Origin of the sequence: Mesorhizobium sp. M0816 (genome assembly GCF_040320005.1) — a bacterium.
GTDB lineage: Bacteria > Pseudomonadota > Alphaproteobacteria > Rhizobiales > Rhizobiaceae > Mesorhizobium.
The window spans coordinates 114,079-169,866 of sequence record NZ_JAMYOT010000014.1 but is presented as its reverse complement, the minus strand read 5'-3'; the positions used below and the strand labels follow the sequence as shown (position 1 = coordinate 169,866).

Annotated in this window: 53 protein-coding genes, 2 pseudogenes and 1 riboswitch (2 of these 56 cut by a window edge); of the genes and pseudogenes, 31 read left to right on the top strand and 24 right to left on the bottom strand. The window is 63.1% G+C overall.

The features are described 5' to 3' along the window. The 4 genes and pseudogenes from groL to NKI17_RS22275 all read left to right on the top strand — a co-directional run. Nucleotides 1-1,440 carry the 3' portion of a chaperonin GroEL gene (groL, locus tag NKI17_RS22290; RefSeq protein WP_352906804.1) on the top strand. 204 nt of this gene lie to the left of the window's left edge, so the window shows 1,440 of its 1,644 coding nt (coding positions 205-1,644); its start codon lies beyond the left edge, outside the window; it ends in the stop codon at nucleotides 1,438-1,440. 42 nt (nucleotides 1,441-1,482) lie between these two features. Then, nucleotides 1,483-1,557, top strand: a pseudogene (locus NKI17_RS22285) (NADH-quinone oxidoreductase subunit D-related protein); the annotation flags it as partial. 49 nt (nucleotides 1,558-1,606) lie between these two features. After that, the gene (locus NKI17_RS22280) at nucleotides 1,607-1,972 is read left to right on the top strand and encodes a 4a-hydroxytetrahydrobiopterin dehydratase (RefSeq protein WP_023676573.1); all 366 of its coding nucleotides are present in this window, start codon (nucleotides 1,607-1,609) and stop codon (nucleotides 1,970-1,972) included. Nucleotides 1,973-2,181: 209 nt separating this feature from the next. Then, nucleotides 2,182-3,249, top strand: a complete 1,068-nt coding sequence (locus NKI17_RS22275) for a cyclic nucleotide-gated potassium channel (RefSeq protein WP_352906803.1) — start codon at nucleotides 2,182-2,184, stop codon at nucleotides 3,247-3,249. A 264-nt stretch (nucleotides 3,250-3,513) separates the two neighbouring features. Here the strand turns inward: NKI17_RS22275 and NKI17_RS22270 are convergent, their stop codons facing one another. After that, nucleotides 3,514-4,425, bottom strand: a complete 912-nt coding sequence (locus NKI17_RS22270; protein ID WP_352906809.1) for a phosphatase PAP2 family protein — start codon at nucleotides 4,423-4,425, stop codon at nucleotides 3,514-3,516. Between the two features lie 344 nt (nucleotides 4,426-4,769). Here NKI17_RS22270 and NKI17_RS22265 point away from each other — a divergent pair, with 344 nt between their 5' ends. From NKI17_RS22265 to NKI17_RS22250, 4 genes are all read left to right on the top strand, one after another. Beyond that, complete coding sequence (locus NKI17_RS22265; RefSeq protein ID WP_023676569.1) at nucleotides 4,770-5,087, top strand: ArsR/SmtB family transcription factor; 318 nt, start codon at nucleotides 4,770-4,772, stop codon at nucleotides 5,085-5,087. Further along, complete coding sequence (locus tag NKI17_RS22260; RefSeq protein WP_254818127.1) at nucleotides 5,084-5,566, top strand: SRPBCC family protein; 483 nt, start codon at nucleotides 5,084-5,086, stop codon at nucleotides 5,564-5,566. The genes NKI17_RS22265 and NKI17_RS22260 overlap by 4 nt, the downstream gene beginning before the upstream one ends. A gap of 350 nt (nucleotides 5,567-5,916) precedes the next feature. Next, nucleotides 5,917-7,314: a magnesium transporter gene (mgtE, locus tag NKI17_RS22255; RefSeq protein ID WP_502894205.1), complete on the top strand. Its 1,398-nt coding sequence runs from the start codon at nucleotides 5,917-5,919 to the stop codon at nucleotides 7,312-7,314. Between the two features lie 139 nt (nucleotides 7,315-7,453). Beyond that, complete coding sequence (locus NKI17_RS22250) at nucleotides 7,454-7,840, top strand: MerR family transcriptional regulator (RefSeq protein ID WP_023676566.1); 387 nt, start codon at nucleotides 7,454-7,456, stop codon at nucleotides 7,838-7,840. 14 nt (nucleotides 7,841-7,854) lie between these two features. Here the strand turns inward: NKI17_RS22250 and NKI17_RS22245 are convergent, their stop codons facing one another. From NKI17_RS22245 to NKI17_RS22235, 3 genes are all read right to left on the bottom strand, one after another. Further along, complete coding sequence (locus tag NKI17_RS22245) at nucleotides 7,855-8,361, bottom strand: methyltransferase family protein (protein WP_023676565.1); 507 nt, start codon at nucleotides 8,359-8,361, stop codon at nucleotides 7,855-7,857. 16 nt (nucleotides 8,362-8,377) lie between these two features. Next, a complete protein-coding gene (locus NKI17_RS22240; protein WP_023676564.1) occupies nucleotides 8,378-9,376 on the bottom strand; it encodes a heparan-alpha-glucosaminide N-acetyltransferase in 999 nt (332 codons plus the stop codon). A gap of 218 nt (nucleotides 9,377-9,594) precedes the next feature. Then, entirely contained in the window at nucleotides 9,595-10,788 is a 1,194-nt protein-coding gene (locus NKI17_RS22235) for an aromatic ring-hydroxylating oxygenase subunit alpha (RefSeq protein ID WP_023676562.1), read from the bottom strand. Between the two features lie 141 nt (nucleotides 10,789-10,929). Then, nucleotides 10,930-11,126, top strand: a riboswitch (cobalamin riboswitch). Between the two features lie 36 nt (nucleotides 11,127-11,162). Here NKI17_RS22235 and NKI17_RS22230 point away from each other — a divergent pair. From NKI17_RS22230 to cobO, 4 genes are read left to right on the top strand one after another with little or no spacing between them, the layout of a single operon-like run. Then, on the top strand, nucleotides 11,163-11,342 hold the full coding sequence (locus NKI17_RS22230) for a CbtB domain-containing protein (RefSeq protein ID WP_023676561.1): 180 nt from the start codon (nucleotides 11,163-11,165) through the stop codon (nucleotides 11,340-11,342). 15 nt (nucleotides 11,343-11,357) lie between these two features. Continuing rightward, complete coding sequence (locus NKI17_RS22225; protein WP_352624778.1) at nucleotides 11,358-12,140, top strand: CbtA family protein; 783 nt, start codon at nucleotides 11,358-11,360, stop codon at nucleotides 12,138-12,140. Then, a complete protein-coding gene (cobU, locus tag NKI17_RS22220) occupies nucleotides 12,133-12,654 on the top strand; it encodes a bifunctional adenosylcobinamide kinase/adenosylcobinamide-phosphate guanylyltransferase (RefSeq protein ID WP_352906802.1) in 522 nt (173 codons plus the stop codon). Before NKI17_RS22225 ends, cobU begins: the two co-directional genes overlap by 8 nt. A gap of 1 nt (nucleotide 12,655) precedes the next feature. Further along, nucleotides 12,656-13,273, top strand: a complete 618-nt coding sequence (gene cobO, locus NKI17_RS22215; RefSeq protein ID WP_352724945.1) for a cob(I)yrinic acid a,c-diamide adenosyltransferase — start codon at nucleotides 12,656-12,658, stop codon at nucleotides 13,271-13,273. Nucleotides 13,274-13,638: 365 nt separating this feature from the next. Here the strand turns inward: cobO and cbiB are convergent, their stop codons facing one another. Next, entirely contained in the window at nucleotides 13,639-14,610 is a 972-nt protein-coding gene (gene cbiB, locus NKI17_RS22210) for an adenosylcobinamide-phosphate synthase CbiB (RefSeq protein ID WP_352906801.1), read from the bottom strand. Between cbiB and cobD the strand changes: the two genes are divergently transcribed. Next, nucleotides 14,609-15,667, top strand: a complete 1,059-nt coding sequence (gene cobD, locus NKI17_RS22205; protein ID WP_352756713.1) for a threonine-phosphate decarboxylase CobD — start codon at nucleotides 14,609-14,611, stop codon at nucleotides 15,665-15,667. The genes cbiB and cobD overlap by 2 nt on opposite strands. After that, on the top strand, nucleotides 15,664-16,173 hold the full coding sequence (locus NKI17_RS22200; protein ID WP_352454643.1) for a tyrosine phosphatase family protein: 510 nt from the start codon (nucleotides 15,664-15,666) through the stop codon (nucleotides 16,171-16,173). The genes cobD and NKI17_RS22200 overlap by 4 nt, the downstream gene beginning before the upstream one ends. Before the next feature lie 156 nt (nucleotides 16,174-16,329). On the opposite strand, the gene NKI17_RS22195 is transcribed toward NKI17_RS22200, so the two are convergent. After that, a complete protein-coding gene (locus tag NKI17_RS22195) occupies nucleotides 16,330-17,133 on the bottom strand; it encodes a creatininase family protein (RefSeq protein ID WP_352454642.1) in 804 nt (267 codons plus the stop codon). A gap of 57 nt (nucleotides 17,134-17,190) precedes the next feature. Further along, nucleotides 17,191-17,574, bottom strand: a complete 384-nt coding sequence (locus NKI17_RS22190) for a RidA family protein (protein ID WP_352454641.1) — start codon at nucleotides 17,572-17,574, stop codon at nucleotides 17,191-17,193. Nucleotides 17,575-17,850: 276 nt separating this feature from the next. Here NKI17_RS22190 and NKI17_RS22185 point away from each other — a divergent pair, with 276 nt between their 5' ends. From NKI17_RS22185 to NKI17_RS22160, 6 genes are all read left to right on the top strand, one after another. Next, on the top strand, nucleotides 17,851-18,855 hold the full coding sequence (locus tag NKI17_RS22185; RefSeq protein ID WP_352568967.1) for an ABC transporter substrate-binding protein: 1,005 nt from the start codon (nucleotides 17,851-17,853) through the stop codon (nucleotides 18,853-18,855). Between the two features lie 3 nt (nucleotides 18,856-18,858). After that, nucleotides 18,859-19,701: an ABC transporter ATP-binding protein gene (locus NKI17_RS22180; RefSeq protein WP_352568966.1), complete on the top strand. Its 843-nt coding sequence runs from the start codon at nucleotides 18,859-18,861 to the stop codon at nucleotides 19,699-19,701. Further along, on the top strand, nucleotides 19,688-20,539 hold the full coding sequence (locus NKI17_RS22175; RefSeq protein ID WP_352454637.1) for an ABC transporter permease: 852 nt from the start codon (nucleotides 19,688-19,690) through the stop codon (nucleotides 20,537-20,539). Before NKI17_RS22180 ends, NKI17_RS22175 begins: the two co-directional genes overlap by 14 nt. Before the next feature lie 193 nt (nucleotides 20,540-20,732). Further along, a complete protein-coding gene (locus NKI17_RS22170) occupies nucleotides 20,733-22,031 on the top strand; it encodes a cytosine deaminase (protein ID WP_352906800.1) in 1,299 nt (432 codons plus the stop codon). Next, the gene (locus NKI17_RS22165) at nucleotides 22,028-23,428 is read left to right on the top strand and encodes an FAD-binding oxidoreductase (protein ID WP_502894571.1); all 1,401 of its coding nucleotides are present in this window, start codon (nucleotides 22,028-22,030) and stop codon (nucleotides 23,426-23,428) included. Before NKI17_RS22170 ends, NKI17_RS22165 begins: the two co-directional genes overlap by 4 nt. A gap of 225 nt (nucleotides 23,429-23,653) precedes the next feature. Then, the gene (locus NKI17_RS22160; RefSeq protein WP_352568964.1) at nucleotides 23,654-24,235 is read left to right on the top strand and encodes an NAD(P)H-dependent oxidoreductase; all 582 of its coding nucleotides are present in this window, start codon (nucleotides 23,654-23,656) and stop codon (nucleotides 24,233-24,235) included. Nucleotides 24,236-24,449: 214 nt separating this feature from the next. Here NKI17_RS22160 and NKI17_RS22155 read toward each other — a convergent pair whose 3' ends face one another. From NKI17_RS22155 to NKI17_RS22135, 5 genes and pseudogenes are all read right to left on the bottom strand, one after another. After that, nucleotides 24,450-26,924, bottom strand: coding sequence for a GcvT family protein (locus tag NKI17_RS22155; RefSeq protein WP_352906799.1), 2,475 nt, complete (start codon nucleotides 26,922-26,924; stop codon nucleotides 24,450-24,452). Beyond that, nucleotides 26,921-28,102 carry a pyridoxal phosphate-dependent aminotransferase gene (locus NKI17_RS22150; protein WP_352568962.1) on the bottom strand — a complete coding sequence of 394 codons (1,182 nt, stop codon included), beginning with the start codon at nucleotides 28,100-28,102 and terminating at the stop codon, nucleotides 26,921-26,923. Before NKI17_RS22150 ends, NKI17_RS22155 begins: the two co-directional genes overlap by 4 nt. Continuing rightward, on the bottom strand, nucleotides 28,102-29,001 hold the full coding sequence (locus NKI17_RS22145; RefSeq protein ID WP_023676541.1) for a homocysteine S-methyltransferase family protein: 900 nt from the start codon (nucleotides 28,999-29,001) through the stop codon (nucleotides 28,102-28,104). Before NKI17_RS22145 ends, NKI17_RS22150 begins: the two co-directional genes overlap by 1 nt. Then, nucleotides 28,998-31,446: pseudogene (locus NKI17_RS22140) on the bottom strand (GcvT family protein). Before NKI17_RS22140 ends, NKI17_RS22145 begins: the two are co-directional and overlap by 4 nt. A gap of 77 nt (nucleotides 31,447-31,523) precedes the next feature. Continuing rightward, entirely contained in the window at nucleotides 31,524-32,117 is a 594-nt protein-coding gene (locus tag NKI17_RS22135) for a helix-turn-helix domain-containing protein (RefSeq protein ID WP_031211731.1), read from the bottom strand. A 269-nt stretch (nucleotides 32,118-32,386) separates the two neighbouring features. Here NKI17_RS22135 and NKI17_RS22130 point away from each other — a divergent pair, with 269 nt between their 5' ends. Continuing rightward, nucleotides 32,387-33,085: a nitroreductase gene (locus tag NKI17_RS22130; protein WP_352623286.1), complete on the top strand. Its 699-nt coding sequence runs from the start codon at nucleotides 32,387-32,389 to the stop codon at nucleotides 33,083-33,085. Nucleotides 33,086-33,104: 19 nt separating this feature from the next. On the opposite strand, the gene NKI17_RS22125 is transcribed toward NKI17_RS22130, so the two are convergent. Genes NKI17_RS22125 through NKI17_RS22110 form a run of 4 tightly spaced genes read right to left on the bottom strand, consistent with a single transcriptional unit; the run spans nucleotide 33,105 to nucleotide 38,245 of the window. Then, nucleotides 33,105-33,692 (bottom strand): sarcosine oxidase subunit gamma, encoded by a 588-nt coding sequence (locus NKI17_RS22125; RefSeq protein ID WP_023676538.1) that lies wholly within the window; start codon nucleotides 33,690-33,692, stop codon nucleotides 33,105-33,107. Then, a complete protein-coding gene (locus NKI17_RS22120) occupies nucleotides 33,685-36,681 on the bottom strand; it encodes a sarcosine oxidase subunit alpha (protein ID WP_352568958.1) in 2,997 nt (998 codons plus the stop codon). Before NKI17_RS22120 ends, NKI17_RS22125 begins: the two co-directional genes overlap by 8 nt. Beyond that, complete coding sequence (locus NKI17_RS22115) at nucleotides 36,678-36,974, bottom strand: sarcosine oxidase subunit delta (protein ID WP_023676536.1); 297 nt, start codon at nucleotides 36,972-36,974, stop codon at nucleotides 36,678-36,680. The genes NKI17_RS22120 and NKI17_RS22115 overlap by 4 nt, the downstream gene beginning before the upstream one ends. A gap of 11 nt (nucleotides 36,975-36,985) precedes the next feature. Beyond that, on the bottom strand, nucleotides 36,986-38,245 hold the full coding sequence (locus NKI17_RS22110) for a sarcosine oxidase subunit beta (RefSeq protein ID WP_352568999.1): 1,260 nt from the start codon (nucleotides 38,243-38,245) through the stop codon (nucleotides 36,986-36,988). A gap of 250 nt (nucleotides 38,246-38,495) precedes the next feature. Between NKI17_RS22110 and NKI17_RS22105 the strand changes: the two genes are divergently transcribed. The 9 genes from NKI17_RS22105 to NKI17_RS22065 all read left to right on the top strand — a co-directional run bounded on the left by NKI17_RS22105 (nucleotide 38,496) and on the right by NKI17_RS22065 (nucleotide 48,839). Next, nucleotides 38,496-40,985, top strand: coding sequence for a mechanosensitive ion channel family protein (locus NKI17_RS22105; protein WP_352568957.1), 2,490 nt, complete (start codon nucleotides 38,496-38,498; stop codon nucleotides 40,983-40,985). A gap of 156 nt (nucleotides 40,986-41,141) precedes the next feature. Further along, nucleotides 41,142-41,405, top strand: coding sequence for a hypothetical protein (locus NKI17_RS22100; protein WP_023676533.1), 264 nt, complete (start codon nucleotides 41,142-41,144; stop codon nucleotides 41,403-41,405). A 268-nt stretch (nucleotides 41,406-41,673) separates the two neighbouring features. Further along, nucleotides 41,674-44,235: a GcvT family protein gene (locus tag NKI17_RS22095; RefSeq protein WP_352568956.1), complete on the top strand. Its 2,562-nt coding sequence runs from the start codon at nucleotides 41,674-41,676 to the stop codon at nucleotides 44,233-44,235. A gap of 7 nt (nucleotides 44,236-44,242) precedes the next feature. Next, entirely contained in the window at nucleotides 44,243-44,695 is a 453-nt protein-coding gene (locus NKI17_RS22090) for a zinc metalloprotease (RefSeq protein ID WP_352644788.1), read from the top strand. 173 nt (nucleotides 44,696-44,868) lie between these two features. Then, nucleotides 44,869-45,204 carry a zinc metalloprotease gene (locus NKI17_RS22085; RefSeq protein ID WP_352644786.1) on the top strand — a complete coding sequence of 112 codons (336 nt, stop codon included), beginning with the start codon at nucleotides 44,869-44,871 and terminating at the stop codon, nucleotides 45,202-45,204. Nucleotides 45,205-45,304: 100 nt separating this feature from the next. Continuing rightward, nucleotides 45,305-46,147, top strand: a complete 843-nt coding sequence (locus NKI17_RS22080; protein WP_352644784.1) for a DUF1194 domain-containing protein — start codon at nucleotides 45,305-45,307, stop codon at nucleotides 46,145-46,147. 114 nt (nucleotides 46,148-46,261) lie between these two features. Beyond that, nucleotides 46,262-47,212 (top strand): ABC transporter substrate-binding protein, encoded by a 951-nt coding sequence (locus NKI17_RS22075; protein WP_352452114.1) that lies wholly within the window; start codon nucleotides 46,262-46,264, stop codon nucleotides 47,210-47,212. A gap of 71 nt (nucleotides 47,213-47,283) precedes the next feature. After that, nucleotides 47,284-48,060: an ABC transporter permease gene (locus tag NKI17_RS22070; protein WP_023676527.1), complete on the top strand. Its 777-nt coding sequence runs from the start codon at nucleotides 47,284-47,286 to the stop codon at nucleotides 48,058-48,060. After that, entirely contained in the window at nucleotides 48,057-48,839 is a 783-nt protein-coding gene (locus tag NKI17_RS22065) for an ABC transporter ATP-binding protein (RefSeq protein ID WP_352454622.1), read from the top strand. Before NKI17_RS22070 ends, NKI17_RS22065 begins: the two co-directional genes overlap by 4 nt. Before the next feature lie 26 nt (nucleotides 48,840-48,865). Here NKI17_RS22065 and NKI17_RS22060 read toward each other — a convergent pair whose 3' ends face one another. From NKI17_RS22060 to NKI17_RS22040, 5 genes are all read right to left on the bottom strand, one after another. Next, complete coding sequence (locus NKI17_RS22060; protein ID WP_352454621.1) at nucleotides 48,866-49,357, bottom strand: GNAT family N-acetyltransferase; 492 nt, start codon at nucleotides 49,355-49,357, stop codon at nucleotides 48,866-48,868. Continuing rightward, on the bottom strand, nucleotides 49,354-49,644 hold the full coding sequence (locus tag NKI17_RS22055) for a type II toxin-antitoxin system TacA family antitoxin (RefSeq protein ID WP_352454620.1): 291 nt from the start codon (nucleotides 49,642-49,644) through the stop codon (nucleotides 49,354-49,356). The genes NKI17_RS22060 and NKI17_RS22055 overlap by 4 nt, the downstream gene beginning before the upstream one ends. An 81-nt stretch (nucleotides 49,645-49,725) precedes the next feature. Beyond that, on the bottom strand, nucleotides 49,726-50,664 hold the full coding sequence (locus tag NKI17_RS22050; protein ID WP_348625928.1) for a GlxA family transcriptional regulator: 939 nt from the start codon (nucleotides 50,662-50,664) through the stop codon (nucleotides 49,726-49,728). Nucleotides 50,665-51,014: 350 nt separating this feature from the next. After that, nucleotides 51,015-51,149: a hypothetical protein gene (locus tag NKI17_RS22045; RefSeq protein ID WP_013894968.1), complete on the bottom strand. Its 135-nt coding sequence runs from the start codon at nucleotides 51,147-51,149 to the stop codon at nucleotides 51,015-51,017. Between the two features lie 335 nt (nucleotides 51,150-51,484). Continuing rightward, the gene (locus NKI17_RS22040; RefSeq protein WP_352452109.1) at nucleotides 51,485-51,670 is read right to left on the bottom strand and encodes a hypothetical protein; all 186 of its coding nucleotides are present in this window, start codon (nucleotides 51,668-51,670) and stop codon (nucleotides 51,485-51,487) included. 229 nt (nucleotides 51,671-51,899) lie between these two features. Here NKI17_RS22040 and NKI17_RS22035 point away from each other — a divergent pair, with 229 nt between their 5' ends. Beyond that, entirely contained in the window at nucleotides 51,900-52,799 is a 900-nt protein-coding gene (locus NKI17_RS22035; protein ID WP_023676521.1) for a LysR substrate-binding domain-containing protein, read from the top strand. 6 nt (nucleotides 52,800-52,805) lie between these two features. Here the strand turns inward: NKI17_RS22035 and NKI17_RS22030 are convergent, their stop codons facing one another. From NKI17_RS22030 to NKI17_RS22020, 3 genes are all read right to left on the bottom strand, one after another. Continuing rightward, nucleotides 52,806-53,789: an alpha/beta hydrolase gene (locus NKI17_RS22030; protein ID WP_352707862.1), complete on the bottom strand. Its 984-nt coding sequence runs from the start codon at nucleotides 53,787-53,789 to the stop codon at nucleotides 52,806-52,808. A gap of 268 nt (nucleotides 53,790-54,057) precedes the next feature. Then, nucleotides 54,058-54,240: a hypothetical protein gene (locus NKI17_RS22025; protein ID WP_352617602.1), complete on the bottom strand. Its 183-nt coding sequence runs from the start codon at nucleotides 54,238-54,240 to the stop codon at nucleotides 54,058-54,060. 186 nt (nucleotides 54,241-54,426) lie between these two features. After that, a protein-coding gene (locus NKI17_RS22020) for an ASKHA domain-containing protein (protein ID WP_023676517.1) crosses the window boundary here: on the bottom strand, nucleotides 54,427-55,788 show its 3' portion. The gene runs 708 nt beyond the window's last position; only the last 1,362 of its 2,070 coding nucleotides appear in the window; its start codon lies off the right edge, out of view — the gene reads right to left on this strand; its stop codon occupies nucleotides 54,427-54,429.

Genomic DNA, 55,788 nt, shown 5'->3' with positions numbered 1-55,788 from the left:
ATGGGCGCCCAGATGGTGCGCGAAGTGGCCTCGAAGACCAACGACCTTGCCGGCGACGGCACGACGACAGCCACGGTGCTGGCCGCTTCCATCCTGCGCGAAGGTGCCAAATTCGTTGCCGCGGGCATGAACCCGATGGATCTCAAGCGCGGCATCGACCTTGCTGTGGCTGCTGTGGTGAAGGACATTCAAACCAGGGCCAGGAAAGTCAAATCTTCGGACGAGATCGCCCAGGTTGGTACGATCGCCGCCAATGGCGACGCGTCGGTCGGCGCCATGATCGCCAAGGCGATGAACAAGGTCGGCAATGAGGGCGTGATCACCGTCGAAGAAGCCAAGACAGCCGAAACCGAACTCGATGTCGTCGAAGGCATGCAGTTCGACCGTGGCTATCTCTCGCCCTATTTCGTCACCGATGCCGAGAAGATGCGCGCGGAGCTGGAGGACCCTTACGTTCTCATCCATGAGAAGAAGCTCGGCAATTTGCAGGCGTTGCTGCCGATCCTCGAAGCTGTGGTGCAAAGCGGTAAGCCGCTGCTGATCATCTCGGAAGACGTCGAAGGCGAGGCGCTAGCAACGCTGGTCGTCAACAAGCTGCGCGGCGGCCTCAAGGTCGCAGCCGTCAAGGCGCCAGGCTTCGGTGACCGGCGCAAGGCGATGCTGGAAGACATTGCCGTGCTCACCGCCGGCCAGATGATTTCCGAGGATCTCGGCATCAAACTCGAGAACGTCACGATCGACATGCTCGGGCGGGCTAAGCGCGTGCTCATCGAGAAGGATACGACGACGATCATCGACGGCGCCGGCGAGAAAGCCACCATCCAGGCGCGCGTCCAGCAGATCAAGTTGCAGATCGAGGAAACGTCCTCGGATTACGACAAGGAGAAACTCCAGGAACGTCTCGCCAAGCTGGCTGGCGGCGTTGCTGTCATTCGCGTCGGCGGCGCGACCGAGACGGAAGTCAAGGAAAAGAAGGACCGCATCGATGATGCGCTGAACGCCACTCGTGCAGCCGTGGAAGAAGGCATCGTTGCCGGCGGCGGTGTTGCGCTTTTGCGCGCCAAGGCAGCTTTGACTGAGCTTACTGGCGCGAATGCTGACATGACGGCAGGTATTTCGATTGTGCTGAGAGCACTTGAAGCGCCGATCCGCCAGATTGCCGAGAATTCCGGCGTTGAAGGTTCGATCGTCGTCGGCAAGCTCTCCGACAGCAAGGATCACAATCAGGGCTTCGACGCCCAGAACGAAGTCTATGTCGACATGATCAAGGCCGGTATCGTCGACCCCGCCAAGGTCGTTCGGACGGCCCTGCAGGATGCCGGCTCGATTGCCGCGCTCCTGATCACCGCTGAAGCAATGATCGCGGACATTCGGCAGAAGGTTTCGCCCGCTATGGGTGGCGCGGGAGGTATGGGCGGAATGGGCGGAATGGACTACTGAGCGGCGCCTGAAACTATAGCCAGGACGACGGAAGGCCAGCGACGCGGGCACATGCGAGCCGATATCTCGGCGATCATCGGTTCGCTCGACATCGTGTTCGGGGAGATCGATCGATAGGCTCGTCGCTGTCGTATTTGCTGCTAAAAATGGTCTTGGAGACAAGAACATGACCGACACTCTTGCCGAGAAAACATGTACGCCTTGTCGCGGCGGCGTCCCGCCGCTCACGCGTGATGAAGCCCAACGCTTCCAGGCACAGGCTCCTGATTGGGAGCTGGGTGACGATGCCCACCGCATCCAGCGGAGCTTTCGATGCCGCAATTTCCGGGACGCGCTCACCCTTGTTCAGGAGATCGGTGAGCTCGCCGAAACCGAGGGCCATCACCCCGACATCAGCTTCGGCTGGGGTTATGTGACGGTTTCCCTGAGCACCAAGAAGATCAAAGGACTGCACGAGAACGATTTCATCATGGCGAGCAAGATCGATCGGATGCTCGATCGCGCGGGGCGGCCCCTCGACCGCCAACGGTGACACGGCAAATCCATTGCCAATCAAGTGAGGTCGTTTATGCCACACATCCGTCGAGGGGCAGCTCGATCTCGACCCTGATCGGATGGCTCATGGCCTATGGTCCAGCGACGACCAAGGGTGGCCCGGTAATCTCCATATCGAATTAGCACCTTTGCGCTTGCCTTGAAGGCATTCTATCCTGGAGGGTAGTATCCGCTCGTGGGCATAGAATGTCGGTACTGCCTTCCTTAAGAATTTACGCGCCGCTCAACGCGGTGCTGGCTGCGACTGGGCTTGTGGCGGTGGCTACGCTCACGACACCGGACCTGTCCGGACGAAGCAGACTGGCTTTGGCTGCCGTGCTCGCGGTCATTTGGGGCGTCTATCTCCTGGAATTGGCCGAGAAACTGCTCAAGCGCCGGGCGGGAGACGTTCGGGACAGGACGCCGGCAATCGCCATTGATGTGCTCGCGGTTTTGGTTCCACTCGCCGCATTTCTGCTCGTCGGCACGCCCGACCGGAGCCTCTACTGTGCTGTCTGGCTGCTGAAACCGCTGCGCGATTCAACTTTCTTCCCGCTGCTGGGCAGAATCCTGACCAACGAAGCGCGCAACCTGATCGGCGTCGCCACGGTCTTCGGCATCGTTCTTTTCGGTTTTGCGCTCGCAGCCTATGTCATCGAGCGCGACGTCCAACCGCAACAGTTCGGCAGCATCCCCCAGGCAATGTGGTGGGCGGTGGTCACGCTGTCCACCACCGGCTATGGCGACGCTATTCCGGAAAGCTTCGCCGGCCGCGTCCTTGCCGGGGCGGTCATGATGAGTGGCATCGGCATCTTCGCGCTCTGGGCTGGCATTCTTGCCACCGGCTTTTATCAAGAAGTCCGTCGCGAGGATTTCGTCCGCAATTGGCAATTGATCGCCGCCGTGCCGTTGTTTCAGAAGCTCGGCCCGGCCACGCTAGTCGAGATCGTGCGCGCATTACGACCTCGCATCGTGCCGGCGGGCGCTGTGATCTGCCGCAATGGTGAGACCGGTGATCAGATGTTCTTCGTCGTGGAGGGGCGCGTCAGCGTCGCGACGCCGAACCCGGTGGATCTGGGCCCTGGCGCCTTCTTCGGCGAGATGGCGCTGATCACCGGCGAACCGCGCTCGGCGACAGTCAGCGCCACAACGGTGGTCTCACTCCTGTCGCTACACTCGGCGGATTTCCAGATGCTGTGCAGCAGCAGCCCGGAGATCGCAGAAACCATCCGCAAGACCGCGCTCGAGCGGCGCGGCGCGGCACCTAAGGCTTGACCGTACTAGGTGTTCGTCAGAGGAGGATGCGATGGCAAGGCTGCCAGCTGCCTGCCGATGGTGGCTGGCTGGAACTACATGCTTTGCCGCTGCCGAACCACCCTCAATACAAATCGAATTCGAAAGCGGAATCTCTTGCCCGTTGAATTCGAGCACGGCAGGGAGCTGTCGGGGCACGTGCTTTTTGCCTGATTGCGGTCGCGAGTTTGGCTTATGCGAAGTGGCCATCGGCGGGCATGGCCATCTATCGACAAGCGCACATGATTATTCGCGCACCAGGCGTCCGGTCGCCCACCAGATCACCGACACAACAACGATCGATGCGTAGCCGTCCACGGCATAGTGCCAGCCAGTGAACACCGATCCGTACAGGATCAGGGCTGCAAAGGTCCAACACAGAACGCCAAGCCAGCGATTGATCGATGACAGCAAATAGGCGTTCAATGCGGCAAAGGCGACATGCATGCTTGGCATGGCCGAGATGCCGCCGCCAAGACTTGCCCGGCCGCTTTGGTAAGCCATCAGGAGATATGCCGCGGGTTCCCGCACCATGTAACTATGGTCCAGCCTGTCCAGGGCCGCATTCAATCCGTGGAAGCGATCCACGCCGACAAAGTGGTGGTAGTAAACCGGTCCGACCGATGCCAGCGCCAGGGCCAAGACCGTTCCGAGGACGGACAACGTCAGCGCTGCTGCGCAGAGATAGCGGATGCGGGCAATCTCGTCCGACCAGAGCGACACGAAAAGGATGGTGCCGAACCACTGGTAAAACCAAATGACTTCATAGCTGTTGAAGACGACGAACGACCAATTGTTGCCGTCGAGCTTATGGACGATCTCCCATGGCGGCATCCCATGCAGCCATTCATCAGCATCGGCCAACCAGTTGTCGGCATAGTATGGGACGACGGACGGGATGGCGATCTTGTAGGTAGAGAACGCGGTCAAGCTGGCAAAGCAGAACAGCAGCACCAGCAGACAACCGCGCCAGCGCCCTTGAACCAAATCCAGTGCGTAGCGAACCGGTTGCCGCCGGCCATGGATTAGCGCGGCACAGCAGACGCCACCGATAAACAACACCGGAATGCCAACAAGAAACTTGTGAGAATAGATTAAGGCTGACGTATAGAATACTTCTGGATATAGTGCAGATGCGCCTAAAACGTATGTCGCCATGAACAAGGAGAGGCGCAATTGCCATATGGCGGAGGGCCTGTAGCGAGAGGCTTCCGTGGTTAGGGCCAAACCAATTTACCCGTTCTTAACGTTTCGCCGGAGAGACACAAACACCGATAAGGTAAAAACCTTGCCGCCAGGTTTACTTTTCCCCGGTGGTCGACATTTGCCGGCCGGCCCGCATCCGGTGGATCGATTCCCTGAGCAGTCTTGCATCCGCATCGCTGTCCATGCCCCCGCGTCAAGGAATTGCCCCGGAGCCTCGGGGCCGAGCCGGCCGGTTGCTTGAACACGGTCCACCGCTCCCTGTTTGACATATCATAAGTTTTAGCTTATCATAAGTCATGATTTATGATTATGCAGGAATGGTGGCCTTGGCCGATCCGACGCGCCGCAAGGTGTTCGAGCTCATCGCCGATCGGCCACGCTCGGTCATCGATCTGACGCGAGTGCTTCCGGTCTCGCAGCCGGCGGTATCGCAGCACCTCAAGGTTTTGAAGGAAGCCCGGCTGGTCCGCGCAGAGCCGAAAGGTGCCAGCAACATCTATCATCTCGACCCGCATGGGCTCGGCGAGATGCGCGCCTGGCTCGACCGCATGTGGGGCGATGCGCTCGACGCCTTCAAACGGGAAGTCGACAACAGCAAGGAGAAGAGGAAATGACGACCATGATCAAGCCCGCGCCGGTCAGGAAGTCGGTGACGGTGGAGGTGCCGCTCGACAAGGCATTCGATGTGTTCACCACAGGATTCGGGCGCTGGTGGCCGGCTTCGCACTCGATCGGCAAATCCGCCCTGACGACCGCGGTGATCGAACCGAAAGCCGGCGGCCGCTGGTACGAGATCGGCGAGGATGGGTCACAATGCGATTGGGGCGAGGTTCTCGCCTGGGATCCGCCGTCCAGGCTGACGCTCGCCTGGCGCATTGGAGCCGGCTGGCGCTACGATCCGGCATTGCTGACCGAAGTCGAGATCCGCTTTGTCGCGCTCGGCGAGAACGCGACGCGTGTGGAACTCGAGCACAGGCTTCTGGAGAACATGGGCGAAACCGCAGAGGCGATGCGCGAGGCCTTCGAATCCGAGGGTGGCTGGAGCGGTCTCCTGGACCGCTATGCGGCTGAGGCCAAGCGCCACGCCGCCTGATCGGGAAGCCTTCCAGTCCAATACCAGCGAGGCCGTCGCACTGTCGGCCTCGCCGTTTTTGAATCGGTGTCGATCTGCCCATCTGGTTGACCGGGGCGGGGAGATACGCTGCCCTTTACCTGCCGCCGCGAAGGTTTGCAGCGCCGCAGGTTTGTAGAACGTCCTCTCCTCCTACCATCCGGTATGCGCCGCGTCGTTTGGACGCGCGAACGGCGCTGTAGCAATTTGTCGTTGTGCATGGTCCTTTCGCAAAATCGATTCCGATTGTCAGGGTCATGCGTTAGACCTGACAGGCACCTTATCCGGAAATCCGATGGCGGGAGGCGCTGGTGGAAGGCCAGGACGAACAGATGACCGGCGCCAGGGCCGCCGAGGAGCGCCGCGCCGACATCTATGACGAGGACGGCGTCATCCTGTCGTCGTTCCTCGCCCAGATCGGTGCCGCGATCGCCGATCGCGATACGCTGACGCTGAAGCGTGAAGTCGACGATCTGCACCAGTCGGAACTCGGCCACCTGCTCGAGGCGCTGCACCCGGAACAGCGACGCGCGCTGGTCGAATTGCTGGGCAAGGATTTCGATTTTTCCGCGCTGACCGAGGTTGACGAGGCGATCCGCCGCGACATCGTCGACAGTCTGCCCAATGCGCAGATCGCCCAGGCGGTGCAGGATCTCGATTCCGACGACGCGGTCTACATTCTCGAAGACCTCGACCAGGAGGACCAGGACGAGATCCTGTCGCAGCTGCCGTTCACCGAGCGGATCAGGCTGCGGCGTTCGCTTGACTATCCCGAAGAGACCGCCGGCCGCCGCATGCAGACGGAGTTCGTCGCGGTGCCGCCCTTCTGGACGATCGGCCAGACCATCGACTACATGCGCGAGGACAACAATCTTCCTGACCGTTTCAGCCAGATCTTCGTCATCGATCCGAGCTTCAAGCTGCTCGGCGCCATCGACCTCGACCAGATCCTGCGTACCAAGCGCTCGGTCAAGGTCGAAGAGGTCATGCATGAGACCAGGCATGCCATCCCGGCCACGATGGACCAGGAGGAGGCGGCTCGCGAATTCGAACAATACGATCTTCTGTCTGCCGCCGTCGTCGACGAGAACGAGCGGCTGGTCGGCGTGCTGACCATCGACGACGTCGTCGACGTCATCCAGCAGGAGGCCGAGGAAGATCTGCTGCGCATGGGCGGCGTCGGCGACGAAGAACTCTCGGACAGCATCTTTTCGACCTCGCGCTCGCGCGTGCCCTGGCTGCTGGTCAATCTTTTGACGGCTTTCCTGGCGGCCTCGGTGATCGGCCTGTTCGACCGCACCATCGAGCATATCGTGGCGCTGGCGGTGCTGATGCCGATCGTCGCCGGCATGGGCGGCAATGCCGGCTCGCAGACCATGACGGTCACGGTGCGGGCGCTGGCGACCAGGGACCTCGACATCTACAATGCCGGCCGCATCATCCGCCGCGAAATCGGGGTGGGCTTCATCAACGGCATCATCTTTGCCATCCTGATCGGCCTCGTGGCTGCTGCCTGGTTCCACGATCGCAATCTCGGCGGCATCATTGCGGCTGCGATGATCATCAATATGTTCGTGGCGGCTCTGGCGGGCATCCTTATCCCGCTGCTGCTCGACCGCTTCAAGATCGATCCGGCTGTGGCTTCGGCGGTTTTCGTCACCACGGTCACCGATGTCGTAGGTTTCTTTGCCTTTCTCGGGCTCGCCACATGGTGGTTCGGCGTGCGCTGAACGTCACCTCAATTGACTTTTACGTAAATGCCATGCGAGGCTTTGAAAGGTGCCTTGTCCGCCGATTCTGGTACGCGCCTGGGCGCCGGCGGCGCCGGCCAGTTGGAACTCGCGGCGTGGCCGGGGCATTGGAGTGACGATGCGGGAATATTATTCGATCACGGAGCTGACCCGCGAATTCGACGTGTCGACGCGGACGTTGCGCTTCTATGAGGACGAAGGGCTGGTGCAGCCAGTAAGACGCGGCCGCACTCGGCTGTTCCGTCCGTCGGACCGGCATCTCATCCGCCAGATCATGCGGGGAAAAAGGCTCGGCTTCTCGATCAACGAGATCCGCGAAATCATCCAGATGTACAGGGAGCCGCCCGGCGAGGTCGGCCAACTCAAATTGATGATCAAGCGCATCGAGGAAAAGCGCGAGGATTTGCGCCAGAAACGCCGCGACCTCGAAGAGACGCTGGCCGAGCTCGATCAGGCAGAGGAATCCTGCGTCGAGCGGCTGGTGGAACTCGGCGTCACCACCTAAGCCGGTGCCTCGGCTCAAATCCAGCGCCGCACCCTTTTGGCGTAGTCCCGGTATTTCTTGCCGAATTTGGCCGTCAGCACCTTCTCCTCGCTCTCGATCGTCAGCTTCTGCGTCAGGAACGCCGCGATGACCGCCAACGGCAGGAACCAGGCGATCCCAGTGACAAAGGCGAGGCTGATCAGCAGCAGCGTGTTGGCGAGGTAGATCGGGTTGCGGCTGACGGCGAAGGGTCCGGTAGTCACCAGATGGTCAGGCACGCCGTTCGGGTTGAGCGTCGTCTTGGCGCGGATCATGGTGCGGATTGCCGTGAACCAGAGCGCGGCAACCGCCACCAACCCCACAAGGCCGGCGGCGAACAGGATGTCGCCGAGAAGATCGCCGATCCACGGCAGCGGATAGAACAGCCCTAGCGCGACGCTGACGATGATGGCGGCGATATAGATCAGCGGCGGCCATGGGATGTACCCCAGCTTCGGCTGCCCAGGATTTTGCTGCACGGGTTTCGGGTGACTGTCGCTCATTATTGTCCTCCCTCGATTAGCGCGTTCCCGGTTCCGCCGCCTCGGTTTGGGCGGTGCAGGTGCCGGCGAGCTCGCCAATATGCGCCTTCCACTCCGGGGACTGGTCGTTGCTGTAGAGCCGGTCAAGCGAGGCTTCGCCCTGGAGAGTGTCCAGCATGCAGGCACAATAGCTGGAGCAGAACTCGGTGTCGCGTGCCTGCTCGCAGGATATCTGGCAGGATTTCACAAAACTCACCTCCCTGGTTTCGGCCTGCGCCGGCATGAATTGCGAAAACAGCCAGACCGAGCCGATCAGCACCGGCTGATGGATCAGATAGAAGGCAAGGCTGTGCCGGCCGATGAAGACCAGCGGATTTGCCCAGCGGCCGGGCGCCAAGGCCGACAGCCGCGTCAGCGCGCCGGAGGTGGCGGCGAGCTTGGTAACCGCGATGCCGGCAAGTACGGCGCCGAACCAGGGCAGCAGTGGAACGTAGTCGTTGGAGCGCGGGTTGGTCGCCGACAGGCCGACCCACCACAAAGCCGGATGATCGAAAAGCTCAGATCGCAGGTAGAAAGGCGCGGCAATAGCGAGGGCCGCCACGGCAAGCGTCAGTAGCGCCGGGAGGCGCAGGAACGCCAGGCCGAGCAGGCTGGCGAGCGCGATCTCGTGCAATATGCCGAAGAAGATGAAGCCGTCGGGCGTGGCGATGCGGGTGACCAGCGATATTGCGAGCGCTGCCCCGGCAACCATGGCGAAGCGCTTCCAGAAGCCGGTCCAGCGGATTTTTTTGCCATGGGCGAGATAGAGGCTGATGCCGACCAGGAACAGGAAGCTCGAGGCGATGCAGCGCGCGTAGATTTTCCACCAGCCGAAGGCGGTGAGGCCGGGATCGGTGTAGCCGAAGAATTCGAGGTCCCAGGTGAAATGATAGCTCGCCATGGCAAGCAAAGCGATGCCGCGTGCAATGTCGATAACGGCGATGCGCTTCGACTTCGGTTGATCCTGAACGGCTGCGCTCGGCGTGTCGATGCTCATGGTCTCGCTGTCTTGGTTCAGCCCCGGCAAGACGACTATCACGGTTGCCACCGTCAAAAGAAGCAGGGCCTTGCGTCGCGTTGGTACCGGTCGGCATCAGAGCTGCTTTAGGCCAAAGCCGGAAAGCCTTTGGCCGGCGTGCTGGCGTTTTTCGGACTGGGCGCGGTTTTCGCGACACTCGGCCTGCTGGCGGCGGCCTGCGGCTTCGTCACCTGGCGCTATCTGCCCAAATCGCTTTGATGTGCGAGCGCCGCATGGCGCTCGCGCACCCAGTTGTGGAAGCGGTGCAAGTCGTACTCCTCGGGCATCAGTACGCCGGCCTTGTGGCGCATCGAGCGCAGGCCCATCTGGTTGACCTCGCAGATATCAGCATCCTCCTCCAGCACCTGGGTACCGAAGGCGACGATGTTGTCGATATCCGCGGCCGGATCGGCGAGCGCTTCGGGCGAAAAAAGCCATTCGGCGGTAAGTTCGGTCTGCTCCGGCCCAAGCGGCACCAGCCGCACGGTCCTGACATAGTCGACATGGCCGACGACGAACATCGACGGCAGGCTGGTGGCATAGGTCTGCCCGGCGGCACGCTCGCCCGGCGTCAGGCCGGAAAAGACCGAGCCGTGGACGCGCCCGTCGCGCGACCAGGTTTCGGCCCCGGCCCGCAAGCCGCCTGCAAATTCCGGCGCGTCATTGTCGGCGTGGCGCGCCCATTCGGGGTCGTCGTGCCGGCCCATCAGGCCGCGGCCATAGATCGGCACCAGCCGCGACAGGTCCTTGTGGACGCCGGGGCAGTGCAGGCACTCGTTGAAATTTTCCCAAAATACCTTCCAGTTGCAGTTTATCACCTTGCGCAGCACATGGCCGCTCAGCAGCGTTTCCAGCGGCCAGTTGGCGAGGTTACCGGATGCCGGATCGAAGGATGTTTCAGCCGAGCCGGCAGCGTCTTCCGCCAGATTGACGAAGACGAAACCGCGCCACACCGAAAGCGCGACCCGGTAGAGCGGATGATCGGCCTTGTCGAAGCCGTCCGGCAGCGATTTCGACGGCACGCGCACCAGATCGCCGTGCAGCGAATAGGACCAGGCATGGTATGGGCAGGTGATGAGCCGCGCCTTCAGCCGTCCTTCGCTCTGCTGGCAAAGCTGCGAGCCGCGATGCCGGCAGGTGTTGTGGAAGGCGCGCAACTCGCCGGTCTCGTCGCGCAGCACGACGACCTCCTGCGTGCCTATGCGGAACGTCCTGAAAGCCAGCGGCTGGGCAAGGTCGGCCTCGCGGCAGACGAGCAGCCAGTTGCGATACCAGATGGCCTCGAGATCGCGCTGATAGGCCGCGATGTCCCAATAGGCTGATGACGGCAGCGTCGGCTCGGCCCGCGTCAGGCCGTTGTAGGGACCGCGCTCATTCGGGCTGGGTTGCATGCCGGCTTCCTCCCCATCCGCCAGCCGACACCCGGCTGCGAAAATTGTCAATCGCGGCGCCGGCCGACCGGGCTTGGCGAGGCGGCGCATTCGCCACACGATCCGGCGGAATTTGGTTTGCCGGGCGCGGCGATTCTGCCTATAGTCGCTGATGTCGTCGGTTCCGTTTGGAACCAAGAGGGAATGCGGTGAGGGCAAGTTGTTTGCCCAATGCCGTGGCTGCCCCCGCAACTGTGTGCGGTAGTCCTCTCCATATGCCACTGAAGGTTCGCCTTCGGGAAGGTGGGGAAGGGCGCTGATCCGCGAGCCAGGAGACCTGCCGGCGACAGGAAACTGACTTCTATGCCCTCGGGTGGAGGGCGAAAGGACAAGACATGAATACCGCTTCCGTCTCGCTCGGCGCTTCCGCCTCCTCGCAGTCGCGTCTCATGCAGCTGGCGCTTGCTGCATTCCTCGGCATTTTCGTCATGGGCTTTGTCGGCTTCTCGCATATCGATGCGGTCCACAATGCCGCGCACGACTATCGCCACTCGATGGGCTTTCCCTGCCACTGACAAGGGGCTGACATCATGACACTGTTTCGCAACGTCGTGTTCATCGCGGCGATCGCAGGGCTTGTGGCCGGCGTGGCTCTCGCCTGCATGCAAGCCTATGCCACGGTGCCGCTCATCCTGAAGGCGGAAGTCTATGAACAGGCCGGCGGCGGCCATGACCATGCCGCGGCACCTGCGACACCGGCCGAAAACGCCGCGGGCACGACGGCTATGAGCAGCGCCGCGCCGGCAGCGGCTGAAGCGATGGCTCCGGCGGAAGACGAAGGCTGGGCGCCGGCCGACGGTTTCGAACGCTTCGGCTTCAGCGTCGTTGCCAATATCGTCACCGGCATCGGCTTTGCGCTGGTCCTGGTTGCGGTTTCGGAATTCGCCGGCGGCATCGGCAATTGGCGCCAGGGCCTGTTCTGGGGGCTTGCCGGCTTTGCCGTGTTCACGCTGGCGCCGGGCCTCGGCCTGCCGCCGGAACTGCCAGCGATGCCGGCGGCCGACCTTGTCCAACGCCAGATATGGTGGTGGGCAACAGTGGTGGCGACAGCGGCCGGTCTCGGCCTTATCGTCTTCCGCAGATCGCTGCCGCTGGTGGCTCTTGCCGTGGCGTTGATCGTTGCGCCGCATATCGTCGGCGCGCCGCAGCCCGATAGCTTCGAGACGGCGATCCCGGAAGGCCTGCACCACCAGTTCGTGGTGGCGGTGACGCTGACCAATCTGGTGTTCTGGCTGGTGCTCGGCGCGGTCGTCGGCGTGGTGCGCGGACGCTTCACGGGCACGGCGACCAGCCTGCGCGACAGCTTTGCCTGACCGCGCTGCCGGGGCACTGACCCTGGTCATCGGCGGTGCGCGCTCCGGCAAGAGCGCGCATGCCGAGAGCCTGGTGACGGTCGGCCCGCCGCCTTGGAGCTATATCGCCACGGCGCAAGCCTATGACGACGAGATGCGCCAGCGCATCGCGCTGCACCGCTCGCGCCGCGGCGCCGGCTGGACGACCATCGATGCGCCGCTCGACCTTGCCGGCGCGATCGGAGCGCTGCCTGACGGCCAGCCGGTGCTGATCGACTGCCTGACGCTGTGGCTGACCAACCATATGCTGGCCGACCATGATGTCGGGGCCGAATGCCGGAGGCTGGCCGATGTGCTGTCGCGGCCGCGTGGGCCGTGGTTCGTGGTGTCCAACGAGATCGGCCAGGGCATCGTGCCGGACAATGCGCTGGCAAGACGGTTTCGCGACGCCGCCGGCCGGCTGAACCAGGACGTCGCGGCTGTTGCCGGCACCGTGCTTTTGATGGTGGCGGGGCTGCCGCTCAAGGTGAAATGACATGGCTGATACTATCGATCCCAAGGACGAGGAACGCCACCGCGCCAAGATGGCCAAGCGCAAGGCGGTGCAGGATGCCGAGGTCGCGGCCAAGACGCTCGAGAAGGGGCTGCTGATCGTCAACACCGGATCGGGCAAGGGCAAGACCACGGCCGCCTTCGGGCTGGCGCTCAGGATGCTCGGCTATGGCAAGCGCGTCGGCGTCGTCCAGTTCATCAAGGGCAAGTGGCACACCGGCGAGAAAGACGCCTTTGCCGCCTTCGGTGACCGTGTCGTCTGGCACGCCATGGGCGAGGGCTTTACCTGGGAGACACAGGACCTGAAGCGCGACATCGCGGCGGCCGAGGCTGCCTGGGCGAAAGCGCTGGAGCTGATGGCCGAGCCGTCGATCAGCCTCGTGGTGCTCGACGAGCTGAACATCGCGCTGCGCTACGACTACCTCGATCTCGAAAAGGTGGTCGCGGCGCTGAAGGCGCGTCGCGAAGGCCTGCATGTCGTCGTCACCGGCCGCAACGCCAAACCGGTATTGGTCGAGGCGGCCGATCTGGTCACCGAGATGGGCGTGACCAAGCACCACTTCTCCGCCGGCGTGAAGGCGCAGCAAGGGATCGAGTTCTGAGGGGTGTTGCTGGCGCCTCTTCTTCCTTCTCCCCTTGTGGGAGAAGGTGGATTGGCGCGCAGCGCCAAGACGGTTGAGGGGCGCTGGCCGGGGCGCTGTTGGTGCCAAGCTGGAACACCCCTCATCCGGCCGCTTCGCGGCCACCTTCTCCCACAAAGGGAGAAGGGAAAGCCGCACGAAGCGGCTCGCCCCTGGAATGGTAAGGGTGAAGGGCGGCGCCGACCTGACGCGATTATTTGAGGCGTAGCCCTATTTTGTTCTTGCTTTGTGCCGGCAGCTATGCTACTAATTTGGCTATGGTGCTAATTGGCTCCAACGACCCGCCGCATGGTGGGTTTTTTGTTTCGCCTGAGATCGGGCGAAGATCACGCCAAGATAACAACCACCGCGACCACGCCGAACAGCGCGATCAGCAGTAAGTCGGCGACGCGGTAGAGTTTCAGCGCCCGTCGGATGTCGGTGCTCTCGACATCATCGCGCCGGCCGCCTTCGCCCATCAATGCGTCTTCGACCATGACGCCGTCATAGGAACGGGGGCCGGCGAGCGCCAGGCCGAGCGCGCCGGCCATCGCTGCTTCCGGCCAGCCGGCATTGGGCGAGCGGTGCTTTTTCGCATCGCGCCGCACGGCATGCCAGGCGCCCTTGGCGTCGGCGCCCTTGACCAGAAAAGCGGCGAGTACGATCAGCAGCGCCGTCAGCCGCGACGCCGGCAGATTGATCCAATCGTCGAAGCGCGCAGCCGCCCAGCCGAAGGCTTCGTGGCGCGGGGTGCGATGGCCGATCATCGAATCGGCGGTGTTGGCGGCCTTGTAGGCGACGCCGCCGGCGAGCCCGCCGATACCGAGCCAGAAGGCCGGCGCGACGACGCCGTCGGAGAAATTCTCGGCCAGGCTTTCGATCGCGGCGCGGCAGACAGCGGCCCTGTCGAGCTTTTCCGGGTCGCGACCGACGATCCGCGAGACGGCAATGCGGCCCATATCCAGTCCGCCGCTGTCGAGTGCGTCGGCGACCGCTTCGACATGCTCGGCCAGGCTCTTCTGCGACAGCAGCGACGTCGCCAGGATTGCGGTGACCAACAAGCCGAGGGGAATGCTCCAAAGCAAGGTTTCGAGCCAGAGGGCGAGGGCGGCCGGCACCAGCACGATCACCAGCAGCGCGACGACGCCCCAGCCGCGACGGTGGGCGTCGGAATCAGTGGCGCGGTTGAGCCTGCGGTCGAGAAAGGATATCAGCCTGCCGAACCAGGTGACGGGATGGCCAATGGCATCGAAGAGCCGGGCCGGGTAGCCGAGTACAAGTTCGATGGCCAGCGACAGGAAAGTGATCAGGATCGGCATGAAGTCTCTTGATGGAGTGACGGCGGCAGTGGACCACGGCGGAAGCCTTGGCCGGGCGAGGGCGCTTTTCCCTCACGCGCCGCTGCCTTTCGTCGACCTCTCGACCGGGATCAATCCGCACTCCTACCCGCTTTTCGATTTGCCCGCCACCGCCCTGTCGCGATTGCCGGAAACAGCGCGCAGCCGCGACTTGGCTGAACTCGCGGCAAGCGCCTATGGCGCCCCGTCGGCGGCGAATGTCGCAGCGGCGCCCGGCACGCAGATCCTGTTGCCGCGCGTCGCTTCCCTGGTCAGCCCGGGCACGGCGCTGGTGCTCGGGCCGACTTATGCCGAGCATAGGCGGGCAGCGGCGATCGCCGGCCATGCGGCGGCTGAAGTCGATGATTTCGAAGCCCTGGCGGCGGCCGACCTTGCCGTCGTCGTCAATCCCAACAACCCGGACGGGCGCGTCGTCGAGCGCGAAAGATTGCTTCGACTTGCCGGGACATTACGCGCCAGAGGTGGGCTGCTGGTGGTCGACGAGGCCTTCATGGATGTCGGCCCGCGCAGCGAAAGCCTGGCCGGCGACGTCGACCAGGGCGGCATCGTCGTGCTGTGTTCGTTCGGTAAGTTCTTCGGCCTGGCCGGCCTGCGGCTTGGCTTTGCACTGGCCGATGCGCTGACGGTCGAGCGGCTGGAGGCGCAATTCGGGCCATGGGCGGTTGCCGGGCCGGCGCTCGAATATGGCATAAGGGCGCTTGCCGATACCGGCTGGCAGGCCGGGATGCGGCGCCGTCTGGCCGAGGATGCCGCACGGCTCGATACGCTGTTCGGCCGCTTCGGCGTGCCTGTCGCCGGTGGCACCGCGTTGTTCCGCTATATCAGGCTGGCGGGCGCCGCCGGCCTGTTTTCGGTGCTCGGCCAGCGCGGCATCCTGCTTCGGCATTTCGCCGGCCGGCCGGATGTGCTGCGCGCCGGCCTGCCGGGAGCCGACGAAGAATGGCGGCGGCTCGAATCGGCGCTTGCCGGCTGGGCCTCGCGGCGCGACGATGATGCCAAGGGAGAAACTACCCAATGATCCACGTCTGCTCGCTGTCCAAAGTCGAGGAAACGGTAACGAAGACCGGGGCCGAGCGGCTGCTTTCGCTGCTCGCTGCCGGAACGGAGGTGATGCGACCGGCCTCGATCACCAGGGAAAACCATCTGCATCTGGTCATGCACGACATTGCGGTAGCGCAGGAGGGCATGACCATGCCGGGCGAGGAGCATGTCCTGAACCTGCTCGATTTCGCCCGCCAATGGGATCGGTCGCGGCCGCTGGTGGTGCATTGCTATGCCGGCATCAGCCGCTCGACCGCCTCGGCCTATATCATCGCGGCAGCGCTGGCGCCGAAGCGCGATGAGGCCGAGTTGGCCGAGACGCTGCGCAGGCTGTCGCCCACCGCGACGCCCAATCCGCGGCTGATCGCAATTGCCGACACGCTGCTCGATCGCAGGGGCCGGATGATCGAAGCGATCCAGGCGATCGGGCGCGGCGCAGATGCTTTCGAAGGCACGCCGTTTGCCTTGGGGATCGATGGCTAGAATCGGCCCATCGAGACGGCGCGGCAATCGTGGATCGCCGCACTCTTCGGCCACGGAAACGGCATAGATCCTAGGGTCTCCGCGACGTAGCGGAGACCCTAGGATCCATGCCGTTACATCTGAGCGTCCAAGCCTTCGCTGAATATCAACACAACCCTACGCCAACCAATCCGCCAGCTTTGCCTTGCCCACGTCCCTCAGCAGGCCGATGAAGCCGTCGGCCTGATGCTCGGCGGTCAGCCGGCCTTTTTCGGCGGTGGCAATGCTGGCGTCGCCGACCACGCCATTCGGGTTGAGGTCGCTGGCGATCCAGGCGAAGGCGTGCGTTCCGGTGTGGCGCAGCAGCGAAAATTCCTTTTCGGCGCGGGCGACCTTGGACACGAAATTGTCGGCCTTCCCCATATCGACGAGGTCGGGCCGGAAATGCAGCATCAGCGAGGTCTCGACGTCGCCGCCATGAATGCCGTGGCGGTCCTCGAGCTCGGTGTACATGCCGGCCGGCCGGCCAAAACGCTGCCAACTGGTCTTTACCGCCAGCATCTTTGCCCGCACGCGCAACTCGCGGGTGACGATGCCCATGATCTCTTCATTGCCGCCATGCGAGTTCACGACAATCAGTTTTCGGACGCCGGCGCGCGCGACCGACAGGCCAAGTTCGGTCCACGCCTCGACCAAGGTCGTCGCCGGCAGGGTGAGGGTGCCCGGTGCGTGCAAATGTTCGTTCGACTTGCCCACCGCCTGGACCGGCAGGATGCGGATGTCGAGATCGCCGGGCAGGCGCGCGATCACCGTTTCCAGCATGCCGTTCATGATCGAGGTGTCGGTCGAGACCGGCAGATGCGGGCCGTGCTGCTCAATCGCCGCCAGCGGCAGAACGGCAATGGTCGCCTCAGGATCGACGGTCGCGTATTCGGTGGTCCGGTAGTCACCCCACCATACGCGTTTTTTTGCAGCGGTCATGTCATGCCCTCTTGAACCGACAAGCCCAGACCTAACGCGGGAACGATCGGCTGTCGATCATCCCGCCGCGATGACCTCGATCTCGATCTTGAATTCCGGCCGGGCAAAACCAGAAACGATCATCAGCGTCGAGGCCGGCGCAGGGCTGGCGAACAGCCGGTCGCGAACCTCCATATAGGGGCGCAGGAAGGCGCGGTCGGTGACGTAGGCGTTGATGCGGACGATGTCGGACAGGCTGAGCCCGGCCTCGCCGAGAATCGCCGATATGTTCTGGAAACAGAGCTCGGCCTGTGCGCCGGCCTCTTCGGGGATCTGGTCGTCCGGGGTGATTGCGACCTGGCCCGAACACAGCACCAGCCGCTTGCCGGGCGGCAGTTCGACGCCATGGCTGTAGCGGGCGAAGGGCGGCTTGATCGACTTCGGCGTGAGAAATTTGAACATGGCAATCTCCGTTCACGGCAGCCTAAAGCGGGATCGATGCGGGCATCAAGATGGCGGTGCATGTCACGAGGGCGATTGTGGACAGGCGATCAAAAAATAGGCACGATGCCTTTCGTACAGCATGACCCGTCCGGCCTTCGCGCCGCCATTGCTCAGGCGGGCATTGCACAAGCGGGCGGTCCCGGCGCAACGCGCCGGTGGCATGTGTCTTGCTTCTTGAAACAATGGTGTCGAGCCCGGCGCGTGACGCGCCGGAGCGAACAAAGGGTGGTGTGGATGTACGGAAAACTCAAGATTTCGGCGGGCGCGATCGTGCTGCTTGGCGCAGGCACGCTTGCCGCGGCAGCGAACGAAAAAGTCACCTTCGGCACCAACTGGCTGGCTGAGCCGGAGCATGGGGGTTACTACCAGGCCGTGGTGGACGGCACCTATGCCGCCTGCGGCATCGACGTGACGATCATGCAGGGCGGCCCACAGGTCAGCGGCCGGCCGCTGCTGCTGGCCGGCAAGATCGATTTTTACATGGGCGGCAATCTGCTGTCGGCCTTCGATGCCGTGCAGCAAGGCATACCGATGCGCGTCGTGGCGGCCGACTTCCAGAAGGACCCGCAGGTCATCATGTCCCATCCCGGGCAGGGGCTGGACAAATGGGAAGACCTGAAGAACGCCGAGCAGTACATCCTTGGCGACGAAGGTGCGCAGACCTTCTTCCAGTGGATGGTCACCGACCTCGGCTTCGATGCCGCCAAGCGCGCGCCCTACACCTTCAATCCGGCGCCGTTCATCGCCAACAAGAAGTCGATCCAGCAGGGTTACGTCACCTCGGAGCCATTCGCCGTCCAGAAGCAGGGCGGTTTCACGCCGAACCAGTTCCTGCTGGCCGACTATGGCTGGGACACATATGCAACGACGGTCGAGACCATGCAGGAGACGGTCGACAAGCGGCCCGAGGTGGTCCAGTGCTTCGTCGATGGCTCGGCCAAGGGCTGGTACAATTATCTCTACGGCGACAACAAGGCCGCCAACGAGATGATCAAGAAGGAAAATCCGGATATGACGGATGAGCAGATCGCTTTCTCGATCGAGCAGCTGAAGAAGTTCGGCGTGGTCGATTCCGGCGACAGCGAAAAGCTCGGCATCGGCGCCATGACCGATGCGCGCATCCAGAGTTTTTACGACAAGATGGTCAAGGCCAAGGTCACGCCGGCGGGCATCGACATCAAGAAGGCCTACACGCTGGCCTTCGTCAACAAGAGCGTCGGGCTCGACCTGAAGAAGTAGGCCGTGAAGCTGGAGAAAGTGGCGCAACAGCCAGGAAGCGTATCGGGGCCGACGCTGTTGGCGCTGCGTGGCGTCGGCAAGGTTTTTTCCAACGGCGTCACCGCGCTCAGCAATGTCGAGCTGACGATCCGGGAAGGCGATTTCCTCAGCCTGCTCGGACCGTCGGGCTGCGGCAAGTCGACGGCGCTGCGGCTGATTGCCGGCCTGTCGACGCCGACCTCGGGTGTGCTCGACTGGCGCGGCAGCGGCGCCCTCGAGCGTTCGAATATCGGCGACCGTTCAAATATCGGCTTCGTCTTCCAGGAGCCGACGCTGCTGCCCTGGGCCGACGTCTTCGACAATGTCTGGCTGCCGCTGCGGCTGAAGGGCGTGTCGCGTGCCAAGGCGGCGCCGGCGGTGATGGAGATGCTGGCGCGGGTTCACCTGACCGGCTTCGAGAAGGCGGTGCCGCGCGAACTGTCGGGCGGCATGAAGATGCGCGTCTCGATCGCCCGCGCCATGGTGACCAAGCCGCGCATTCTGTTGATGGACGAGCCGTTCGCGGCACTCGACGAGATCACCCGCTTCAAGCTCAACAACGATCTTCTGGAGCTATGGCAGGATGAGCGTTTTACCGTCGTTTTCGTCACCCACAGCGTCTTCGAAAGCGTATTCCTCTCCAACCGCATCGTCGTCATGGCGGCGCGGCCGGGCCGGGTGTTTGCCGACCTTGCCGTCGATGCATCCTATCCGCGCGACGAGGCGTTTCGCACCTCGCCCGACTATGCCGCGCTCTGCCGCCAGGCATCCGACGTGCTGATCGGCGCCATCAACTCAACTGCCGGACCGCATCATGACGGCCATTGAAGAACAGATCCCGGCGCTCGACCCGGAGGAGGCGCGCCGCGTCCGCCAGGAGCGCTTCGAGCGCATCGGCAGATGGCTGCTGCCGCTGGCGATCATGATCCTGGCGATCTGGCTGTGGGACCGCGTCTGCGTCTGGAACGACATCCCGAAATACATACTGCCGCGCCCCGGCGTGGTGCTGCAAACGCTGCACGACGATGCCGGGCTGCTGTTCTCCTCGCTGCTGGTGACACTCAGGATCACCTTCTTGAGCCTGCTTCTCGCCGTGGTCGGCGGTGTCGGGCTGGCAGTGCTGTTCGCTCAGTCGAAATGGGTGGAGATGTCGTTCTTTCCCTTCGCCATCGTGCTGCAGGTGACGCCGATCGTCGCGATCTTTCCGCTGATCAACATCTATGTCGACAACCAGACGACGAAGCTTTTGCTTTGTGCCTGGATCGTCGCCTTCTTCCCGATCCTCTCCAACACCACGCTCGGCCTCAACTCCGTCGACCGCAATTTGCGCGACATGTTCAAGCTCAACGGCGCCACCCGCTGGCAGCAATTGCGCTATCTGCGGCTGCCGGCGGCGATGCCTTATTTCCTCGGCGGGCTGAAGATCGCCGGCGGCCTGTCGCTGATCGGCGCGGTGGTGGCCGAGTTCGTCGCCGGCGCCACCGGCCAGTCGTCCGGCCTCGCCTCGCGCATCATCGAGGCCGGCTACCGGCTCAACGCACCAAGGCTGTTCGCGGCGCTGATCCTGATCTCGCTCACGGGCATCCTGATCTTCCTGGTGCTGTCGCTGGTATCGCATCTCCTTTTGCGGCGCTGGCACGAGAGCGCGCTGAGGCAGGAGCGGTGATGGTGGGCAGCGCCAGCACCCCCCTCTGTCCTGCCGGACATCTCCCCCTCAAGGGGGGAGATTGGATGCTATCCAGGATTTCGCTAATCGCCAACGTTGCAAGACGAGCGCCATGGGCGAGGCTGCCAATCTCCCCCCTTGAGGGGGAGATGCCAAGTAGTGGTAAAGAGGGCAGGACAGAGGGGGGTACGCCTTGATACCAGCTTCTGGTTCCTACTATCTCTCCAAGGTCCGGCTTCACGCCTCCCTGACGCCCGGCCTTGCCGCTCCTTCCGACGCCGACGGTTTTGCACTCGCAGATATCGCGGTCGCCGACGGCAGGATTTCCAGCATTGCGGCGCATCGATCCAACGCACCGGCGGACGCCGTCGACCTCGGCGGCCGCATCGTGCTGCCGTGCTTTGTCGACTGCCACACCCATATCGACAAGGGCCATATCTGGCCCCGAAAGCCCAACCCGGACGGCACCTTCATGGGCGCTTTGAGCGCCACCGGCGCCGACCGCGCGGCGCGCTGGAGCGCCGACGACGTTGCCCGCCGCATGGATTTTTCGCTGCGCTGCGCCTACGCGCACGGCACCAGGGCGCTGCGCACGCATCTCGACAGCGTTGCGCCGCAGGAAGAGATCTCCTGGCCGGTGTTCGAGACGATGCGGGAGAAATGGCGCGGCCGCATCGAGCTGCAGGCGGCCTGCCTGCTCGGCATCGAAGGCGTGCGCGACAGGAAATGGTTCGAGAGGCTGGCCAAGCGCGTGGCTGCCGCCAAGGGCGTGCTCGGCGTCGTCACCTATATGGTGCCGGACCTCGAAGAACTGCTCGACCAGGTGTTTGCGCAGGCGATCAAGCATGGCCTCGACCTCGATTTCCATGCCGACGAGACCGACGATGTCTCTGCGATCTCGCTGAAGAAAATCGCCGAAGCCACCCTTTGGAACGGTTTTGACGGGAACATCCTGGTCGGCCATTGCTGCTCGCTGGCACGCCAGCCCGATCTCGACGTGCTCGACACGCTGGATAAGGTCGCCAAGGCCGGCTTGGCGGTGGTGTCGCTGCCGATGTGCAATCTCTATCTGCAGGACCGGCGAGGCGACAGGACAACGCCGCGCTGGCGCGGGGTGACGCTGCTGCACGAGATGAAGGCGCGCGGCATTGCCGTCGCCGTCGCCTCCGACAATACGCGCGACCCGTTCTACGCCTATGGCGATCTCGACATGCTGGAGGTCTATCGCATGGCGACGCGCATCCTGCATCTAGACCATCCCGTCGCGGACTGGCCGCAAGCTGTCACCGCAACGCCGGCCAAGGTGATGCGGCTCGATGGTTTCGGCCCGCTTGCCGCCGGAGCGCCGGCCGATTTCGTCGTCTTCAAGGGGCGGAGCTGGACGGAATTGCTGTCACGGCCCGAATCGGATCGCATCGTTGTACGCGACGGCCGGGCGATCGAGCGCCAGCTGCCCGATTATGCCGAACTCGATGATCTGATGGTGGAATGATGGATATTGCGGCGCTCAAGCGCGACCTGGACGGTTTGAAGATCGACGACCATCCGGCGATCGTCCAGCAGAAGAGCCGCGATTTCTACTGGTACAGCCCGGTGCTGAAGCAGCAGCTCGAGCACGTCACCGGCGACCTGATCGTGACGCCGAAAACCGAAGACGAGGTCGTCCGCATTCTCGCCGCCTGTCACCGGCATGGCGTGCCGGTGACGCCGCGCGGCAGTGGCACCGGCAATTACGGGCAGGCGATGCCGCTGTCCGGCGGCGTGGTGCTCAATCTCGCCGAAATGAACGCGGTCAAGACGATCGCCCCCGGCCGTGTCGTCACCGGCCCCGGCGCCGTGCTCGCCGACATCGACAGAGCGACGCGGGCGCATTCCGGCCAGGAGCTCCGCATGTCGCCGTCGACCTACAACACCGCATCGATCGGCGGCTTCGTCGCCGGCGGCTCCGGCGGTATCGGCTCGATCCGCTGGGGCGGACTGCGCGACCTCGGCAACGTCATCCGGCTGAGGACCGTGACGATGGAGGCTGAGCCGCGTGTCATGGAGCTCACCGGCGAGGACGTGCTGAAGGTGATGCACGCCTACGGCACCAACGGCATCATCACCGAAGTCGAGATGCCGCTGACCGCCAGCTATGACTGGATCGACGTCATCGTCGGCTTCGACGATTTCATGGATGCGGCCGGCTTCGGCAACGATCTCGCCATCCAGGACGGCATCCTGGCGAAACTGATCACACCGATCGCAGCACCCATCCCCTACGATTACTTCAAGCGCCACCAGCGGTTTTTCCGGCGCGGCCAAAGCATCGTCGTCCTGATGATCGCGCCGCATGCGATGGATGCTTTCCTTGCCTTCACGTCGCGCAGCAAGGGCGAGATCGTCTTTCGTGCCGACAAGGAGGCCGATCTCAAAGGGCTGCCGCCGGCCTATGAGCTGACCTGGAACCACACGACGCTGCGTGCCATCCGGGTCGATCCGACGATCACCTATCTGCAGACCCGCTATCCGTCGCCGGACCACCTCGGCCACGTCAAGGCGATGGTCGACCGCTTCGGCGACGAGGTGCCGGCGCATCTCGAGTTCATCCGCTTCGACGGCGCCATCGGCATCGCCGGGCTGCCGCTGGTCCGCTTCACCACGGCGGAGCGGCTGGACGAGATCATCCGCATCCACGAGGATAATGGCTGCTGGATCTTCAACCCGCACCGCTACACGCTGGAAGAAGGCGGCATGAAGCGGACCGACGAGGTGCAGCTTGCGTTCAAACGCGAGACCGACCCGCAAGGGCTGCTCAATCCCGGCAAGATGATCGCCTGGGAAAACCCGGACTATGATTATCGCTCGGGCAAGTCGTTTCTGTTCAAGGGACTGGAGAAGGCGGGTTGAGACGATGACGGGCGTGTGGCGCTGTACCCCCCTCTGGCCTGCCCTCTTTGCCACCACTTGGCATCTCCCCCTCAAGGGGGGAGATTGGCAGTTCCATCGTCTCGACCATCTTCCAACGTCGTCAACTGGCGAAAGCGATACTGACAGCCGATCTCCCCACTTGAGGGGAAGATGCCCGGCAGGGCAGAGGGGGGTGCTTGGCGCCGACTTGCGAGATGTTCTCCTGTGAACGTCCTCCTCCTCTACGCTCATCCGGTCGAGACCAGCTTCAACGCCGATCTGCACCGGACCATCGTCGAGCGGCTGAAGGCCGCCGGCCATGTCGTCGACGACTGCGATCTCTATGCCGAGGGTTTCGATCCCAGGCTGACGCGGGCCGAGCGGCTGTCCTACCACGACGAACGCAGCGACGGCGATCCGGTGGCGGCTTATGTCGAGCGCCTATTGCGGGCCGAGGCGCTGGTGCTGTCGTTTCCGGTGTGGAACTTCGGCTATCCGGCCATTTTGAAAGGCTTTTTCGATCGCGTCTTCCTGCCCGGCGTGTCGTTCAAGCTGGTCGACGGCAAGGTGCAGCCGTCGCTGCACAATATTCGCAAGATGGCGGCGGTCACCACCTATGGCGGCAGCCGATTCCGCGCCATGCTGATGGGTGACCCGCCGCGCAAGCTGGTCAATCGGGTGCTGCGCGCCACCATCAAGCCTGGCGGGTCGGTCTCCTATCTCGCGCATTACTCGATGAACCTGTCGACGAACGAGACGCGGACGAAATTCATCGCGAAGGTCGCTGCCAAGATGGACGCGTTCTGACGCGGGAGGGGACTTTTCCTTCTCCCCTTGTGGGAGAAGGTGGATCGGCGCGTAGCGCCGAGCCGGATGAGGGGTGCTGGAAGAAACGCGGCGTGGGAAGATTGGGACGGGAGCGCTAAACGCTAATTCCGTTGAGGTAGCGATCCTTCCAACACCCCTCATCCGACCGAGCTTCGCTCGGCCACCTTCTCCCACAAGGGGAGAAAGAAAAGAGTTACATCCGCACCCGTTCCGATTTCGGATCGTACATCGGCTTGAGCGAGGCCTCGGCGGCAAAGCGCTCGCCGGCGATCTCGATCTCGTAGGACGACGACAGCACATCCGCATCGCTCTCGCCCTTGCAAGGCACGTAACCAAGCCCGATTGCGCCGCCGAGATGATGGCCGTAATTGCCCGAGGTGATCGGACCGACGATCTTGCCGTCGCGCAGGATCGCCTCATTGTGGAAGAGCAAGGGTTGCGTGTCTTTCAGACGGAACTGCACCAGCCGCCGGTTCAATCCGCTTTCTTTCTTCCTCAGCACCGCATCGCGGCCGATGAAGTTGCCCTTGGCGGTCTTCACCGCAAAGCCCAGCCCGGCCTCCAGCACATTGTCCTCGTCGGTGATGTCGTGGCCGAAATGCCTGAAGGCCTTTTCGATGCGGCAGGAATCCAGCGTGTGCAGGCCGCATAGCTTCAGGGCGGCGTCAGTGCCGGCTTCCGCGATCGCCTCGAAGACATGGGCAGCCTGATCGGTCGAGACATAAAACTCCCAGCCGAGCTCGCCGACATAGGTGACGCGGTGGGCGCGGGCCAGGCCCATGCCGATCTCGATCTCCTGAAACGTTCCGAACGGATTGTTCCCGTTTGAGAAATCGTTTGGGCTGACCTTTTGAATCAGCTTCCTCGAATCCGGGCCCATCAGGCAAAGCACGGCTTCGGCAGCGGTCACATCGGTGATGACGACGAACTCGTCGGCAAGATGTTTTCTCAGCCAGGCCAGGTCGCGCTGCAGCGTGGCGCCGGGCACGACGAGCAAGAAGGCGGTTTCGGACAGCCGCGAGACGGTGAGGTCGCTCTCGATGCCGCCGCGCTGGTTGAGCATCTGGGTGTAGACGATCTTGCCCGGCGCCACGTCCATGTCGTTGGCGCAGAGCCTTTGCAGGAAGGCGCAGGCGTCGCGGCCCTCGACGCGGATCTTGCCGAACGAGGTCATGTCGAACAGGCCGACGCCGTTTCGGACCGCCAGATGCTCCTCGCGCTGGTTATCGAACCAGTTCTGCCGTTTCCAGGAATAGCGGTATTCGCGCTCCTGGCCCTCCCGTGCAAACCAGTTGGCGCGCTCCCAGCCGGCGACCTCGCCGAACACGGCGCCGCGCGCCTTCAGATGTTCGTGCAGCGGCGAGCGCCTTATGTTCCGCGAGGTCGCCATCTGGCGGTAGGGGAAATGATCGGCGTAGAGCAGGCCGAGCGTTTCGGAGACGCGCTCTTTGAGATAGCGGCGGTTCTTCTGGAACGGCTGGGCGCGGCGGATGTCGACCTCCCAGAGGTCGAAAGGCGCCTCGCCGTCATTGATCCATTGCGCCAGCGCCATGCCGGCGCCGCCGGAGGAGACGATGCCGATCGAATTGTAGCCGGTCGCCATCCAGTAGCCGGAAAGCTCCGGCGCCTCGCCGAGATAATAGCGATCGTCGGGGGTAAAACTCTCGGGGCCGTTGAAGAAGGTGTGGATGCCGGCGGTGGCCAGCATCGGCATGCGGTTGACGCCCATTTCCAGGATCGGCTCGAAATGATCCATATCCTGCGGCAACTGGTCGAAGCAGAACTCCTCGCTTATGCCGTTCATGCCCCAGGGCTTGGCCACCGGCTCGAAAGCGCCGAGCATCATTTTGCCGGCATCTTCCTTGTAGTAGGCGCACTCGTCCGGCACGCGCAGCACCGGCAAGCGGGAAAGCCCGGGGATCGGTTCGGTAACGAGATAGAAATGTTCGCAGGCGTGCAGCGGGATGGTGACGCCGTTCCGGGCGCCAAGCTCGCGTGCCCACATGCCGGCGCAGTTGACGACGATATCGGCTTCGATCGCGCCTTGCTCGTCGCCCTGCGCCCAGGAGACGCCGGTGACCCGGCCATTTTTGGTATGAACCTTGGTGACCTTCACGTTCTCGACGATCGTTGCACCGCGCTGGCGCGCGCCCTTGGCCAACGCCATGGCGATATTGGCCGGGTCGCACTGACCGTCGAGCGGCAGATGCACGGCGCCGACCACATCGGAAACATTGAGATGCGGGTACATCTGCTTGACTTCGTTGGGCGAAATCTCGCGCACATCGACATCGAAGGCGCGGGCGAGAGATGCCTGCCGATAGATCTCGTGCTTGCGCTCCTCGGTCAGCGCCACCGTGATCGAGCCGACCTGGCGCATGCCGGTGCCGACATCGGTCTCGGCCTCCAGCTTGACGTAGAGGTCGGCCGAGTACCTCGCCAGCCGCGTCATGTTCTGCGAGCCGCGCAATTGGCCGATCAGGCCGGCGGCGTGCCATGTCGTGCCCGAGGTCAGCTGCTTGCGCTCGAGCAGGACGATGTCGGTCCAGCCGAGCTTGGCCAGATGATAGGCGACCGAGCAGCCGGAGACGCCGCCGCCGATGATGACCGCCCTCGCTTTGGGAGGAATGGCCTTGGTCGGAATGGTTTTGGTGGGTGAGGCGCTCATGCGGCCTCACGGCGATAGAAGGAGGCGAAGCGGCGCAGGCGTGTGGCGGCCTCCATCAGCACCGGCTCAGGCTGGCAGAGGCTGAAGCGGATGTGGCCGGCTGCAGCCTCGCCGAAGCTCGAGCCGGGCATGACGCCGACCTTCTCCTGGTCGAGGAAGGCCCAGGCGAATTTTTCGTCGTCCGGCTCGATCGCCGATATGTCGAGCATGACGTACATGCCGCCTTCGGAGCCGCGCACAGTGATGTTGTTCATACCGCGCATGGCATCGAGGACGACGGTGCGCCTCGCGGCGTAGCGCTCGGCGATCTCCTTGACGCCGTACCCATTTTCGAGCGCCTCGGCGCAGGCGAGGCTGATGAAGGCCGGCAGGCCGTAGGTCATCACCAGATTGAGGTCGGTCAACAGCGAGACCATTGATTCCGGCCCGGTCAGCCAGCCCATGCGCCAGCCGGTCATGCCGTGGCTCTTCGACATCGAATTGATGACCAGCGTGCGTTCCGCCATGCCGGGCAGCGAGCGTGGTGAGACGTGCTCGCCGCCGCCCAGCGTCCAGTAGACCTCGTCCGACAGCAGCCATAGGTCATGCTCGCGGCAGATCTGCGCCAGACCTTCCAGGCGCTCTCGCGAATAGACGGCGCCCGTGGGGTTGTTCGGCGTGTTGATCAGGATGGCGCGGGTGTTCGGCCGAAGGGCGGCGCGAATGTCGGCGGCGCGCGGCTGAAAGCCGTCCTCGGCGGGGGTCTCGACGACGCTGAACTCGGCGCCCGCCGCACTGAAGGTGTTGGGATAGGTGGCGTAATAGGGCGCGACGACGATGGCATGGTCGCCTTGGTCGAGAACCGCTTGAATGGCCGCGTAAAGCGCGGCCTGCCCGCCCGGCGTGGCGATGACCTGGTCGGGATTTGTCGCAACGCCGGTGCACAGCGTCGAAGCCGCCGCCATCGCCTTGCGCAGGCGCGGAACGCCGGCAAGCGGCGTGTAGTGGTGATTGCTGGCGCGAACCGCCGTCACGCAGGCTTCGATCGTCTCGCTCGGCGTGTCGAAATCGTGGTCGCCGACCGACAGCATGATGATGTCCTCGCCTGCCTGCTTGCGCGCCCAGGCAGCGGAATGAACCTCCCAGCCATCCTTGCCCGAAGGCACGATGCCGGAAATGCGCGATGATGGCCTGGGCATTATGCTGCTCCCGAAATTTCATAACCGGCCTGTTCGAGCCGGTCACGCAGCGCGGCGATGTGGGCCGGTCCGACTTCGCAGCAGCCGCCGACGATGCCGGCGCCGGCCTCGACCCAGCCGACCGCCTGGCCGGCATAGGCATCCGGATCAAGGTCGTGGCGGGCGTGCAGCACTTCCACGGTACCGCCATGCTTGAGCGCCTCAATCGAGGTGAAGCCGTTGGCATAAGCGCCGACCGGACCGCCGAGAGCGATCAGTTCGGGCAGCGCTGCAGCGATCGCTTCGGGCCGGCAGCAATTGATCAGCCGGGCCGCGACGGGCAGGCCGGCAAGAGCGCCCGACGCCGCCGCAATGGCTTCGCCGCTGCGCAGGCGCGGCGTGCCGTGGTCGGCAAGCGTCCACGACACCCATAGGGGCTTGCCGCTTTCCGACGCCGCGGTGACGGCGGCGCGCGCCTCTTCGGCCGACGCCATGGTTTCGCACAGAAACAGATCGACGCCGTCCGCCTGCTCGGCAACGATACGGCGATAGATGTCGAGCGTATCCTGGAAGGATATCGTCAGCGCCGGCGCATAGCTGCCGAACAGCGGCGACAGGCAGCCGGCGATCGCCGCGTCGCCGGCCTGGTCGCGGGCTTGCCTTGCCAGTTCGATGCCGCGCTTCTGCAGCGGCTTGAACAGCTCTTCCGCGCCTTCGCGTGCCAGCCGCTCCGGCGTGGCTGAATAGGTGTTGATGGTGATGACGCGGGCGCCGGCGCGGATGAATTCCGCATGCAGGTCGCGCACCAGATCCGGTTCGTCGATCAGCACCCTGGCCGACCACAGCGGCGTCGGCTCGGAACTGCTACGGCGGACCAGCTCCTGGCCCATGCCGCCATCGGTGAGGATCACTTTCTTCATGCTCTGAGCCTCTCGTTCTTTGGATCCCATAACGGCTCATTGCACGACCGCCCGAAAACGTTCGCCGAAGATCTCGATCTCGACCGCGGTTCCCGGCTCGGTGAGGTCGGCGCGCAGCATGCCGAGCGCGATCGACCTGTCGATGCGATGACCCCAGCCGCCGGATGTCGTCTCGCCGACGATCCGGCCGTCATGCCACAGCGTCGACATGGTGGGCGCATCGCAGTCGCCGGGGTTTTCGACAACCAGCGTGACGAAGCGCTTCTTGATGCCCTGCTGCTTCTCGTTTTGCAGCGCCGTCTTGCCGCGGAAGTCGGGCTTATCCCATCTGACGAATCGCTCCAGCCCGCCCTGCAGGATCGAGTAGTCGGTCGACAGGTCGCCCTTCCAGGTACGGTAGCCTTTTTCGAGCCGCAGCGAATCCAGCGCGTACATGCCGAACGGTTTTAGTCTATGCCTCTTCCCGGCCGCCCAGACGGCGTCGAAGATGGCTGCGGTATCGTCGACCTTGCTGTGGATTTCCCAGCCGAGCTCGCCGGCGAAGGACACGCGCACCAGCTTTGCCCAACGTCCGGCGATACTGGTTTCCTGATGCGTCAGCCAGGGCAGGGTGAGGTCGGCTGCGCAGAGTTCGGCGAGGATTTTTCGCGAGTTGGGGCCGGCGAGGATCTGGGTGGAGTATTCCTCCGTCCTGTCGATCAGCTTGAATGTGGCGTCCTTCGGGATGCGCGACTTCAGCCATTCGAAATCATGCCACTGAGCCACAGCGGCGGTGATCAGCGTCATCAGGTTCTCGTCGTGGCGGACCACCGACATTTCGGTGACGATGCGGCCCTTGTCGTCGGCAAAATAGACGAGGCCGATGCGGCCGGGTTTCGGCACCAGGCCGGTCACCTGGAGGCTCAGCCATTCGGCGGCACCCGGACCGTCGAGATTGAAACGGGAGAACCCCGGCAGGTCCAGAATGCCGGCGGCATCGCGGACGGCGAGGCATTCCTCGCGCACACGATGCTGCCACGGCCCGTCGCGGCGGAAGGTCAGCGTGGATTCTTCGGAGATGTCGTCGCCTGCGTTCGTATACCAGGTGGCGCGTTCCCAGCCATTATAAGCATCGAACCGGGCGCCGAGTGCCTTGATGCGGTCGTGGAGCGGCGACAGCTTGCGGTCGCGCCCGGCCGGCCAGGCATGGCGCGGGAACTGGATGGCATATTCGTTGCCGTAGATCTCCATGCCCTTGGCGACGCAATAATCCGGGGCCGAGGCAAAGGCGGTGAAACGGCGTGGATCGCAGGACCACATGTCCCATTCGGTCTGGCCTTCGGTCACCCACTCGGCCAGCACCTTGCCGGCGCCGCCGCCCTGGGCGATGCCGAAGGTGAAGACGCAGGCCTCGAAGGCGTTGGGCACGCCGGGCATCGGCCCGATCAGAGGGTTGCCGTCCGGCGCATAGGGGATCGGCCCGTTGATGACCTTTGAAAGGCCGGCGGTGCCGAGGATCGGCACGCGGGCGACAGCATCGGCCAGGTAATGTTCCAGCCGATCGAGATCGTCGGGAAACAGCTGGAAGGAAAAGTCGTCGGGCATCGGGTCGTTGTGGCCGACCCAGTGGGCGCGGCAATTGCGCTCATAGGGGCCGAGATTCATGCCGTTCTTTTCCTGGCGCAGATAATAGGACGTATCGACGTCGCGCAGCAGCGGCAGCTTCTTGCCCTGTTCCTTCGACCACGCCGCCAGTTCGGGGATTTCCTCGAACAGGATATATTGATGGCTCATCACCATCATCGGCACCTCGCGGCCGAACATCCTGCCGACTTCGGCGGCGCGGTAGCCGGCGGCGTTGACGACGATCTCGCAGCGGATCTCGCCTTGCGCCGTCTCGACCACCCACTCGTGATTGTCTCGGCTCACGCCGGTGACCGGACAGAAGCGGATGATCTTCGCGCCCATGTCGCGCGCGCCCTTGGCCAGTGCCTGGGTCAGCTGCGCGGGGTCGATATCGCCATCATTCGGATCGTAGAGCGCGCCTTTCAGCTCATGCGTCTCGATGAAGGGGTAACGGCGCTTAATCTCGTCGAGCCCGACCACGTCGATATCCATGCCCTGGTAGCGGCCCATGCCCTTGGCGCGCTGGAATTCCTGCATGCGCTCCGCGCTATGGGCCAGCCTGAGCGAGCCGGTGACGTGGTAGTTCATGGGATAGCGGACCTCGTCGGCCAGCCGGCGATAGAGCTCGGTCGAATAACGCTGCATGTTCATCAGCGACCATGACGAGGAGAAAGTCGGCACGTTGCCGGCGGCATGCCAGGTCGAGCCGGAGGTCAGCTCGTTCTTCTCCAGAAGCACGCAGTCGGTCCAGCCCGCCTTGGCGAGATGGTAGAGCGAGGAGGCGCCGACGGCACCACCTCCGATGATCACAACGCGTGCCGTGGTCGGCAAACCGGCCATGTTCTTCTCCGACTATTTGTTTTGATGCATGTCGTTGTCCCAAAACCGCCACGCACTTTTGGGCGACATGCATTCGTTCAATAGACAGGCGGCGAAACCACCCAGATGACGACAGCCGGCTCGGCTCCAGGATTGCGCCATCGGAACGGCTTGCCGTCGAAGCGGAAGGAGTCGCCTTCGCCAAGCCGGTGCCAGATGCCAGCAATTTCGATGTCGAAACTGCCCGAAGCGACGTAGCCGGCTTCCTCGGTCGGCCGGCGCGCCTCGGCCTTCATCTCGGCACCCGGAGCGAAGACCGAACGCAGCATCTCGAAGCTACCGCCGAGATCGGGCGACAGAAGCTCCTCCACCAGGCCGGAATCGCTTGTGCCAAGCGTGCGCCGGTTGCCGGCGCGCACGACCACGCCGCGCTCGGTCTCGACAGGCACGTCATGGCTGAAGAACAGGCTGACCGGCACGCCGAACAATTCGGCGAAGGCCCTGAGATCGCCGAGCGACGGGACCGACAGACCGCGCTCGACCTGGCTGACCCAGCCGACGGAACGGCCGAGCTTCAGTGCGATTTCAGCAAGCGTCAAGCCGCGCGCCTTGCGCAACGCGCGAATGTCGCCGGCCAGCAGCCGTTCGCCGCTGTCCTGTTCCGATCTGGCGGCGGTTGAGGGCAAAGCCATCCCTGTCTTGGTGAAAAATTCTCAGCAAATTTCATTTGATGGCGGGTTCATGAAAAAATCAAGAGGATTTTCACGCAACCACAAGATTTACTTGCGCCATTTTGACGGTTCGGGCAAAGGCTCGGCGCACGAGCGGCGAGTGGGGCGTCCGGTCGAGGCGGGTAGGCTATCGGGCGTTCAAAAAGACGCGCAAGGATGCTCCATCACTTCTAGTCGGCGCATGATCCTTCCGGAAAATCGGTTCGGGATCATACGCAAAAGGACGGCCCATGCTGGAAAACAACTCCCGGATTGCGGCGGCGATCGTCGATGACGCGATCACCTCGCGGCGGTCGGTACGCGCCTTCTTGCCCGATATGGTCGACGACGAGATCATCCGCGATATTCTCGCCGTTGCCGCGCGCGCGCCCTCAGGCACCAATATGCAACCCTGGAAAGTCTATGTGACCAAGGGCGAGGTCAAGCAGCGCATCACCGACGCCATCCTCAGCTCGGGCATCCGCGCCGAAAAGGCCGAGTGGGACGAGTATCGCTACTATCCCGACCAGTTCTTCGAACCCTATCTGACGCGACGGCGGGCCAACGGTTTCGGCCTCTACGGCGTGCTCGGCATCGGCCGGCGCGAGGTCGACAGGATGCGTGCGCAGCACGACCGCAACTTCGTCTTCTTCGACGCGCCGGTCGGCATGATCTTCACCGTCGACCGGCGGCTGAACAAGGGGTCGTGGATCGACTACGGCATGTTCCTGCAAAACATCATGGTCGCCGCGCGGGGCAGGAGCCTGCACACCTGTCCGCAAGCCGCCTTCGCGCCCTATCACCGGCAGATCAGGCCGGTGCTCAACATTCCCGACGAGGAGATCATCGTCTGCGGCATGGCGCTCGGCCACGAGGATACGTCCAAGCCCGAAAATGCCTTCCGCACCGACCGCGCGCCGCTGGAAGAGTGGGTGACGTTCGCGGAGTGACGTGAAGCGCCGTCCGGCTCTACTGCACTTCGTAGCCGACTTCCTCGCTCGCATGGCAGAGCGCTTTCCAGAACGAGCGGGCAAACGAGCGGAACACATAGATGTCGAACTGATCGGCGCCGGTGCGCTGGATCTGCGCGAAGATGTCGTGATGCATGGTCGAGCGGCCGGCGCCGATCGGGAAGGCCGGCAGCGCGAAGTCGATGGCGAAGAATTTCGCCAGCACCCACTCGGCCTTCGGCCCGGCGATACGGATCGCGGTGCGGCCGTGCGAAAGGTCGGTCACCGTACCGATGGCCGAAGTGACGACACTGGCAAAGGCCGGCGCCAATCCCTCGGCTTCATCGACCACAGTGAACTTTCCCGGCGCAAAGCCGAACACCGACCTGGCGCCGTTCGTCACACCGCCACCGGCGCCGTCGGGCAAAGCCAGGCCGGTGACCGCATGGATGCCGGCCATCAACTTCTTCTCCTCGCCGGGCCAGGCGGCGAGCTGCAGGATCGAACCCGGCCTGGTTTCGGAGAGGATGATTTCGACACCATGCTCGAAATTGCCATGCGAGCCCGGATGCAGCACCGGCTCAAGCGGCGATTGGCGTTCAACCATGCATGCGGCTCCCGTCCGGATCGAAGAAATGGTTGGAGACGATCTCGACCGGCCCGAACCGGTTGCGCAGCGGGTCGGAGACATAAGCGCGCGTGCCGCGCCGCGCCTTGCCGCCCTTGACCAGGGCAAGCGCGATATATTTACCCAGCGCCGGCGAATAGCAGCAAGCGGTGATGTGGCCAAGCGAGCCGTGCGGATTGGCTTCGTCAAGCTCCTCGACGATGTGTGCGCCGCCATTGAGCGGCTGGTTGTCGAGCGAAACAATACCGACGAGTTCCAGGCGGTCGGGCGCGATCAGCCCCTCGCGGTCCATCATCGCCGAACCGATGAACGGCTTCTTCTTCGACAGCATCCAGTCGAGATGCAGGTCGCGTGCCGTGGTACGGCCGTCGATCTCGGCACCGGTGACGTGGCCTTTCTCGATGCGCATGGTGCCCAGCGCCTCCAGCCCGTAGGTCACCAGCCCGAACGGCTTGCCGGCTTCGATCAGCGCCTCCCAGACATGGGTGCCGTAGCCGGCGCCGGAATAGACCTCGAAGGCCATTTCGCCGGAGAAGGACAGCCGGCAGATCATCACCGGCACGCCGGCGATTTCGCCGTGGACGATGCCCATGAAGGGCAGGGCGGCATTGTCGACGGCAGTGCCGCTGACGCAAGCAGCCAGTATCTGCCTTGCCTTCGGCCCGCCGATGGCGGCACCGGCCCATTGGTCGGTCACCGAGGTGACGTGGACCTTCAGCGCCGGCCAGATCACGTCGAGGAAATATTCCAGATGCTGCATCACCTTGCCGGCATTGGCGGTGGTGGTGGTCATCAGGAAATCCTGCTCGCCGAGGCGCCACGTGGTGCCGTCGTCAAAGGCGAGACCGTCCTCGCGCAGCATCAGCCCGTAGCGCGCCTTGCCGACGGCCAGCGTCGAAAACATGTTGGTGTATAGGCGGTCGAGGAATTCCGCCGCGTCGGGGCCTTGCACCGCGATCTTGCCCAGTGTCGAGACATCGACGATGCCGGCGCTCTCGCGCGTGCCTCTCGCTTCGCGGACATAGGCCTGCTCGATCGTCTCGCCGGGATGGCCGTAGATCATCGGCCGATACCACAGGCCGGCGGAATACATGGTGGCGCCGTTGGCGACGTGCCAGTCATGCATCGGCGTCAGCCGCTCGGGCTTCAGATCGCCGAAGCGTTCGGCGGCTAGCGAGCCGATCGACACCGCCGAAAAGGGCGGGCGAAAGCGCGTCGTGCCGACCTGCGGGATCGGCTTGCCCAGCGCCTCGGCCATTATGGCCAGGCCGGGTATGTTGGAGCTCTTGCCCTGGTCGGTTGCCATGCCGAGCGTGGTGTAGCGCTTCAGATGCTCGACCGAGACGAAGCCTTCGCGATGCGCCAGCCGCACGTCATCCGCCGTCACGTCATGCTGGAAGTCGACGAAGCTTTTTCCTTCGGCCTTGATCTCGAACACCGGCGCCGGATCGGGATCGCCAGGTGCTGCTTCGACGGCAGGCAAGGCCGCCGGCGTGGCGGTTGCGCCCGCAGCGGAAAGACCGGCGGCGCGACCTTCGGCGATCGCCTCGGCGGTGGAGAAACTGCCGGTGAAGGCGCCGGCGCCGATCCATTGCTGTGTCGTCGGCTTGGGCGGCAGGAACGCTTGCAATGCTTCGTTCCATTCCGCTTTGGCTCCGGCCTGGCTGGCCAGATGAATGGTCGGCGACCAGCCGCCCGACATCAATAGGCAATCGGCGTGGATGCTGCGCGCATCGCCGGAAAGCGCGCCGTTGACCATGTCGAAGCGCTGCACCTTGAAGCCGGAAAGCGCCTTGCCGCCCTCGGTGGCGATCACCGCGTGGCCAGAAAGGATCTCGGCCTCGGTCTCGCCGGCCAGCTTGCGCATTTCGCTCGAAAGCTCAGGGCGCACGTCGATGATGGCGACGACCACGGCGCCGGCCTTCTTCAGCGCCAGGGCCGCGCGATAGGCGCTGTCATTGTTGGTGAACAGCCCGATCCTGTCGCCGGGCAGCACGCCATATTCAATGGCATAACGCTCGGCAGCATGCGCCAGCATTACGCCTGGCCGATCATTGCCTGGAAAGACCAGCGGACGCTCCAGGGATCCCGTGGCCAGCACCACCGACCTGGCGCGGATCGTCCAGTAGCGATGGCGCGATTCGCCCTTGCCGGGCGTTTCCTTGTGGTCGGTGACACGTTCGAGCGCGGCAAGCGTGTTGCCGTCATAATAGCCCCAGACGGTGGTGCGCGGCAGCAGGCGGATATTGTCACGGCCTTCGAGCTGGCCAGCGGCGCGCGCTGCCCAGTCGGCGGCCGGCATGCCATCGATCGTCTCGCCCGACCAATTGGCCGAGCCGCCGAAATGCGGCTCGAGCTCGGCCAGGATGACGCGTGCACCCTGATCGGCAGCCGCCCTGGCGGCCATCAGCCCCGCCGGGCCGGAGCCGACTACCAGCACATCGCAAAACGCGTTCATGCGTTCGTAGCGCGCCGTATCGGGAGCCGTGCCTGCCTTGCCCAGGCCGGCGGCACGGCGGATGAAATGCTCACAGAACATCCAGAAGCGAGTGCCCTTCAGCGGACCGATCACCGGTCCCATGAAGGTCTTGTAGTAGAAGCCGGCCGACAAAAGCTTGCCGCCGAGCTGGTTCACGGCACTGACGTCCCAGGCAAGCGAAGGGAAGCGGTTCTGGCTGATCGCGGCCAGCCCGTCATAAATCTCGACCATTGTGGCGGGGATGTTCGGCTCGCGAACCTCGCCCCTCAACACTGTGACCAGCGCGTTCGGTTCCTCGACGCTGGCGGTCAGCACGCCGCGCGGGCGGTGATATTTGAACGAACGCCCAAACAGGGTGATGCCGTTGGCCAGCAGCGCCGAAGCCAGCGTGTCGCCGGCATGGCCGGTATAAGGCGCGTCGTCGAAGGTGAAACGGATGGTCCGCAGCCGGTCGATGCGGCCCCCGGCCTCTGTACGGCGCGGGCTCATGGCTTGTCCTCGGCCCGGTGCCGCGCAACCGAGTTGTGGTCGCCGCGCGCGAACGCGGTGCTGGAGATCTCGTGCGTCAGCGTGTTGCGCACGACCCTGAGATGGGCGCGGCAGCCGCCGGAATGCTGCCAGATCTCATTGTGGTCGCCGGCTGGATTAAGCCGGTCGTAGACATAGGCGTTCCAGGCGTCGAGGTTCTGCGAGGCGGGCTGTGGGCGCTGGCGATTGCCGTCGCCCTGATAGGTGAATTCGATCACGTCGCGCGGGCCGCAATAGGGGCAGGTGATGAGCATGGATCTCTAACCTAATGCAGCCGGGGCGTGGCGCCCTGGCCCTTGTCGTCGATCACCAGGCCACGGTAGAAGCGGTCGAGCGTGAAGGCCGAGTTGAGACCGTGCGGCTCGTCCTTGGCAATGGTCCAGGCAAAGCACCAGCCGGAAGCCGGCGTCGCCTTGAAGCCGCCATAGCACCAGCCGCAGTTGAGATACATGCCCGGCAGCGGACCGGTGGTGATGATTGGCGAGCCGTCCATCGACATGTCGCAGACGCCGCCCCATGAGCGCAGCATGCGGACACGGGCCAGCCCAGGGAACAGCGCCAGCATCTCGCTCATCACCTCATCGACGATCGGCAGGCTGCCGCGTTGGGCGTAGCTGTTGTAGCCGTCGAGATCGCCGCCATAGACAAGGCCGCCCTTGTCCGATTGCGACATGTAGAAATGGCCCATGCCGAAGGTCAGGACCGTATCGATGAACGGTTTTAGCGATTCCGTGACGAAGGCCTGCAGCACGTGGCTCTCGATCGGCATCGTCTCGATGCCGGCAAGCCGCATGACCCGCCCGGTGCTGCCGGCAACCGCGACCGCTACCTTTTTTGCGCGGATTTCGCCGCGCGTTGTCGTGACGCCGGTGATGCGGTCGCCGTCGCGCAGGAAGCCGGTGACCTCGCAATTTTCGATGATGTCGACGCCGCGGCGATCTGCGCCGCGCGCATAGCCCCAGGCGACGGCGTCGTGGCGGGCGGTGCCGGCGCGCCGCTGCATCAGGCCGCCGACGATCGGGAAACGCGCGGTGGCTGAGACGTCGAGCGCCGGCACCAGGCGCGCGATTTCGGCCGTGGTCATCAGTTCGGCGTCAACGCCGAGATGGCGCATGGCGTTGCCGCGCCGGGCATAGTCGTCGAGCTGAGCAGGTGTGTGGGCGAGGTTCAGGCAGCCGCGCTGCGAGAACATGACGTTGTAGTTGAGGTCATGGGCCAGGTTCTCCCACAGCTTCATCGAATGCTCGTAAAAGCGCGTGTTGGCCGGCAGGAGATAGTTGGAACGGACCGCCGTGGTGTTGCGGCCGACATTGCCGGAACCGAGCCAGCCCTTCTCCAGCACCGCGACATTGGTGATGCCGTGCTCCTTGGCTAGGTAGTAGGCGGTCGACAGGCCATGGCCGCCGCCGCCGATGACGATCACGTCGTAGGACGCCTTCGGGTCGGGCTTGCGCCAGGCCGGCCTCCAGTCCTTGTTTCCGGTCAGCGCGTTCTTGAGAAGCGAAAAGGCCGAATATTCCGCCATTCTTATTGTCATCCATTTCAGGCTTTGCGGCAGACTATAGAGCAGGCCGCCAACGCAAAGCCAAGATTGCGCCATCGCTTTTCGACTCCCCGACTTCGACTGGATTGGCCGACTTCGATTGGATTGGCCGACTTCGATTGGCGGACTTCGAAAACGAGCCGCCTGGCATGACTTGCCCCGTGATATGAGCGTCTTTATCAAGGACGTGCTTCAAAACTGCCGCTGCCGTCCGCGAGTCGCCAGAAAAATCATGTTCTTTCGTTTACTCCGCCTGGTCCTGATCGTTGCGCTTGTTGTCTTGGCGCCGCCGTCGTTCGACGCGATGGCGCAGGCGCTCGGGCAGGGTGCCGCCGGGCTGGTTACAGACCAGCAGAAGGTCATCCAGAGCCTGACGGCCAAAACCGACGATCTCGAGAAGAAGATACAGCAGGACGGCCAAGACGATGCCACCCTGGTGGAAATCCGCCTGCAATTGGAGGATCTGTCGCGGGCGGCGCTCACCAGCGCGCTGGCGTTCCGCTCGCGTCTCGGCGATATCAACGATCGGATCGAGACGCTGGGACCTCCGCCGGCCGCGGGCCAGCCGGCCGAGCCCGACATCGTGACCGGTGAACGCCAGGCGCTGGCTTCCGAAAAAGCCGAGATTAACGCCGTCATTGCCAGCGCGCAGAACCTGTCGATCCGTGTCAGCGGGCTGATCGAGAAGATCGGCAACATGCGCAGCGAGCTGTTCCGCAATCAGCTCACCAAGCGCTACGTGCTGTCCGATGCATTGAGCCCGGAGGTCATTTCCAACGCCAATGACGAATTTACCAGTTTCTACAAAGCGGTGTCGTCCTGGCTGAGCTTCGCCTTCAAGTTCAAGTTCCAGGCAATTCTTGCCGCGACGTTGATGGCGCTTGCGCTGGCCGCCGTGCTTTTTGTCGGCGGGCGGCGCCTGTTCGGCCGCGTCTTCGAAGCCGATCCTTCCGTCGAGGATCCATCCTATCTCAGCCGCCTGTCGGTGGCGTTCTGGTCGACATTGCTGCCGTCGCTGGCGGTTGGCGCCTTCCTTATCTCGACGGTCTTCTTCTTCAATTATTACAATGTCTTGCGCGGCGACATCGGCATCTTCCTGAATTCGCTGGTTGCCGTTATCGCGGTGGTGTTCTGCGTCAACCGGCTGACCAATGCGGCGCTGGAACCGCGGTTGCCGAACTGGCGTCTGATCCCTGTCGAAACCGGCCCGGCGCGCTGGCTGGTGCGGCTGACGACTGCCATGGCCGTCGCCATCGGCATCAATTATTTCCTGTCGGTCGTCAACGACAAGATGGGCTCGCCGCTATCGCTGACCATCGCCAGAAGCTTTGTCGCCACCATCAGCGTCGGCGTCATCCTGATCCTGATGGGGCTGCTGAAGCCGTTCAAGGCTGCCGACGGGAGCTGGCGCCCGTGGCCGGCATGGCTGCGCTACACCGCCGTCGCGCTAGGGCTATTCACCATAGCGTCGGCGCTGCTCGGCTTTATCGGCCTTGCTATTTTCGTCTCGGTGCAGGTCGTGGTTACCGGCACTATCCTGGTCACCGCCTATATCGGCTTCCTGTCGGCGCGGGCGATCGGCGAGGAAGGTGGTTTCGCCAACACTTCGATCGGGCGCTGGCTAGCGGCCAATTCAAGCTACGAAGAGACCGCGCTCGACCAGCTCGGGCTTGTCGTCAGCGCCGCCATAAACATCATGATCGTGCTGGTGTTCCTGCCGCTGATCCTGTTGATGTGGGGCTTCCAGCCCGGCGACATCCAGGCCTGGGCCTACAAGCTGGCGACGGGCCTCACCATAGGCTCGGTGACGATCTCGGTCACCGGCATCCTCACTGGCGTCGTCGTCTTCATCATCGGCTATTTCCTGACGCGCTGGTTCCAGGGCTGGCTCGACGGTTCGGTGATGGCGCGCGGCCGGGTCGACACCGGTGTGCGCAATTCGATCCGGCTGGCGGTCGGCTATGCCGGCGTCGCGGTCGCGGCACTGGTCGGCATCTCGGCGGCCGGTATCGACCTCTCCAATCTCGCGTTGGTCGCCGGCGCCCTGTCTCTCGGCATCGGCTTTGGCCTGCAGAATGTCGTCTCCAACTTCGTCTCGGGCCTGATCCTTTTGGCCGAGCGGCCGTTCAAGGTCGGCGACTGGATCGTTGCCGGTGACATCAGCGGCACGGTCAAGAAGATCAGCGTGCGCGCCACCGAGATCGAAACGTTCCAGCGGCAGTCGGTGATCCTGCCCAATTCAAACCTGATCAACAATGCGGTCGGGAACTGGACGCACCGCAACAAGCTCGGCCGCATCGATATCAAGGTCGGCGTCGCCTATGGCAGCGACATCAAGCACGTGCATGGCGTCCTGTTGGAGATCGCGCGCAGTCATCCGCTGGTGCTGAAAAACCCCGAACCCTTTGTGCTGTTTTCCAATTTCGGCCCGGCCGCGCTCGAATTCGAGATCCGCGTATTCCTGGCAGACGTTCTTAGTGGCAATATCGTCCAGAACGACATCCGCTTTGCCATCTTCGATGTGTTCGCCGACCAGCATATCGAAATTCCGTCGACACCGCGCGCCGTCGTCGAGACCAAAAAGCACGAGGCGTGGCCGATCGACGACGACAAGATCGAAGTCGAATTCGCCGAGCGGGAACAAGCAAAAGCCCTAGCGGCGGTCGAGGCGAAACGTCTCGCCAAGTCGGGACGCAAGGTACGGAAGCCCGATCCTGACTAGCTGATTGGAGCTTGCCTTCAAGCCTTCGGAAACCAATTGCGGCATGAATGCGGCATTCAGTTGCCGTTCAGCTTGCATTGCATATAAGCTCACCTGCAAACGGCGAGAATGCCTTGCGAAATGCAACAGAGGCGGTGGCAACACCGATACTGCAAAATGTGGAAGTCTCTCGTCGCCGCCATCGCTTTTCTGGCCGTGGGCGGTTCGGCCCATGCCGCCAGCGCGGTCAACAAGGACGCCGAGACCCGCACGCTGATCGTGACGGAAGGCGGCGGCAAGACCGAGCTGGCGCTGGCCGCTGGCGAAACCGTGGAATTTTGCCCGAGCGGCTGTTTTGTTACCTTGCCGAATGGCGACCTCGAGGCGCTGACCGGTTCGGAGACGATTGAGATCTCGGGCGGCGTCGCGCGCATCAAATAAAGTCGACGCCATGATTTTTGAAGGCCGGGCAAACGCCCGGCCTTTTGTTTGCTTCCGGTAATCGGCGATGAAGGTATGCACTTTTCTTCGAAGCTGCGCAGGGCGGGCTCTAGCAGCGCCTTCGTACCGAGCAGGGCGAAGGCGTAGGTCTAACTGCATTCGACGGGCTGGTGGCGCGGGCTTTTTTGGCGATGTCGCAAACAGGCTGCAAGCGCGGCGCCGCGCCGCCCTATAGTCTGCTCGCAATAGCATCTTGGAGTCGCGGGCAATGGCAGGGTTTCCGGAAAAGGCGAAGGTCGTCATCGTCGGGCTGGGCGGCATCGTCGGCGCATCGGTCGCCCATCACCTGATCGAGCGCGGATGGGACGATATTGTCGGCATCGACAAATCGGGCATCCCGACGGATATCGGCTCGACGGCGCATGCCTCCGACTTCTGCTACACGACCAGCCATGATTTCCTGTCGTGCTGGACGACGCTCTATTCCATCGATTTCTACGAAAAGATGGGTCACTACGCGCGCATCGGCGGCCTCGAGGTCGCCCGCGTCGGCGACGACGCTCGCATGGCGGAGATCAAGCGCAAGATCGCCTCGGCGAAGGCCTTCGGCACACGCGCCCGCCTGATCGATCCCGCCGAGATCAAGGAAAAATTCCCGCTGATCGAAGAACAGATGGTACAGGGCGGCCTGTGGGATCCCGACGCCGGCCTCGTCATCCCGCGCTCGCAGACCGTCGCCGGCAAGCTTGTCGACCAGGCGGAAGCTTCCGGCAAACTCAGGGCGTTTGCCAATACGTCGGCCAGGTCGCTCGTCATCGAGAACGGCCGCATCAAGGGCGTGGTGACCGACCGCGGCACCATCGAGGCCGACTATGTCGTGGTCTGCACCGGCATCTGGGGACGGCTGATCGCGGAAATGGCGGGCGAGGACCTGCCGGTCATGCCGATTGACCATCCGCTTACCTTCTTCGGGCCGTACACTGAGTTCGCCGGCACCGGCAAGGAGATCGGCTGGCCGCTGCTGCGCGATCAGGGCAACTCGGCTTACATGCGCGATACCGGCGACCCCAAGACCGCCGAAGGCGGGCAGATCGAATGGGGTTATTACGAAGAGACCAATCCGCGCCTTTGCCATCCGCGCGATATTCTCGAGAAAAACCAGGCGCGGCTTTCGCCGTCGCAACGCGATCTCGACATGGAACAAATCCTGGCGCCGCTCGAGCGCGCCATGGAACTGACGCCGATCCTGGGCGAGCTGGGCTACAATGAGAGCCATTCCTTCAACGGCCTGCTGCAGGTGACGGCGGACGGCGGCCCCTCGATGGGCGAAAGCCAGAAGGTCAGGGGCCTATGGTATGCCGTTGCGATCTGGGTCAAGGACGGCCCCGGCATGGGCAAGCTCATCGCCGACTGGATGACGGACGGCCGCACGGCGATCGACCACCACGCCATCGACTATTCGCGCTTCTATCCGCACCAGACGAAAGAGCAGTTCATCTGGGACCGCTGCACCGAAACGGCGATGAAGGTCTACAACCCGGCTGTCCATCCGCGCGAACCCTTCTCCAAGGCCCGCAATGTCCGCCGCTCGCCCTTCTGGGAGCGCGAAAAGGAACTCGGCGGCTATTTCATGGAGCTCGGCGGCTGGGAGCGCGCCCACGGCTACGCCGCCAACGAGCATCTGCTCGAGAAATACGGCAACCGGGTGCCGGTGCGCCAAAACGAATGGGATAACCGCCACTTCTGGCGCGTCTCGAACGCCGAGCATCTCGCGATGAGCGAGGATTGCGGCATCGTCAACCTGTCGCATTTCGCCATGTACGACGTGGAAGGCCCGGACCATGTCGCGCTGATGGAATGGCTGTGCGCGGCAAAGATCGGCGGTGACGGCAATATCGGCAAGGGCATCTATACCCATTTCCTCGACGAGGAAGGCATGGTGCGCGCCGACCTGACCGTCATCCGCATGGCCGACCGCTGCCGCGTCATCGACGGCGCTGATGCCGGGCCGCGCGACTTCCAGTACATGCGCCGGACGGCAGAGGACAAAGGCTTCGACGTTACCGTCACCGATGTGACCGAGAGATATGTGACCGTCGGCATCTGGGGTCCGAACGCGCGGGCAACATTGGGCAAGGTCGTGGAAAACCCCGACGGACTGACGCCTGAGAATTTTCCCTTTGCCGCGATCAAGCCCGTCAGGATCGCCGGCAAGGACGTGACCGCCTTCCGCATCTCCTATGTCGGCGAGCAAGGCTGGGAACTGCATATGCGCTACGAGGACGGCCTGGCTGTCTGGGACGCGCTGCGGTCGACCGGCGTGATGGCCTTTGGCGTCGAGACCTATGCCAACAGCCGCCGCATGGAGAAGAGCCTGCGCCTGCAAAACGCGGACCTCTTGACCGAATACAATCTGCTGGAAGCCGACCTTGCCCGTCCGAAAGTCAAGGAGGCCGATTTCTGCGGCAAGGCAAAGCATCTGCAATATCGCGCCCGGGTGCATCAGCCGGCCATGCTTTGCACGCTTATCATGACGGACAATACAGATTCGAATGGTGTTCCCCGCTATCCGGTTGGCACGATGCCGGTGATGGACCCGCAAACCGGTGAGACGCTCGTCGACGAGCTCGGCCGCCGCTCCTTCACGACCTCGGTGGCCTATGGTCCGACCCTCGGCAAGAACATCGCGCTCGCCCACCTGCCCTGGGCGTATTGCCAGGAGGGCCGCAAGCTGAGCGTCGAATATTTCGGCGAGAAGTACCCGGTCGAAGTGGCCGCCGTCGGCTACAGGCCGCTCTACGACCCGGAGAACCTCAATCCGCGCAGCTAAGCGTTGCTTGCCTGCCGATTCTCCACACAGGCAAGCCGAGCAGTGCCAGCAGGACCTGAATGCAGAAGCCCGATTCATCGTCGGGCTTTTCGCTTTGTGGAGCGATGATTCTCGCTTACCGTCGCGCTGCGATTGGGGGGTGCCTTTGCGGCGGATCGGCTGGGACAGAAAAAACGATGCGCTTGTGTTTCAGCTGAACCGGAATATCCCGGTTCGCGTCAGCTGGACCTTCGCAATTCCCATTGTGCTGCCCTTCCTGAACGAGTGGGCGAGCCGACCCAAGGATGCACTGATCCATACCTCTATCTTTGCAGCGCTTCTGTTTGCGTCGATATTTCTGCACGAACTGGCACACGCCTGGATCGGACGCCGACAAGGCGTCGCCACTGACAGGATAGAATTAAATCTCTTCGGCGGGCTCACGCGTTTCAAACGCGCCGCAGCGCCATCGCCTGCCTAGGCGCGGATTGCGATAGCGGGTCCCCTGGCGAACGTCGCGCTCGCCGCGTTTTTCGATGCGGCCTATTATCTGGTTTTTGGAGAACTCATCCAGTTGCGCCCGAAAGGCCATTCGGGTGGCTGCCGTCAAGGTCGGCCGGTCCTCTGGAATGGACGCTTTGGATTGGCGCATTGTTGAACGTATCACTTATCATTCTCAACATCCTGCCCGCCTACGATCTGGATGACGGCGTGCTTGCAAGACATTTGTTCCTGAGACGCTTCGGCGTCCGCCGGGCCGCGCAGATCGTCGGCATCTGCGGCATCGTACTTTCAATTCTGCGTTTTGCGATTATCTTGCCTGCCGCGGTTGCAGGTATTCTGTTGTGGCTTCCGCCGTCATTTAAGCCGAACTGGAGGGCAGCGCGCGGGGTCGGTGCTAGAAAACCGAAGCCGGACCCATCCTCCGAGACGGATGTCGAGAAGGCCGTGGAGTGGCGGGGACGGGGCGGGCACCGCATCCACAAATGAAATTCGTTTTCCGGCGGTTCGCAAAAATGTGACCGAATGAGCCCGGCTCTCCACCGGGCTTTTCTCTTTGTCGATCGGCAATTTTCGCTTACCGTGCGGCATGTCTGGTTTTGCAAGACATCTCGTCTCGGGTGCCGCCGCGCTGGCGTCGGTGCTATGGCTGACTGCAAACTCCCGCGCCGCCGAGCCGGTCGACGTCGAACTGGTGCTGGCAGTCGACGTTTCGTTGTCCATGTCGCCGGACGAGCTCGAAATCCAGCGTCATGGCTATGCGGCGGCGCTGACGCATGACGATGTCCTGCAGGCAATCGGCGAAGGCGCTCATGGCAAGATTGCCGTCACCTATGTCGAATGGGCTGGCGCGACCTGGCAGCAGGTCGTCGTGCCGTGGACGGTGATCGCCAATCGTGCCGACGCCGAGCGGCTGGCAGCGCAGCTTTCCGCTCATCCGCCGGCCAGTGCCAGGCGCACCTCGATCTCCGGCGCGCTGGAATTCGCCAGCGATCTCTTTGCTGAAAGCGGCTTCCAGGGCGTCAAGCGGGTGATCGACATTTCGGGTGACGGCCCCAACAACCAGGGCGCACCTGTCGATATCACCCGCGACGCCGTGATCAAGCAAGGCATCACCGTCAACGGCCTGCCGCTGATGACCAGGGGCGGGTTCAGCAGCGCTTACGATGTCAACAATCTCGACCGCTACTACAGCGACTGCGTCATCGGCGGGCCGGGCTCCTTCATGATCCCGGTCAATGACTGGACGCAGTTTCCGGAGGCCATCCGCCGCAAGCTGGTGCTGGAGCTTGCCGGTCCGGCCTCGCCGCAGCGAGCGGCGGAAGAGGCGGCGCATCCGCCATTGGTGCTGGCACAGGACATCCCCGTCACCGACTGCCTGGTCGGCGAAAAAATGTGGCGCGACCGCAGCTGGATGTACGACAGCCGCTGATGGCGGAGTTTGCTGTCGATAGTGACATACCGCAGTGCAGCATCTGCTTCATTGACAAGCCTGCGGGCGTCTGTGACACAATTCCCCATCCGAACACATAAAAGGGGAACCGACATGAACAGGATCGGAATTCTTGCCGCAAGCTTGACGCTTGCCGTCGGATTGTCCGCGCCGGCGATGGCCGCCACATCGGTCAGCATCGGCATCAGTGGATGGACCGGCTTTGCGCCGCTGACGCTCGCCAAGCAGGCCGGCATCTTCGAAAAGCACGGCCTCGACGTCACCTTGAAGAAGGTGCCGCAAGCCAGCCGGCCGCTCGCCATCGCCAGCGGCGACCTGCAATGCGCCGCCACCACGGTCGAGACCTGGCTGGTCTGGAACGCCAATGGCGTGACGACCAAGCAGATATTCCAGCTCGACAAATCCTACGGCGCGGACGGCATCGTCGCCCGCAACGACATCAAGACCGTCGCCGATCTCAAAGGTAAGTCGGTCGCGTCTTCGGCGCCGGGCACCTCGCCCTATTTCATGCTGGCCTGGGTGCTCAACAAGAACGGCATGTCGACCAAGGACGTGACGGTCGTCAACCTGGAGCCGGATGCGGCGGCGCAGGCGTTTCTCGCCGGCCAGAACGATGCGGCGGTCACCTATGAGCCGTTCATCTCGGCGGTGCGCGAAAAGTCCGACCAGGGCCATATCCTTGTGACCACTCTCGACTATCCGATGGTGCTCGATACCGTCGGCTGCACGCCGGAGTTCCTCAAGGCCAATCCGGATGCGGGCAAGGCGCTTGCCGACAGCTATTTCGAGGCACTCGACCTGATCAAGAGCGATCCGGCGAAATCCTATGAGACGATGGGTGCCGACGTGAAGCAGTCGGCCAAGGAATTCGAAGAATCGGCCAAATACCTGAAATGGGCCGACAAGGCTGAAAACAAGCAGTTCTTCACCAAGGAATTCCAGGACTTTTCCAAGACCGCCGGCGAGCTTCTGCTGCAGATGGGTTTGATCAAGGAAGCGCCTGACGTCTCGACATTGGCCGACACCAGCGCCGTCGCCGACTAACCGGCAGGATTGTCGCCCGGCGGCGGCGCGTGCGCCGCCGCTTTTTCATTCAGATCAGAGGACGGTCGAAGATGCCGCGCCCCTTGCATCCGGTCTCGCCGGGCATTCGAACCGTGCTCGGCATTTCGTTCTTCGTGCTGTTCGTGGCGTTCTGGGCGTGGATCACGCTTGGCGGCCATGTCAATCGCATTTTCCTTGCCGATCCGCTGTCGATGGTGAGAGACGGTTGGCGGCTGCTGGTCGAGGACCGCTTCTGGCTCGACATCCTTATCACCATCTGGCGCGTCTTCGGCGGGTTCCTGATGGCGGCCATCGTTGCCGTGCCGCTCGGCATCGTGATGGGTGCCTGGAAGCCCGTGGAGGCGTTTCTGGAGCCGTTCGTCTCCTTCGCCCGCTATCTGCCGGCATCGGCCTTCATCCCGCTGCTCATCCTGTGGGCGGGCGTTGGCGAGCTCGAAAAACTGCTGGTGATCTTCGTCGGCTCGGTGTTCCAGATCATCCTGATCATCGCGGTCAAGGTCGGCGGCACACGGCGCGACCTGGTCGAGGCGGCCTACACGCTTGGCTCGTCCGACAACGGCATCGTGCGGCGCGTGATCATGCCGGCCAATGCGCCGGAGATTGCCGAGACCCTGCGGCTGGTGCTCGGCTGGGCCTGGACCTATGTCATCGTCGCCGAGCTGATCGGCTCGTCGTCGGGCATCGGCTACATGATCATCAACAGCCAGTCGCGGCTGGCGACAGGGCAGATCATCTTCGGCATCATCGTCATCGGCCTGATCGGGCTGTTGTCCGATTTCGCCTTCAAGGCGCTCAACCGTTGGCTGTTTCCATGGAGCCTGGCGTGAGCAAGCTGCTCATCGAAGGCGTCTCGCGCACCTTCGCCGGTGTCGGCGGTGGGCAGCCGGTCAAGGCGCTGATGCCGATCGATCTGGCGGTTGCCGCCAACGACTTCATCACCATCCTGGGGCCATCCGGCTGTGGAAAGTCGACGCTGCTCAGGATCGTCGCCGGCCTCGAAGCGCCGAGTGGGGGACGTGTTCTGCTCGACGGTAGGGTGGTGGACCGGCCCGGTCCAGACCGCGGCATGGTTTTCCAGTCCTATACGCTGTTTCCGTGGCTGACGGTCGCCGAGAACATCGCCTTCGGCCTGCGCGAACGTGGAATGGCCGAGCACGAGCGCAGCGAAATCGTCGCTTCTTACGTCGATCTCGTCGGGCTGAGAGGTTTTGAAAACCATTGGCCGAACCAGCTTTCCGGCGGCATGCAGCAGCGCACCGCGATTGCCCGGGCACTGGCCAACGATCCGGAGATCCTGCTGCTCGACGAGCCGTTCGGCGCGCTCGACAACCAGACCCGCGGGCTGATGCAGGAACTGCTTCTCGGCATCTGGGAGCGCCGGCAAAAAACGGTGCTGTTCGTCACCCACGACATCGAGGAGGCGATCTTCATGGCGTCGCGCGTGGTCGTGATGACGGCACGGCCGGGCCGCATCAAATCGGACGTTGCCGTCGACCTGCCGCATCCGCGCCACTACACGCTGAAGACCAGCCCGGAGTTTTCGGCACTGAAGGCGCGGCTGACGGAAGATATCCGCGTCGAGGCGATGCGCACGGCGCAGATATAGTCGGGTCAGCAAGGCGCCTGAACGGCTCAGAGACTTCGTAAGTCCTTGATAAGCACGTAAAGATGCAGCGGGTCCGTCGGCGATTGCGCGAATCCGTAGTGCTCGTAAAACGTGCGGGCGCCGTCGTTCTTGGCGTGGACGACGACCGCGCGGATACCTGCAATATCGGCCGCCTGCAAACTGCGCAGGACGGCATCGCGCAACAGTCCGCCGCCGACGCCTTTGCCTTGCCAGTCCAGACTGACCGCAAGACGCGCCAGCAGCATTACAGGCACCGGATGGCGTGCGAGACCTTTCGTCAATCGCTCGGGCGCACCCTCATATTTAACTTCACCAACGACCAGGGTATAAAAGCCGATTACATCTTCGCCAGAGAGACCAATGTAGGTCAGCGAAGCATTGGCTTGCTGGTTTTGGAATGCATAGCGTACGAGAAAGCGATTGAGCGGTTCTTCACCGCAGTCGAACATGTCCACCAAATGCTTGCGGGCCAGTTTCTCGATCTGGAATTCGCTCACGCTGGATCGCGACCGGAAAAGATGCTTGGTTCGTTCAATAGGCGCTTGAGGCGGGGGAGATCACGCGTTGGCGCGTCGAGCGCTGCCATGAACGCGACCCATTTTTCGGCATCGAGATGGAGGCTGCGCCGGTCGGCTAATGTTTCTTCGGCTCGCGCAAGCGCGCTTTCAAGCACGAAATCGCTGAGCGAACGGCGTTCAGTCGCGGCGGCGGTTGCGAGTGTACGCTTTGCCTGGGGGGTAAGGCGCAAGTCCAGTTTTTCCGATCTGGTGGTTCTGGTCGTCATTGGTACCTCTCGATTGAAGGATACCACATTTCGCCAGACAATGTCATGACAATTTCGGCCGCGCCCGCGAAACGTGCTGGATCAAGCCGCCAGAAGCTGCTTGCGGTCGACGCGTTCCTGTTGCGGCGAGCGGGCGTACAACTCGCGATAGCATTTGGAGAAATGCGAGGCGGAAACAAAGCCGCAGGCGACCGCCACTTCGACCACCGGCAACGACGACTGGATCAGCAGGTGCCGGGCGCGGTCGAGGCGGATCTCCAGATAGTAACGGGCAGGGGAGCGCCCCATCTCGGTGCGGAACAGGCGCTCAATCTGCCGGCGCGACAGGTCGACATGGTCAGCGACCTCGATCAGCGAGAGCGGCTCGGAGAGATTGGCTTCCATCAGCTCGATAATGGTCAGAACCTTGGAATTCTGCACGCCAAGGCGGGCGCGCAGCGGCAGGCGCTGGCGGTCGGTCGGGCTGCGCACGCGATCAGTCAGCACCTGCTCGCAGACGCGGTTGACGAGGCTTTCGTCGAAATCGTCGCCGATCAGCTTCAGCATCATGTCGAGCGCGGCGGTGCCGCCGGCGCAGGTGTAGATGTTCTGGTCGATCTCGAAGAGGTCGGCGAAGACATTGGCCTTGGGGAACGCCTCGGAAAAGCCCGGCAGGTTCTCCCAATGGATGGCGCAGCGCTTGTTGGACAGCAGGCCTGCGGCGGCCAGGATATGCGCGCCGGTGCACAGGCCGCCGACGGCAACGCCGCGATTGTACTCCTCGCGCAACCAGGCAAAGGCCGATTTGTTCTGGTAGCGCTCGACATTGATGCCGCTGCAGACGATGGCCATGTTCGGCCGGTCCGGTCCGGACATTTTCTTGCGCTCTTCCTCCAGCGAGGTGTTGACGGCGCATTCGACGCCGTTCGAGGCGCGCACCGGCTTGCCGTCGATGCTGGCGAGCCGCCAGCGATAGGCTTCATAGCCGAGCATGCGGTTGGCCGAACGCAACGGATCGAGCGCCGTCGCGAAGGCGATCATGGTGAAATCGGGGACCAGGAAGAATACGAACGATCGCCGGATCGGGTGCTTTACGACGTTCACGGGTAGATCCTCACGCTGCAATGGCGCGAACAGGATGTCGCGATTAGCATAGCGACATCAGGAAAGACGTTTCCTGTCAATTGGCTAGATGGCAACGGAGCGACTTTATTTGCGACACGGGTCGCAAATGGGCGATCGCTATGCGGCGAAGGACGCGACATGCCGCCGGATCGACCAAACGAGCCTACGCAGGCTGCGCACACGAAAACGCCGCCTCGGCAAAACCGAAGCGGCGCTGGATCGACTTCGAAGCAGCGCTAGGCTGCTTCCGCCGGGATTGCCGCGTCTCAGGCGACGAAGCCGAGGCGCGCGGCAGCCATGGCACCGGTCTGGCCAGGCATGGTGTTGGCCAGGCGCTGGCGCTCGAGCGCGGTCGTCAGGTTCATTTCGCGACGGGCAAAGAGGCGGGCAAAAAGCTTCATGATCATCTCCATTCGGTTGCTCAGACGGGTCGCCTTCGCTTGATGGAGTGGGGCAGCTCGTTTGTTGATGATGATATAGGCTTACGTGAGGGGAAACTAAATCGCAAAAGCGAAGCACTTGATATGAAAAGCGACACGGAATGCGACAAATTTGGGCATTCTGCCCAGGATTTTCGATTATTTACAGTGTGTTGATTGCCAGTGCGGGCTGCTATGCGACTTGCTCATATGCGGCATGCGACGGCGACATGGCTCGGGAAAATCATTGGAGTACAAACAAAACGGCCTGCCGGGCTGATCTGCGCGGCAGGCCTTCAGCTGTTGATACACACGGTTTACTTTGCTCCAGCCCAGGATCCCACACCATGGCGAGTGCCGGCCTTGGCATCGGCAGCTTCGGGCCAGCCGATATCCTTCTGCAGTTCAATCGGCAGCGCGCGGATGGCGCGTTCCGTCTGGTAGCGGGCACGGGCCTCGCTGAACTCGGTCGCGATCCGACCGATGGATGACAGGATAGACATCTCATTCTCCTTCGCGTTGGGCCGGGTCGTCCCGGCGCTTGCAGCGTCAGGCGGTACACCGGGTTTGTTTCAGCTTCTTTTCGTGTCGATTGCAGGTCCGTGTCATGGTTGTTTCGGGACCACTTCGATGCGTCCTGCCTTCGACGGAGTTGACTATCCTCCCAAACTGATGTTCAATCAAACGAAATGGAATGATGGTTTGCATCAGAAAAATTGAAGGCCGCTTGCCATGAACGCCCCACTCAATCATCCGCTGCCGCTGCTCGATCTCGATGTTCTGCGCACTTTCGTCGCAATCGCCGAGACCGGCAGCTTCACCACTGCGGCCAATGCGGTCTTCCGCACGCCGTCGGCCGTCTCGATGCAGATCAAGAAGCTGGAGGACATTCTCGGCCGCTCGGTGTTCGCGCGCGACGCCCGGTCGGTGACGCTGACCACCGATGGCGAGATGCTGCTCGGCTATGCGCGCCGGCTGCTGTCGATCAATCGCGAGGTGGTGTCGAAGTTCATCATTCCAGACATTGTCGGGGTGGTGCGGCTCGGCTCGCCGGACGATTACGGCGAACGTGTACTGCCGCATGTGCTGAAGCGGTTCGCGCAATCGCATCCATCGATCGCGGTCGACGTCACCATCGACCAGAGCGTCAATCTGCGCCGGCGCATGGACGACCGGGCGCTCGACATCACGTTGCTCACCAACTCCTACAAGACCAGCGCGATTGGCGCCGAAGTGCTGCTCACCGAGCCGATCGTCTGGGCCGGTGCCAAGGGCGGTTGCGCGCATCTGCGTGAGCCGCTGCCGGTCTCATTGTGGGAAGAGGGGTGTGCCTGGCGGGCAGGGGCATTGGAGGCGCTTGGCCGCGAGGGCCGCAACTACCGTATCGCCTATATGAGCGCACACACGGCCGGCCAGCGCGCCGCGATCATGGCGGATCTTGCAGTCGCGCCGCTGCCGAAATCCTTCCTCGGCAGCGACATGGTCGAGTTGTGCCCGAAGGACGGCATGCCTGACATCGGCACCTACAATCTGGCCATGGTGGTGACGCCGGACGCCAGCGCGCCGGTGAAGGCAGTCGCCGACCATATCCGCGCGACGTTTGAGATGTTCAGGGAAACTGGGAAGTTCTGAGCCAAACTACGACCTGAGCGGCGCAACCAGATCGCGAGGGGTTCCGTCGCGGTCTGCCCTTTGCAGCCACAACTCTCCTGCCTTGGCATGATAACTGTCAGTTTCGTTGGTCAAGAAGGCCACTATGCTGTCCCGCGCGCGTCGCGCCTCCGGCATGTCGATCAACGGCCAGACATGGAACATGCCTTGCTCGTGGACGACCTCAATTTCGACGCCGGCCGCGCGTGCCTTTTCCGCGAAGATCAGATTGTCGGGGGTGAGCAGATCGCGTGAACCGGTCAGCAGCAGCGTTTTGGGCAGCACCGACAGGTCGCCGTAAACCGGGCTGATGCGCCAGTCGGTGGGATCTATGCCGGCGCTGTAAAGCCGGATCGCCTCGCGGCCGCCGGCAATGCCCAGCCACGGATCGTTGCGTTCGGCCTCATACATTTCTGGGTTGGCGAGCGACACGTCGAGACCGGGCGAAATCAGCACGTGGCGTGATGGCAAGGGCAGGCCATTTTGCGCAGCCATCATCGTCAGCACGACGGCCATGTTTCCGCCGGCGGAATCGCCCATGAAGATGATATCATTCGCCCTGGTTTCGCCGAACATCTGGCGGTAGACAGCGCCGACCATACCAAACATGGCGTGGAAATCGTGTTCGGGAGCAATGGGATAGATCGGCACAGTGATACCGAACCCGAGGCGGTCGGCCATGTCGGCGATCAGCCGCCAATGATAGGGTGTGATTTCAAAGACATAAGCGCCGCCGTGCAGGTAGAGAATCCGCCTCCGCTCACCAGCCTGGGGAGCGATCTCGTAGACGGGAAAGCCGTTGATCGTGCGGGTTGTGATCTCCAGGCGTGACCGCAGCGACGCAGGCGGCTGATGGTTTTCCGTCTTGCGCGCATAGGCGATCCAGCGCTGCAGGTTCTCGGGGCTGGAAAACGCCTTCTTGCGGCTGTACCTGAGGACGAACGACACGACGTGGCTTTTGAGACTGGGCATGCAGATACACGGACTTCGGCTGAGCCGACTAAGAGAACCCCCGACTATTTCGAAGATTGTGTCGCCACCAAAAAAGTCAAGATTGATGCAATCTCAACACGGTCGTTTGATCCCAGCTGTCGACAAAGCGTCCGGCCATGAAGTCTCTGGCCTACCGGCGCAGCTCAACGCCGCGGCAGCAACGCGGCGCGCAGCCAATTGCTGGGTGCAGCCGGAGCCGCATAGCGGCTCCGGCGAATAGCGAGCAGCTTGCATTTGTCGATGAATTTCATCCGCGCTGCACGCCCCATCCGACCGAAAGCTGCCTTTCGCTCGAACGCGGCGACACCGGCCAGCCAATGTCCTTTTGGATCTCAGGCGGCAAGCTGTTGAGGATGCGCAGCGACTTGCGCGCTTCGCGTGTTTTCTTGAAGGCCGCACCATAGCGGCCGAGGCTTTCGAACATCGACATCTTGATCTCCTTGGAGCGTTGCGGTGGCCGAAAACTGTTTCCGCCTGCCGTTCGATGCCGGTTAAATGCTCCGCCTATGTATCTGGCGGATTTCACGAAAACGCGTTTTCGTTTCCAGATCGGCGCGATCTGGAAACATTTGCATACAAATGAAAATGGAAGGTCTGACCGCCTAGCGGAGGCGAGTCATCCCCGCCCGCGCCGCGCGGCGTGGCCTTCGCGCGAACGCCGCCGCGGGGCAGCGTCGCCGGCAATGCCGTCTTCGCTCACCGTCTTGCGCGGCGGCAGTTTCACCGCCGCCGACAGCTTGGGAAACGGGTCGATCTTGTTCGGGAGCGCCATGGCATAAACGAAATGTTCCTGGAATTTCGGCTCCAGCGCCGTCTCGATCTTCTCGATCTTGCTAACGGTTTCCTCGATCTCGCGGCGATAGCCACGGTTCAACAGCGCCATGCGGGCGCCGGCGCCGGCCGCATTGCCAACGGCCGAGACCTTGTCGAGGTCGCAATCCGGAATCAGGCCCAGCACCATTGCGTATTTCGGGTCGATGAACGAGCCGAATGCCCCGGCGAAGTGGATGCGGTCGACATGATCGGTGTGCTGCTTTTCCATCAAAAGCTTGGTGCCGGCATAAAGGGCGGCCTTGGCAAGCTGGATAGCGCGCACATCAGTCTGGGTGATGGTGATCTTGGGCTCGCCTTCCTTCAGCACATAGGAGAAGGTGCGGCCATTGGCGACGACGCGAGGCGAGTGGCCGCTCAGCGATCCATCGACGACGCCGTCCTCGGAGATGATGCCGGCGAGATACATCTCGGCGACCACCTCGATGATGCCGGAGCCGCAAATACCGGTGACGCCGGTCGCCTGCACGCTGTCGAGGAAGCCCGGCTCGTCGGACCAGAGTTCCGAGCCGATGACGCGGTATTTCGGTTCCAGCGTTTCAGGATCGATGCGGACGCGCTCGATGGCACCCGGTGCGGCGCGCTGGCCACCGGAGATTTCCGCACCTTCGAAGGCCGGGCCAGTTGGCGATGAGGCCGCCACGACCCGCTGGCGATTGCCGAGCACGATCTCGGCATTGGTGCCGACATCGACGATCAGCATCATCTCGTCCTGGCGGTGCGGCCCTTCCGACAGCGTCACTGCGGCAGCGTCCGCGCCGACATGGCCGGCAATGCAAGGAAGCATATAGAGCCTGGCGCCCTGGTTGAGCTTCAAACCGATATCCGATGCCTTGATGTGCACGGCGCCGGAGACGGCTAGCGCGAAGGGGGCGCCGCCGAGCTCGGTCGGATCGATGCCGAGGAACAGATGGTGCATGATCGGATTGCCGACGAACACGGAATCCAGGATGTCGTTGCGTTGGACGTTGCCTTCGGTGCAGACCTTGTCCACAAGCCCCGAAATGGCCTCGCGCACGGCGACCGTCATTCCTTCGCGGCCGTCCGGGTTCATCATCACGTACGAGACACGGCTCATCAGATCCTCGCCGAAGCGGATCTGCGGATTGGATGTGCCCGACGAGGCGGCGACGCGGCCCGACAGCAA

What these genes read in the sequence shown, in the direction of transcription:
- NKI17_RS22080 (WP_352644784.1), top strand. Translation starts at nt 45,305, where the DNA reads ATGTCTGGTTTTGCAAGACATCTCGTCTCGGGTGCCGCCGCGCTGGCG.
- NKI17_RS22260 (WP_254818127.1), top strand. Translation starts at nt 5,084, where the DNA reads ATGACGACCATGATCAAGCCCGCGCCGGTCAGGAAGTCGGTGACGGTG.
- NKI17_RS22230 (WP_023676561.1), top strand. Translation starts at nt 11,163, where the DNA reads ATGAATACCGCTTCCGTCTCGCTCGGCGCTTCCGCCTCCTCGCAGTCG.
- NKI17_RS22175 (WP_352454637.1), top strand. Translation starts at nt 19,688, where the DNA reads ATGACGGCCATTGAAGAACAGATCCCGGCGCTCGACCCGGAGGAGGCG.
- NKI17_RS22070 (WP_023676527.1), top strand. Translation starts at nt 47,284, where the DNA reads ATGCCGCGCCCCTTGCATCCGGTCTCGCCGGGCATTCGAACCGTGCTC.
- NKI17_RS22045 (WP_013894968.1), bottom strand. Translation starts at nt 51,149, where the DNA reads ATGAAGCTTTTTGCCCGCCTCTTTGCCCGTCGCGAAATGAACCTGACG.
- NKI17_RS22030 (WP_352707862.1), bottom strand. Translation starts at nt 53,789, where the DNA reads ATGCCCAGTCTCAAAAGCCACGTCGTGTCGTTCGTCCTCAGGTACAGC.
- NKI17_RS22145 (WP_023676541.1), bottom strand. Translation starts at nt 29,001, where the DNA reads ATGAAGAAAGTGATCCTCACCGATGGCGGCATGGGCCAGGAGCTGGTC.
- NKI17_RS22035 (WP_023676521.1), top strand. Translation starts at nt 51,900, where the DNA reads ATGAACGCCCCACTCAATCATCCGCTGCCGCTGCTCGATCTCGATGTT.
- NKI17_RS22050 (WP_348625928.1), bottom strand. Translation starts at nt 50,664, where the DNA reads ATGATCGCCTTCGCGACGGCGCTCGATCCGTTGCGTTCGGCCAACCGC.
- NKI17_RS22125 (WP_023676538.1), bottom strand. Translation starts at nt 33,692, where the DNA reads ATGGTTGAACGCCAATCGCCGCTTGAGCCGGTGCTGCATCCGGGCTCG.
- NKI17_RS22055 (WP_352454620.1), bottom strand. Translation starts at nt 49,644, where the DNA reads ATGACGACCAGAACCACCAGATCGGAAAAACTGGACTTGCGCCTTACC.
- NKI17_RS22275 (WP_352906803.1), top strand. Translation starts at nt 2,182, where the DNA reads ATGTCGGTACTGCCTTCCTTAAGAATTTACGCGCCGCTCAACGCGGTG.
- cobO (WP_352724945.1), top strand. Translation starts at nt 12,656, where the DNA reads ATGGCTGATACTATCGATCCCAAGGACGAGGAACGCCACCGCGCCAAG.
- NKI17_RS22100 (WP_023676533.1), top strand. Translation starts at nt 41,142, where the DNA reads ATGTGGAAGTCTCTCGTCGCCGCCATCGCTTTTCTGGCCGTGGGCGGT.
- NKI17_RS22250 (WP_023676566.1), top strand. Translation starts at nt 7,454, where the DNA reads ATGCGGGAATATTATTCGATCACGGAGCTGACCCGCGAATTCGACGTG.
- NKI17_RS22110 (WP_352568999.1), bottom strand. Translation starts at nt 38,245, where the DNA reads ATGGCGGAATATTCGGCCTTTTCGCTTCTCAAGAACGCGCTGACCGGA.
- mgtE (WP_502894205.1), top strand. Translation starts at nt 5,917, where the DNA reads ATGACCGGCGCCAGGGCCGCCGAGGAGCGCCGCGCCGACATCTATGAC.
- cbiB (WP_352906801.1), bottom strand. Translation starts at nt 14,610, where the DNA reads ATGCCGATCCTGATCACTTTCCTGTCGCTGGCCATCGAACTTGTACTC.
- NKI17_RS22075 (WP_352452114.1), top strand. Translation starts at nt 46,262, where the DNA reads ATGAACAGGATCGGAATTCTTGCCGCAAGCTTGACGCTTGCCGTCGGA.
- NKI17_RS22190 (WP_352454641.1), bottom strand. Translation starts at nt 17,574, where the DNA reads ATGTTCAAATTTCTCACGCCGAAGTCGATCAAGCCGCCCTTCGCCCGC.
- NKI17_RS22155 (WP_352906799.1), bottom strand. Translation starts at nt 26,924, where the DNA reads ATGAGCGCCTCACCCACCAAAACCATTCCGACCAAGGCCATTCCTCCC.
- NKI17_RS22235 (WP_023676562.1), bottom strand. Translation starts at nt 10,788, where the DNA reads ATGCAACCCAGCCCGAATGAGCGCGGTCCCTACAACGGCCTGACGCGG.
- NKI17_RS22115 (WP_023676536.1), bottom strand. Translation starts at nt 36,974, where the DNA reads ATGCTCATCACCTGCCCCTATTGCGGCCCGCGCGACGTGATCGAATTC.
- NKI17_RS22120 (WP_352568958.1), bottom strand. Translation starts at nt 36,681, where the DNA reads ATGAGCCCGCGCCGTACAGAGGCCGGGGGCCGCATCGACCGGCTGCGG.
- NKI17_RS22130 (WP_352623286.1), top strand. Translation starts at nt 32,387, where the DNA reads ATGCTGGAAAACAACTCCCGGATTGCGGCGGCGATCGTCGATGACGCG.
- NKI17_RS22105 (WP_352568957.1), top strand. Translation starts at nt 38,496, where the DNA reads ATGTTCTTTCGTTTACTCCGCCTGGTCCTGATCGTTGCGCTTGTTGTC.
- NKI17_RS22135 (WP_031211731.1), bottom strand. Translation starts at nt 32,117, where the DNA reads ATGGCTTTGCCCTCAACCGCCGCCAGATCGGAACAGGACAGCGGCGAA.
- NKI17_RS22150 (WP_352568962.1), bottom strand. Translation starts at nt 28,102, where the DNA reads ATGCCCAGGCCATCATCGCGCATTTCCGGCATCGTGCCTTCGGGCAAG.
- NKI17_RS22225 (WP_352624778.1), top strand. Translation starts at nt 11,358, where the DNA reads ATGACACTGTTTCGCAACGTCGTGTTCATCGCGGCGATCGCAGGGCTT.
- NKI17_RS22095 (WP_352568956.1), top strand. Translation starts at nt 41,674, where the DNA reads ATGGCAGGGTTTCCGGAAAAGGCGAAGGTCGTCATCGTCGGGCTGGGC.
- NKI17_RS22270 (WP_352906809.1), bottom strand. Translation starts at nt 4,425, where the DNA reads ATGGCGACATACGTTTTAGGCGCATCTGCACTATATCCAGAAGTATTC.
- NKI17_RS22265 (WP_023676569.1), top strand. Translation starts at nt 4,770, where the DNA reads ATGATTTATGATTATGCAGGAATGGTGGCCTTGGCCGATCCGACGCGC.
- NKI17_RS22245 (WP_023676565.1), bottom strand. Translation starts at nt 8,361, where the DNA reads ATGAGCGACAGTCACCCGAAACCCGTGCAGCAAAATCCTGGGCAGCCG.
- NKI17_RS22025 (WP_352617602.1), bottom strand. Translation starts at nt 54,240, where the DNA reads ATGTCGATGTTCGAAAGCCTCGGCCGCTATGGTGCGGCCTTCAAGAAA.
- NKI17_RS22040 (WP_352452109.1), bottom strand. Translation starts at nt 51,670, where the DNA reads ATGTCTATCCTGTCATCCATCGGTCGGATCGCGACCGAGTTCAGCGAG.
- NKI17_RS22185 (WP_352568967.1), top strand. Translation starts at nt 17,851, where the DNA reads ATGTACGGAAAACTCAAGATTTCGGCGGGCGCGATCGTGCTGCTTGGC.
- NKI17_RS22165 (WP_502894571.1), top strand. Translation starts at nt 22,028, where the DNA reads ATGATGGATATTGCGGCGCTCAAGCGCGACCTGGACGGTTTGAAGATC.
- NKI17_RS22195 (WP_352454642.1), bottom strand. Translation starts at nt 17,133, where the DNA reads ATGACCGCTGCAAAAAAACGCGTATGGTGGGGTGACTACCGGACCACC.
- NKI17_RS22240 (WP_023676564.1), bottom strand. Translation starts at nt 9,376, where the DNA reads ATGAGCATCGACACGCCGAGCGCAGCCGTTCAGGATCAACCGAAGTCG.
- NKI17_RS22200 (WP_352454643.1), top strand. Translation starts at nt 15,664, where the DNA reads ATGATCCACGTCTGCTCGCTGTCCAAAGTCGAGGAAACGGTAACGAAG.
- NKI17_RS22280 (WP_023676573.1), top strand. Translation starts at nt 1,607, where the DNA reads ATGACCGACACTCTTGCCGAGAAAACATGTACGCCTTGTCGCGGCGGC.
- cobD (WP_352756713.1), top strand. Translation starts at nt 14,609, where the DNA reads ATGAAGTCTCTTGATGGAGTGACGGCGGCAGTGGACCACGGCGGAAGC.